Origin of the sequence: Shewanella sp. ECSMB14102 (genome assembly GCF_000813075.1) — a bacterium.
In the GTDB taxonomy this organism is placed as follows: domain Bacteria; phylum Pseudomonadota; class Gammaproteobacteria; order Enterobacterales; family Shewanellaceae; genus Shewanella; species Shewanella indica.
Genome location: NZ_JWGX01000030.1, coordinates 1 through 57,671, shown reverse-complemented (window position 1 = coordinate 57,671; position 57,671 = coordinate 1). Strand labels below are relative to the sequence as shown.

Here is a 57,671-nt window from a genome sequence, read left to right as displayed (position 1 = left end):
TCTCATCTTGCTTGTTTGGTAAGGAGTTCATCCAAGGTTCTCAACAAAGTGATCAAATTACGATATGTGGGCGCTTCACCCCATACATGTTCGGCCATAGGCGCAGTTGCTATAGCTGATGGCAGCGGCATTTGTGCTTCTATCAGCGCGCGCATTTTCGGCAACAGAATAAACTGCAACCAGGCTTCAAACGCCATACTGTCACAGGCAAAGGGCGCCTGGCTGGCCATGGCAGTCGCGCCAGGATCCGTTGCGCTCCACATTCCCTGCGCTTTCAATTCGACCTCTATGGCCAACAGGAGTTTTTCAGTCGCCAGAAAAGGCATCTGTTACCTCGTAGATCCAAAACAATAAATTGGCGTCAATCATACCATCGGGCCAAGCTTATCCCTATAATGCACCGCATTTGTTGTACAAGAGTCAAACGAGCATGGACAGTATCACTACCCTCAGCGAACTTCTCACCGCCGCCAACACCCAGTATCAGGTCTATGATCTCGGCCGCAGGGTGCAGCACATAGATCCCATGGCTTTTCATCAAATAGAAGCCCTTCAAAGCCCTTACCCTTTTCCCATACAAGGGCATGCCCAGTTTGCCCTGGTGTTCTGGGATGGCAGCAATCAGCAATATATCTGGTTCCTGAAATTACCCTTGGATGAGCGCGGACTCCTGGTCCCAGCTGCGCGTAGCCAGTTTATTCAAATGCTGCTTGAAGCCATGGGGGAAAACCTGACCCGTGAACTGAGCGAAGCCCAGCAGCAACAGATGGCCAATCATCCCTTCAGTTTCAAGCCATCGCAGGAAAAATTGGCCCTGTTCAACGCCTTGGTGCGTAAACAATTGGGACAAGCCGCTTCTGTACAGTATGAATATGCCTGCCAATACCTGAGCGGCAAGGTGGCAGCCGAAAACTGGCAACATCTGGGACTGCAAGGGCTGGCGGATATCTGTGCCAGGGTCAATGAACTGGACCACTCAGCCCTGTTGCAACAAGGATTGAACAAAGGCGCCACCGAGGTACAGATTGCCCTTTGCCAGCAATTGGAACATATATTGCTGCCTGAGCCACTTGCCGAAACGCTCTTCCAGGCATTCAAAGAAGCGGCCCCCGAACATAAGGTTTACTTCCTTCGCGCCTTGGCGTCTCACCCCGAACTCTGCCAACAGGCGATAACTGAGCTGAACAAGCAACAAGCGCTAAATATTGATGCCTTGGTTGCCATCGCCGCCCGCTGCTGGCTTAGTCTGAAACAGGATGGATGCCGCAAAATTTATCTCGAGGCTTTGGCTTTACAGGAGCAAAGCTTCTTTAATCAAATCTTTGCTGATATTGTGGCCATACCCGGGATACGTACCCAGGTATTGAGCGAACTTCGCAATCCTCACCGCAGTGACCGCCTATCCGGCGCCATTGGCGGTCTGTTCAGGGCGACCACAGAATGATGACAGATTTTCTACTGATCGCAGCGCTGGTTATGATTGCTGCGTTTTTCTGGCAGCTGCGACAAATGGCCGAACTCAGCCGGGTATTTGCCGAAAGGGAATGCCAGCGACAAAAGGTGCAGATGCTTGCCATCGCCATGGAGTCGGCGCGTCCCAGCATAGGTGGCCGGAATGGTCTGTGCTGGAAGGCACGCTTTATGTTTGAGTTCAGTACCGATGGCATCAACCAGTATCGCGGCCATATTCTGATGCACGGCAAACAAATCCAGAAAATCGAATGGCCCATCTTTCCCGAACCCGAATGGCATGAAGCGCCAACGGCCAGGGGCAGTGTCGGTGGCGGTTGTGGCTCAGGAGGGGGGTGCAATTCGGGCAGGTGTCGATGAGGCCTTCTCTACCCATGAAAGCTAGTTAGGGTTGTTCTGCCATTAAAATTCAGAGTATGGAGCGACTGAGTTTATCTATTCTCAAAGCCCCGAAATAAGAAAGGGCGCGACAATTAAGCCGCGCCCATCTGTTTCTCTGTTAAGCCTTCCAGCTATTAAGTTGCTTCCCTGCACCATCCATGCGTCTGCCGTGCGTCCTGCGCTCCCTGTACCATCCTGGTGAGTCCCTGTACTTGCGTACCTGTTCCCTTAGTCCCGATTATCCCTTGATCGGGCCTTGCTCTGTCCTTAAGCGTGTCCTGTATCGTCCTTGTGCATCCTTTCAATACATCCTGTTTCGTCTTCCTGACGCTGACCATATTCCTTGGGTCAGTAGCTTTCCCTGTTTGCCATCATCCTGATAAGCATCTTCCTTGAGTTATCCCTGGACCGTGTTCCTCACGGTTGAGGCCTTCCTGACCTTGTTCCCTGAATCATCCTTGTCCTTGGATGATTTAAATACTAATACAATCCCGGCCCAGGAGTTGTACATAAACCGCCCAATAACTCTTGTAACTTTTTTACAGCAATCAAAACAAGGTTGGTAAGTAATTAATTTTAAATGGTTTAATTATTTTTTAGTGACAAAATCCGCTATTTAACTCTTGTTTGTCTCACAACCTTGTGAGATATCTCGCACACCAACCCCGGCTTTAATGGAAAACGATGTGTAGTGAAAAACATATCGCCTATAAACCTGCAACAGAATCACCCAAACATCAATAATCTCAATAGAAGATAATAGTGTCACCCTAAAATACATTAACACTTTTCTATAAAAGCCGCTTGCCAGGAGCTTATGCCCATATGCGATATTTAGGGTTTACATTTCCAAGATGAAAGCTGAGCAGTGATTACTGCGGGGGGAAATTTCTAATAGAAACCTTCGTCTGGCATAGCTGAATGTCCACCTTCTGCTATGGAGGTGATTTACGGCTGAAAACAAAAACCCGCCATATAGGCGGGTCTCTGTGCGAACACTTGCGTCTTTATGTAGCGGCTTACTTAGTAGCCAGCTTCTCACGGATACGTGCAGACTTACCTGAACGCTCACGCAGATAGTACAGCTTGGCACGACGAACGCGACCACGACGCTTAACTTCGATGCTGGAAATCATTGGGCTGTGCGTTTGGAAAGCACGCTCAACACCTTCACCATTAGAGATCTTACGTACGGTAAATGCGGAGTGCAGACCGCGGTTACGCTTAGCGATAACCACGCCTTCAAAGGCCTGCAGACGCTCTTTGTCACCTTCTTTAACACGAACCTGAACGACTACGGTATCACCGGCACCGAAATCAGGTACGTCTTTTTTCATTTGCTCATCGTTGAGCATTTTAATGATGTTGTTCATAACTTACTCCGTTCTAGAATTAACTGAGCTGCGACTAGGCTGAGTCCATTGCGTCAACGAACTGCGCTAATAGAGTCGTCTGTTCGTCAGTCAGAGCTAGATTTTCAAATAATTCTGGCCGTCGCTGCAGTGTTCTTATCAAACTCTGCTGTAGACGCCAGCGTCTAATTTGTTCGTGGTTGCCGCTGAGCAACACCGCCGGAACATCCAGTCCATCAAGACATTCAGGCCGGGTATAGTGAGGACAATCCAATAATCCGTCAGAGAAGGAATCCTGCTCTGCCGAGGCCTGTTTGCCCAGCACGCCGGGAACCAGTCTCGAAACCGAATCTATCAGGGTCATTGCCGGCAATTCACCGCCCGAGAGCACGTAATCACCAACCGACCACTCCTCATCCACTTCCGTCTGAATGATGCGCTCATCGATACCTTCGTAGCGACCGCACACCAGGATCAGCTTGGATGATAGTGCCAACTCAGACACGCCTTGCTGAGTCAGCTTGCGTCCCTGAGGTGACAGATATATCACCTTGGCTCCCTCACCTGCCGCAGCCTTGGCTGCATGAATGGCATCGCGAAGGGGCTGAACCATCATCAACATTCCGGGACCACCACCATAAGGTCTGTCGTCCACAGTGTTGTGTCTATCATGGGTGAAATCCCTGGGATTCCACGTCTGTACTTCCAGCAGGCCATTCTTCACGGCCCGACCCGTCACGCCAAAGTCTGTTACTGCTCGAAACATCTCCGGGAACAGGGTGATGACCCCTAACCACATAAGCTGTTTCCTCGACTCAGAAGTCCGGATCCCAATCCACTAAAATCTGTTTTGCCGAAACGTTCACCTCTTTGATGAACTGTTCGGTGACAAAGGGGATCATACGTTCCGCTTTGCCAAAGCTATCTTTGGCGTTGGCCTTCACCAGCAAGACGTCGTTGGATCCTGTTTCCACGATCTGATCGACCTTGCCCATGTTGTAGCCCTTGGTGTTGATCACTTCGCAGCCGATAAGATCGCGCCAGTAGAATTCATCTTCCGGCAGGTCTTTCATCTGCTCAGGCAGTATGCCGATCTCACAGTTAGTGAGCATCTGCGCCCGCTCCCGCGTCTCTACCCCTTCAAGTGCGGCAACAACCGCCTTGCCCTGATAGCGCCACTGGGTGACCTTCACTTCACGCCATTCGCCCTGCTCTTTAATGAGCCAAGGTGAATAGTCAAAAATACCTTCAACAGAATCGGTATAGGCGGTGATTTTCAGCCAACCTTTAATGCCATAGCTGGAACCAAGTTTGCCCAACACGATTGGCTGTGGGTTACTGCTCATCAATCTATACCTTAAACGCTATTAAGCAGCTGCTTTACGAGCGTCTTTGATCAGTTTTGCTACGCGTTCTGTAGTTGCAGCACCGTTTGAAACCCAGTGCTCAACACGGTCCAGATCCAGGCGCAGAGTTTCTTCCTGACCTTTGGCCAGAGGGTTGAAGAAACCTACACGCTCGATGAAACGACCGTCACGGGCATTGCGGCTATCAGCAACAACGATGTTGTAAAATGGACGCTTTTTCGCGCCACCACGAGCTAAACGAATGGTAACCATGCGTTCTTTATCCTCTAATGATTTGCTTTTCAGCAAAAATAAAAACTGGAACCCCGTGTTCGCGAAGAGTCCCAGATAGAAAGCCGGAAGATTTTACCTGACTTTCGGGCGATTGCAACCGATCCCGGCTAATTTTACAACGCCCATTCACAGTTTATCCCAAGCGGGACAATAGTTAAGAACATCAGGTAATGTCATTTGGTATCAGCGACCGGGGAATTTCATTCCCGGAGGCAGCATGCCTCCCAGGCCGCGCATCATCTTATGCATGCCGCCTTTGGCAGACATTTTCTTCATCATTTTCTGCATCTGGGTAAACTGCTTCAGCAAGCGGTTTACATCTTGAATTTGAGTGCCTGAACCGGCAGCGATGCGGCGTTTTCGTGAGCCTTTGATCATATCCGGACGCTTACGTTCATTTGGCGTCATGGAGTTAATAATAGCTTCCATCTGACCTGTGAGCTTACCGTTTTGCACCTGCGCCAAAGCATCGGGAGGCAGTTGACCAACGCCGGGTAGTTTTTCCAGCATCCCCATCATGCCGCCCATATTCTTCATCTGCTGCAGCTGCTCACGGAAGTCTTCCAGGTCAAAACTGCCGCCGGACTTCACTTTAGAAGCCAGCTTAAGGGCTTTTTCCTTATCGACACCGCGCTCAACTTCTTCGATGAGCGACAACACGTCCCCCATTCCCAGAATACGGGAAGCTACCCGGTCTGGATGGAAAGGCTCGAGCGCATCAGTTTTTTCACCCACACCCAGGAACTTAATCGGTTTACCTGTGATGTGACGAATGGACAGGGCGGCACCGCCTCTGGCATCACCATCCACCTTGGTGAGGATCACCCCGGTCAGCGGCAGCGCTTCATTAAAGGCCTTGGCAGTATTGGCCGCATCCTGACCTGTCATGGCGTCGACCACAAACAGGGTTTCAACCGGCTTGACCGCAGCGTGCAGCGCCTTGATTTCATCCATCATCGCCTCGTCCACATGCAGGCGACCGGCGGTATCCAGAATGACTACATCAATAAACTTACGCTTGGCGTAAGCGATGGCGGCATTGGCAATATCTACCGGCTTTTGACTGACGTCCGATGGGAAGAATTCGACTTCGACTTCATTGGCCAGGGTTTCCAGCTGCTTGATCGCCGCCGGACGGTATACGTCGGCACTGACCACAAGCACAGACTTCTTCTGTCTGGTTCGCAGGAACTTACCCAGCTTGGCAACACTGGTGGTTTTACCCGCGCCCTGCAGTCCTGCCATCATCAATACAGCAGGTGGCTGAGCGGCCAGATTGAGAGCCTCGTTGGCCTCCCCCATGGCTTTTTCCAGTTCACTCTGAACGATTTTGACAAATACCTGCCCAGGGGTCAGGCTCTTAGCCACTTCCTGGCCAACGGCACGTTCTTTGACGCTGCTGACAAATTCCCGCACCACAGGCAGAGCCACATCGGCCTCCAGCAGTGCCATACGAACTTCGCGCAGGGTGTCCTTCACGTTCTCTTCAGTCAAGCGACCCCGACCACTGATATTTTTCAGGGTGCGGGACAATCTGTCGGTGAGATTCTCAAACATCGTCCAGTTCTATACCGTTTATGAATGTAAAATGATGGGGCATATTATAACTATAGCCGGAGTATTAATGCAGCCCTGTTCTCAACATGGGGTTAAATAGACGCTTATCAAGGTACAAATGAATGTTTTTGACGGGAACCAATTACCCTTTATTACGCACTAATCTACTGGGCACTGAGTAATTTTGTCGTCTGGGTCACTGCCCAATTACCTGTGGCTCATGTTATTCTAATACCTGCAAGTTTTCTAAAGCTGCCCACAGAGGCCAATTACACATAAGGATAGGTTAATCCCAGATGGTCATTCTCTCTGCTGCCGCGATGTTTTTCTACAGCATAGCGCTGATATTAGTGACAAGCCGCTTGTTTCACGCCGAGGGGCCCAACCGCCGCACCGTTGCCGGTTTTGCCGCTTTGGGTGTGATACTGCACGCTGCAGCCTTGTACCAGGCAATCTTTACTGTCGATGGCCAGAATTTCAGTCTGACCAATGTAATATCCATGGTGAACTGGATTATCGCCCTGGCCTTTACCTTGGTACTTTCACGTATCAAGGTCATTGTGCTGGTACCTGTGGTGTACGCCTGCTCCGTGATATCCGTATCCCTGCTATGGCTTTTGCCACCTAAGTACATCACTCATTTTGAAGTGCACCCTGAAGTATTGGTCCACGTGGTATTGTCGCTGATGGCCTACAGTGCCTTGATGATAGCAGCGCTTTACGCCATACAACTGGCTGTAATCCAAAATAAGCTAAAGAAAAAGCAACTGATTTTGAACCCCGCGCTTCCGCCACTGATGACGGTAGAGAAGCAGCTGTATCATCTGATCATCATAGGGGTGATTCTGCTGAGTCTGTCGCTGGCCACCGGCTTTATTTTCCTTGATGATATGTTTGCCGATGGCAAGGGCCACAAGGCGGTACTTTCCATTCTGGCCTGGTTCGTCTATATCGCTATGCTGTGGCAGCAATATACCGTGGGTTGCCGTATCCGCACGGCAGTGATCTACAGTCTGACCGGTGCCAGCCTGCTCTCTCTGGCTTACTTTGGCGCCCGCATCGTCAAAGAACTTATCCTGAGCTAATCTGAATTAAGTCAGGCAGGGCTAGACCTTTGCCTGACTTGACACTCCATCCAATTGCCAGTATTTACTAACTTTCGCTATTCCTGACGGGGCCCCTTTTTGGACGATATATCGACCGGCATACTCCTGATAATTCTCCTGCTGTTAATCCTGATTTCGGCGTATTTTTCCGGTTCGGAAACCGCCATGATGACCCTAAACCGCTACCGGTTGCGTCATCTGGCCAATAATGGCCACAAAGGTGCCAAACGCGCCATCAAACTACTCGACCGTCCCGACAAACTCATAGGCCTGATCCTCATAGGCAATAACCTGGTTAATATTCTCGCCTCCTCAATCGCCACGATTCTGGGTATCCGACTCTGGGGCGACTTGGGATTAGCCATCGCCACCGGGGTACTGACACTCGTGGTATTAGTGTTTGCCGAAGTGACGCCCAAGACTGTGGCTGCACTGCATCCAGAACGCATCGCCTTCCCATCAAGCCTGATACTCAAGTGGTTGTTATGGCTGTTTTTGCCTCTGGTCAAAAGCGTCAACATCATCACGTCTTTCATACTCAGACTAATGGGGATCCGCACCATACGTGCCGATGATGCCCTGAGCCAGGAGGAACTCCGCACTGTTGTTCATGAAGCAGGAGCCCTTATCCCCAGACGCCACCAGGAAATGTTGTTGTCAATTCTGGATCTGGAGAAGGTCACTGTGGAAGACATCATGGTGCCCCGCTCTGAACTCTACGCCATCAATGTCAATGATGACTTCAAAAGCATCAACAAACAGGTTATTCAGAGCCCGCATACCCGGGTACTCCTGTATCGTGACAACATAGATGATGCCGTAGGTTTTGTGCATCTGCGTGATGCGTTAAGACTGCAATCCAAGGAACAGTTCAGTAAATCTTCCCTGCTGAGGGCTGTAAAAGAGCTGTACTTTATTCCCGAAGGCACGCCGCTCAACGTGCAATTGGCCAACTTCCAGCACAACAAGGAACGCATCGGCCTGGTGGTAGATGAATACGGGGATATTCAAGGATTGGTGACGCTGGAAGATATTCTTGAAGAAATCGTCGGCGACTTTACCACTTCCATGATCACCACTCCCAGCGAAGATATTACCCCGCAGCAGGATGGCAGCTTCCTGATCGATGCCACCATCAACATCCGCGACCTCAACAAAGAGATGGAGTGGGACTTCCCAACCGACGGCCCCAAGACCCTCAATGGTTTGATCCTGGAATATCTGGAAGAGATCCCCCAGGCCAACACTAGCCTGAGACTCGCAGGTTACCCTATGGAAGTGGTAGAAGTGGCCGACAACATGATCAAAACGGTACGGATCATGCCGCAATTTTATCGTCCATCCTGAAACTCAACTTGCTTTGAACTAAGTCATTGGGCAGTTTTGGCTGCCCTTTTGGCCGCTTCCAGTGCCCGACGTTTGTCCCGAGCGATCGCGGTAATGGTGCGATCCAACTCATCTTCCAGTCCCAGCATAAAAAACACTTCGGCCATCAGGAAAAACGGGCCAATAAGCAGTTGGTTGAGATCATCAATAAAAGCAGGTTTGGCCTTTTCATACTTGTGACCTATAAACTGGAATATCCAACCTAAAACAAAAACTGTTATGCCCAACCAGATACTGGCATAGCCTTGAGTATAGAGCCATTCGGTTGTCAGAATAACCGGCAGAATAAACAGCGCCAGTCCCAGCGCCAAACGCCAATGCAACTTGATGTAATAGGCCATGACCAGGACAGCCAGTAGCATGGCTATACTGAACGTACCGTCAGCAAAAGGCAGACGCCACAGTGACAGCATTAAAAATACTGACCAGATAATCAAAGGGATACCAATAAAATGGCTTTTGATATTGGTGGGGTTCAGATGCACACTCTTGTAAGTGGACAACTGTTCAACAGCCGACTTCATAATGCTCTCCTTGGTTTTGTTATTATTCTCCTCCCGCCGAGCAGGGACCTCGAGTGCCTGGGTAATGTGCCACAGTGCTCATGGCAAACGCTTACTTACGCTTGAGCCACCAATTATCAAAGACAATTAAGGCCAATTAATGGTTTGAGATTAACGCAACACCTCCTAGGTGACAATGACTCCCCATCATTGAACAACTTGCACAAAGCTATCCAAGTAACTTTGTCTGCTTTAACTCTGAAACCATAATCCATCATCACTATCATTAACTAAATCAGTCACTCCTCTGTCATCAGAGATAGCTCATCCTGACGCCGCAAAATGGCAGGATGAAAACCTTGAACAATAAAGAGTAAAAAGCCGACCCTAAGGTCGGCTTTGGTATTGAAGATAAAGAGCTGTACTTAAAAGCGCAGGGCTACGCCTACTTTATATCTGGCTTCGCCTTCAAAGCTCCACACTGGGTAATCGGCCTTGAATTCGCTGATCACATCCTCTGCACTAATTGGGGAAACACCCGTCTGTATGCTGTCTTCTTCGGTGATGTTGACCGCTTCAAAAGTGATATCCAAATAGTCGGTTACCGAGTAGCTGGCACTGAGGTCCAAGGTCCCGTAAGACTCGTGCTGACGGTTACCATAGAAGCCAGGCAGCTCGCGCATCATATACTCGGAGCGCCAGTTATAGGCCAGACGAGCGCTGAAGTCGTCCATCTCATAGTAACCTACCAGGTTGACCGTATGCTTGGATGAGTCAGAGAACACGCCCACACGGTCAGGATAGTTTTCTGCCGGAGAGGATGCATCGGCAAAGGTATAGTTCACCGAGTAACCCAAACCGTTGTCGAAGGAGTCCTGCAGCTGCAGCTCGATACCATCTATGCTGCCGCCGTCGGCATTGTACTTCTCACTCACAGTCCAGCAGTCATAGATACCTACGCCACAAGAACTTTTACCTTCGGTTACCAGGTTGGGATCTTCAATACCTATCTGCTGATTCAGCTTCTGTTTGGTGGTGATAAAGGAGCTGACATCCTTGATAAAGTAAGTGGCGGCAAACAGGCCCGAATCACTGAAATACCACTCCAGACTCAAGTCGGCCTGAGTCGCCTTGAATGGATCCAGCGCCACACTGCCACGCACCAGTTTTTCATTATAAGGTGTGCCATCGTTGTAACCCGGCAGGGTCGAGGTAGCAAACAGTTCGGCGTAGTTGGGGCGAGAGATCACCTGAGCGGCAGAGGCGCGCAGTATCACATCCTCACTCAAGTCGAAGGCGATGTTAACGCTCGGCAATACGTCGTTATAGCTGGACTTGTCTGTGCTCAGGTCATCGGCAAACTGCCCCTGTTTGTTGAGCGCATAATAGTCGGACTCAATATCGGTCGAGATATAACGGAAACCGAAGTTACCGCGGAATCCTTCCCCGGCAAAAGTAGCCATGGCGTACAGGGCCAGGTTCTCCTCCTGGATGGTGCCATAACCGGATTTGTCGATAGTAAAGCCATCGATGGCGGCATAGGCATCGGCAATCATGGCATCAAATATCGGTTCAGGCAGAGTGAAACCGGCGCCGGATGACATGGTGCCATTGTAGTAGGCAGAAGCATCTTTGGTCAGAACCTTGGCATCATTGACTATCGCCTTATCTGTCATCTGGGTGACTTCATGATCGGCATAACTCACACCTGTCTTGATGGCACTGATAGCGCCCCAGGCAACCGGGAAGTTGAAGTCCAACTGAGCGAAGGTTTCTTCATCCGTGTTGGGCTGCTTCTTCAGCGCCCAGCCGGCAGTGGCCAATGGGTCGTTAAAGTCACCGGCCTCAAAATACTTGTTGGCGATATCGATATTGATCTTATCGCCGGTGGCATCATAAATACCGGCAAAGTCAGCCGGGACACCGATTGAGTTACCATAGTTGGCAGTCAAGTCGGTACCACCTTCGGCTTCGGTGCGACCAATGCGACCTTCAATTGTGAAATTATCCGCTTCATAGTTGAAGTTGAAATCCACTGTATCCGAGCTCATGCTCGCCTTACGGGCCCAGGTTTGTGCCCAGGCAAAACCGCCTTGATCGCTGTGGTTTATCTTGGTACAAACACCGGCGGCATTGACCTGTTCACAGGTGTAGTCGCCTCGTTGTGTGGGGAACAGGAAGATGGAGGTGTTGGCGTTGTTGGCGTCCAACTCCAGATTCATGTAGTTGAGCCCCAGTTCCAGTCTGTCGGTAGGACGATACTGCAACACCAGGTTGATTGCGGTGCGCTCACGATCCTGTTGGAAAGTGGTTGGCACTATCTCCCCCCAGCCAAGCAGGGTTTCGATACCATTACGCTGATAGTCCGTCTGGCTCCAGGAACCTGCCAGCAACACACCGAAGTTCTCATCTTCATTTTTCCAGCTGTAGAGGCCGGAGGCTTCAGGATCTATCTCTTCCGAGACGCTACCATAATCCCCTTTGGCACTCAGGAACACCGAGTTGGCATCCAAATCCAGCGGTTTGCGGGTGTTGATGATAACAGTGCCGCCAATCCCCCCTTCGGCAATATCGGCCTGGGACGATTTGTAGACTTCAATCGAGCCCACCATCTCGGGTGGCAGCAAGGTGTAATTGAAACTGCGGTCGATGGCCTGCTGATCGAACCAACCGGTAGAAGCCACAGAGTGACCATTGAGCTGGGTACTGGTCAGCTGCGCCGAGGCGCCGCGGATAGAAACCTGTTGCCCCTGACCGAACTGGCGGTTAACGGCGACCCCTGGAATACGTCCCAGAGACTCACCCACATCACTGTCGGGGAATTTACCAATATCTTCTGAAGTTACCGCATCGACTACGGCATCAGAAAAACGCTTGGTATTCACCGAAGCCTTCATCGAGGCACGCATGCCGCGGACTTCAATTTTTTCAATATTGGCAGTTTCGTTGCTGTTGTTATCTGCTGCCTCGGCAGCCAGCGCGCCAACAGATACCGCTCCCCCAAGAAGGATAGCGATATTTGCAGCGAGGGCAGTTTTCTTAAAGGTAGATGTTTTCATCTCGTTTCCCTTCCATCACTTTATTATCTTTTTTGTTGCCATAACCATTCCCTCCAAGGGAATGACAACGCTGTCATGTCCAGGAACAAACATTACACAATAATTAACAGCCTTGCCACAACAAAATAACCACAAAGCAAACAAAAACTGTCATATTGCTGTGTTAATGGGGTAAAACAGATTTTTAAGCTGGTCAAAAACTGTTCAGGCAGCGTTTTATACAACCAAGCATGTCAACTGTAGCGGGAAACAAATTAAGTCCCAGACTAAATCATGGCTAAATTCTGCGTTGCCAAACTGATTAAAAGTCAGCAGTATAAGATGCTCGACAGCGGCCATGCCGCTTCCGGCCCCTGCTGGCTGTGAGTATTCGCCTGATATCTCGGACTAAGTTGAATGAAAGTAACCATCAATGACGTGGCTAAATATGCCGGCGTTTCCATCAAGACAGTATCCCGGGTCACCAATAATGAGCCTTCGGTTAAACAGGCCACTATCGACAAGGTCAATGCTGCAATCAAAGCGTTGAATTACCAGCCCAATTTAGCTGCCCGCAACCTGGCTGCCACCAGTTCCTATGTCATAGGCTTCGTCTATGACAACCCCAACGCCTACTACATCATTGATATGCAGAACGGTATTCTCTCCGCCTGTCGGGACAAGGGCTATGAGCTGCTGATCCATCCCTGTGATGCCAAGGCCGATGGTATTTGTGAACAGCTGACCACTATGGTGAAACATGCCCGCCTGGCCGGACTGGTACTGACGCCGCCGCTGTCGGAAGATCCCAAGGTACTTTCCGCCCTGGATGCCATAGGCGCCAACTATGTTCGCATCATGGCCGGTGACAGAGTGCTGGCCGATACCGGGCTGGCGGTACTGGTTAACGACAGATCCGGCGCCGTGGCCATTACCCAACATCTTATCGATCTCGGGCATAGGCAAATCGCCTTTCTCAGCGGCGACTATCAGCACCAATCAACCAAAGAGCGTCTCGAAGGTTATCGTCAGGCCTTGAGAGATAACGGCCTGGACGAGTCTCCCGAGCTGATTGTCGAGGGTGAATACTCGTTTGAATCCGGAGTTGAGGGTGCCAAAAAGCTGCTCAAAAAGGCTAACCGGCCCAGCGCCATAGTAGCCTGTAACGACGAAATCGCCGCCGGTGCCCTGTTTGCCGCCAGGCTGGAAGGGGTGGATATTCCCACCGAGCTCTCGATTGTCGGCTTTGAGGACAGCCCCTTCTCACGCCAAACCTGGCCCAAGTTGACCACAGTGCATCAGCCCAACGGCAAGATTGCCCAGATAGCTACCGAACTGTTGATTGCCAATCGCCGTGAACAGAGCGTTTGCAGTGAAATCTTTACCCCAGAGCCGGTTATCAGAGACTCGAGCGCCAGGGTGCAAGCAAGCTGAAATTCCAGCCACTAAAAAGGCGCTCTACAGAGCGCCTTTAGGATAAGATTCAAAATCACTTTATCAGTGCAGCTTGAGTTTGGGCCTGTGCCACTTCAGCAGCCGCTGCGCCAGACGATACACCAACGCCGAAAACCAACCGTACAAACTCGCTAAATGGCGTTGATACAGGGACATGTACATCATCCGCGCCACATAACCCTCAATAAACAGGGAGCCGGATCTCAGGTTACCCATCAGATTGCCCACCGCCGAGAAACGGCTCAGTGACACCAATGAACCATAGTCGCGGTAGACAAAAGGATTTTCGGCCTTGCCCTTCAAGCGGTTGAGAATATTTTTATACAGGGTTTCCGCCATCTGCGATGCGGCTTGGGCCCGAGGAGGCACAGGCTTGCCGTTGTCCTGCACCAAAAAGGCGCAGTCGCCCAAGGCGTAGATATCCTTGTGGCCCTTGACCCGCATACAGGCATCGACCTCGATGAGATTACGGTTATTGACCGGCAACTTATCAAACTGTTGCAGTACATCCGGCCCCTTGACGCCGGCCGCCCACACCTTGAGTCCGGCAGGGATCAGCACATCTTCCTGGGTCACAAACCCCTGCTTGGTCACCTCTTTGACCTGCACCCCAATATGCAAGCGAACCCCGATATGATCCAGCACAGACTGGGCTCTGGAACTCACCTTGTCCGGCAATGCCGGCAATATCTTGGGCGCCGCCTCAATCAGGTGAATTTCCAGATGATGCTTGTCGACATTGAGGTAACCGTATTCTTTGACCGAGTCCAGCACATGATGCAACTCAGCGGCCAGCTCAACTCCGGTCGCGCCGGCGCCCACTATGCCGATACTGAGCTTTTCACTGGTTTCATCCAGCAGCAACAGGTTGTCCAGCAACTTGTGATGAAATTGATTGGCGCTGTCGAGGCTGTCGAGGAAGATACAGTGTTCTTTGGCGCCCGGGGTGTTGAAACTGTTGGCCACCCCGCCGATGGCGATCACCAAATAATCATAGGGTAAATCACGCTCGGCGATAATCTGCTCGCCGTCATCATTACTGACACCCGCCAGAGTGATAGTCTTGGCCTCAGGATCGCATTGCAGCATTTCACCGCGCAGAAAGCGATAGCCATTTTTCAGGCCATGGTCGCGATACAGCAAGCCTTCTACTGATTGATCTATCACCCCAACGGCCACTTCGTGCAGTTTGGGCTTCCAGATATGTACCGGACTCTTATCTATCAGGGTTATTTCAGCCTCTTCCTTCAGGCCCAATTTGCGTCCCAGCTTGGATGCCAGCGCCAATCCTCCGGCGCCGCCGCCCACAATTAAAATCCGCTTACTGGTCACAAATTCCCCCAAGAGTATGAACTAATGCAAGATAGTCTTTTATAACATGATCCCGCTCAAAAATAACCTGAGTTCTAAATTAATATTTCTTTATATATCACTGATGCAGGTAAATATTTGCCATCATTTCCTGTCCCTCAAGGTTGGTGTAATGCCACCTTGGTGCGCTTTAAGCTGTAGAACATCCACAGGCACAATAGGCTGCTGCAGGACGCCAAGGAGATCCACACGCCCGGCACCCCAAAGGCCCAGGCAAATACCCAGAGGAACAGGCCTATCAGCAGCAACTTGCTGCCCGTGAGTATCGAGGCCTCGGCCGGACGATTGATGGCCTGGAAGAAACTGGCGCCCACCAAAATCAAACCTTCCATCGGCAAGCCCCAGAAATAAAGATACATGCCTTCAATGGCAACCGGGGCCAGGGTCGGGTTGTCACCGGCAAACAGATACACCATCCATTCCGGGCGGCTGTAGATAAGCACCAATCCCAGCAAGGCGCAGATTAAGGTAACGGAAAATGCCATTTTGGCAGTCTGCTTGACCCTGTCATATTGACCGGCACCGGCATTGAAGCTGAGAATGGGTTGTGTGCCGAGGGCTATGCCTTCAAACACAAAATAGAACAGGGCCTCGGTATAACTCACCACGCCATAGGCGGCCACATGCAGCGAAGTGCCGGTCCAGAGCAGCGCCATGTTATGCATGGTCAAGACAATCGACAGGTAGAGATTCATCAGGAAACTGGGCATCCCCAACTTAACGATTTCCCAAACCAGCTCCAGGCTCAATTTCATCTGCTGCCAGTCGATATTAAGCCGGGTGCGCTTGCCAAAGAAATGTTGCAGACACAGGCCGCCGGTGACCGCCTGGGACAACATGGTAGCAATGGCGGCACCGGTCAATCCGAAGGGAAAGACCACAATAAACAGCCAATCCAGCAGAGTGTTGAGCACACCTCCAAATACCAGGATCCAGGTGACGAAACTGGGGCGACCGTCATTACGCAAAAGCGCCGAGAAGGCCATGGAGATAATGGGGAAAATACCTAAGGCAAAGTACCAGAACAGGTATTGGTAGGCACCTTCATAGACCTCACCTTCGGCTTTCAGCCAGCGTAGAATATCGTCGGTCAACATGGTTCCGGCAAGCGACACCACCAGCGCACTCAACAGGCAAAGACTAAAGGTGTTGCCGAGAATTTTTCTGGCCCTGGCGACATCACCGCGGCCAAGATTGATGGAGATAAGCGCGGCGCCCCCCATACCCAAAAGCGCACCGATCGCATAAAGAATGGCGCCCACAGGGTAAGCCAGCATAATACCCGCAAGACCTGTTTCTCCCAGGTAATGGCCGATAAACATCCCATCTACTGTGACGTAAATTCCGGTCACCAACATGGACATCACTGTGGGGACTGTGTAACGCCAAAAGAGTTTACTGACCGGCTGCTGCAGTAAGGCGAGATCCTGCTCAGTCTGGGAGACGCTGTTTTGGGTCATGACGCTTTCTCAACATCGAAGGTGTTAAACCATAAGTTCGATATCAGAGGCCATATTAAGAGGCACCTACTCGGCCTCTTTTCAAATTAGCGCTCCGAAATCAATCACCTTAGAAAAGTGAATGGCGGATTGTACCCGAGTTATCCGCCAGGATGCCACTACCTTAAATAGGCCATCATTCGGCGACTTTGATGGCAAGCAGTTGCTGCTCCAAAGACTCAGGCTGCAAGGGGGCGCGACTGATGATTTCCAGTCTGGAATCCATGGCATCATCGAGCTCTTCAACACTCAATTCACCGTCGAGCATATTGAGTGCCGCTATGCCGTCTTTGGTGATCATCACAGCTTTTAGCCGCACCACATCGAGTGCCTTGGCCCAGCGATAGAGGCGCTCGAGATCGAACAGCCAATCCGAAGCAAAGATCCAGCCATAGCTGTAACAGCCCTCGCCTTTATTACTCTTGAACACTATGCCGCGAGCGTCCCACTCGGGTGCTTCGGGGCTTTGTGAGTCGGCATCAAGTGGCTTGATGGCAAACACACCGGCATTTTGCCGCAGCAGCCCGGCGCCTATGGGTGTGGCTTTAACGTTCAAATTGGCCTTTGCCGGCTTAGCCAGCGCTCGCAACAATTCATCGCTGAGCTTTTGCTCTTTGGACCAGTAAAACAGCTCCCCTTCCAGTTGCTGAGCGGCAATAAAGGCGGCTATCTGTTCACTTAGCTGATCACTCCCCGGATCACTTTGCGGCCTATCCCCAGGCAGAGCCATTGGCGCTTGGTGTTGCCAGAGGTCGTGCTTGCCGGCCAGCAGGATATCGGCTATCTGCAGCTGGGAGAGAAAGTTCTCATGTTCGGTATAACGCCTGTCACTGAATTTGCGCGGGTCAAACAGACAGATACTGGCCTTGAGGCTGAGCACTTCGGCAAACTGTTTCGAGCTTAGGGTTTTCAAAATCTCTTTGGGATGTCCAAGGCCGGTGGGCTCTATCAGCAATCTGTCGGGTTTGGCCCGGGCCAGCAGCTGGGTCACCGCCACTTGAGTCGGCACCCCGGCGGCGCAGCACAAACAGCCACCGGGTACTTCTCGTATCACAACGCCTGAGTCACTCTGCCCCATCAAGCCGGCATCTATTCCTATTTCACCGAACTCATTGACCAATACCGCCCAGGTCTCACCAGCGGGCTTATTGGCCAGCAGCGCTTTGATAAAGGTAGTTTTGCCTGAGCCGAGAAAGCCGGTTATCAGATTGGTGGCGACGGGTTTAAGGATCATCTGTGACTCCATTCCTTACAGCATTGAGGCAACAGAGTGTAACCCAAGCAGGGAAAGAGTTAGCTGGAAATTGTAAACAGATGCAAAATGGGCGCCAATAGCGCCCATTTCTGTAAACCTGACTTAAGGCTTAAGTTCGTGATCCACTATCGGTGTCAGCCCTTTGGCACGGTTCTCAATGGCATCGTCCAGCTCAAAACCACTGGCGCGCCAACCCTTGGCCTCGGCCGCCGAGAAACTCTGCAAGTGCCACTCTTTGGCATCTTGGAGTTTAAAGCCTGCATCCTGCCAGGCGCCGGCATCTTTGGCATCGAAACCGGCAACATGCCACTGCTGGGCGCTTCGGGAGTCAAAGCCGGCCTCTTTCCAGGAGGCTATCTCGGTTGAACTCATACCGGACCAATCTTTGGGGGTAGAACTGCAAGCCACAAGCATACTCAACCACAGCAAGATCACTAATTTTCGCAACATACTCATCTCCTGATACCTTTACTATTCCTTAAGCTAAGGGGGCTGCGCTGCCGACGGCTTATTAAGGCAACGCATTGAGTATAGCAGGCTTTTTTAATCTATCTGCGCCTTGGCCCTTTCGGAGCCTGGCCCTTGCGACCGGGTTTATGCCCCCTGTGAGTCTTGGCATGTCGGGGCTTCTCTATTGACTGCGAGTAGCGCTCCGGCAGCGGCGCGCCCCTCTCGTAACCCGGCAGTACTTCTCTTGGCAGCTTGTAACCGAGCAAGGCTTCTATTTCAGCCAGTTTTTGCTCTTCGGCCGGGCTCACCAAAGAGATGGCTTCGCCGCTGCGCCCGGCTCTGCCGGTGCGGCCGATGCGATGAATATAGTCATCAGCCTGGGATGGCAGCTCGAGATTGATAACCCTTGGCAAGGCCGGAATATCCAGGCCTCGGGCCGCGACATCGGTTGCTACCAATACCCGAATCTCACCATCGATGAACTGCGCCAGAGCACGGCTGCGGGCGCCCTGAGTCTTGTCACCGTGAAAGCAGGCGCTCTTGATACCGTCGAGTTTCAGCTCTTGCTGCAACTGCTCGGCGCTCTCCTTGGTACTGACAAAAGCCAACACCTGTTGCCAGTTGTTGCGGCCAATAAGCTCGGCAAGCAACTCGGCTTTACGGCGATAGTCTACCGGATACACCTTTTGCAGGATCTGCGCCTGAGTTCGGCGCTCTTTATCCACTTCAAACCATTCTGGCTTATCAAGCAACTTATGCCCGAGGCGCTTGACCTCCTCGGGGAAGGTCGCCGAAAACAACATGGTCTGATGCCCGGCTGGCAGATAGCGCCCCAGACGCTCAATATCCGGTAAGAACCCCAGGTCCAACATGCGGTCCGCCTCATCCAACACCAGGGTCTTAACCTTATCCAGCCTGAGATGATCTTGGCTAAGGTGGTCGAACAGCCGCCCCGGCGTCGCCACCAGCACTTCAATACCGGCCGCTATCGCCTTACGTTGAGGGTTGAAGTTGGCGCCGCCGAAAATGGCCAGAATGCGAAATGGCGTATGGACGGCATATTTATCCAACTGAGTTGCCACCTGCTGTGCCAGCTCGCGGGTTGGTGTCAGGATAAGCACTCTAGGCGCGGCGCCATACTCAGGCTCAGCGAGCCCCAGTTGCTGCCACTCATCAATCAAGGAGGCCAACAGCGGCAAACCAAAGGCCGCGGTTTTGCCTGTACCTGTCTGGGCCGAAGCCATAATATCCCGCCCGGCCAATGCCGCCGGCAACACCTGCTGCTGCACCGCCGTCAGCTCACGATAGCCGCACTGGGCAACGGCTTCGAGCAGCGCTCCCGGCAGCTGGGTTTCAGAAAACTGCATCTTCAACACCTGAAACATAAAAAGGCCGGCGAGTATAGCGCAAACACAAGTTATCAGCTGACTTTTCCACTGCCGATGACCTGATGCTTACCAAGATATTTTTGTTCAAAGCCTTCGATATCCAATGCCTGGGAATACAGATACCCCTGAGCATAGTCACAACCTATACGAGTCAAGATCTCGGCCTGACCGGCAGTCTCAACTCCTTCGGCTATTACCTTCATCCCCAGTTTGTGCGCCATCACTATGATGGCTTCACAGAGAGTCAAATCGCTCTCATCTGTTTCCAAATTACGTGTAAACGATTGATCTATCTTGAGATAGTCGATATCAAACCGCTTCAGATACGCCAAGGAAGAATAGCCGGTACCAAAGTCATCCAACGACACCTGAATGCCGGCATCCCGGTAGGCCAACAACTTATCACTGACCCCCATTTTGGCATCCAGCAACAACCCTTCAGTTATCTCTATACAGATCCCGGAGCCGGACACCTCAAGACTTGCCAACAGCTCCAGCCACTCGGCAAAACGGTTACCCTCGTCGCGAAACTGGATTGGCGACTTATTGATACTAATCTGCACCTCGCGGCCATAGGCCTTGCGCCAGGCGGCACTCTGACGCGCCGCCTGTTCAAACACCCAGTTGCCGATATCGAAAATCAACCCAGTGTCTTCTGCAATAGGGATAAACTCTGCCGGCGAGACACTGCCGCGCTCACTGTGATTCCAGCGCAGCAAGGCTTCGGCCTTGAACACCCGACCGCTGCCCAGCTCGACTATAGGTTGGAACCTGAGTTCGAATTCATTTCGTTCAAGAGCCTGACGTAAATCCTGAATAAGCCGCATCCTGTATCTGGCGTATTCCTGCATTGAGGCGGTAAAATAGTTGAAGCGGTTACGGCCTTGATCTTTGGCGGCGTACATAGCCTGATCCGCATGTTTAAGTAACAATTCAGCCGTTTGTCCATCATCTGGGAAAAGGGTAATACCTATGCTGGCACTGATAAAGGCGGTCTCATCGCCCAACTTGAAGGGCTCGGCCAGACTACTGAGGATATGATTGGCAACCCGCTCAACCCCGTTATGATCCTGCACATCCGAGAGCAATAGAGTGAACTCATCGCCACCAAGCCTGGCCACCACATCGGATTCACGGACACAGGTCTGCAGTCGCTCTGAGGTTTCCACCAGCAATAGGTCGCCCATATCATGGCCCAGGGTATCGTTAACTTCCTTGAAAAAATCCAGATCCAGAAACAGCAGCGCAAATTTTTGTTGATGACGAACAGCCTTGCGAATTTCATTGCCCAGGTGCTCGGTGAACATACGTCGGTTTGGCAAGCCCGTGAGGGCATCATAGTTGGCCTGACGCCAGATGAGACGCTCGTTCTGCTTTTTGTCGGTAATGTCGGAAAACAGCGCCACTCTTCTCAGCGGCGTATCATCCGTGCTATGAATAGTGTTGATGCTGAGCCAGATCATTATCTTGCGGCCATCGTAACAACGAAGCCACATTTCGCCCTGCCAACGCCCCTTATGCCCGAGCGCCTGACTTAGTTCACGATAGAACACTTCTCCATGATCGTCACATTTGAGCATGTCTATGTTGCTGCCAAGAATATCCTCCGCTTGATATCCCGTGATGGCACTGAATGCCGAGTTAACCGTCATAATAGTGCCGACTTCATCCAGCACACTCATCGCCTCACTGGAGTTTTCATAGACGGACGCCGCCAGTTTAAGGGAAGCTTCCTGCTGTTTTTGCTCGGTAATATCCACATGTACACCGCAAACCCTAAGCGGCCGTCCTTTTTCATCACGGCTAACCACCTTGCCGGTGTCCTGTACCCAACGCAACTCTCCATCCGGGCGGATCAGCCGGTATTGCACCTGGTGCTGCTTTGTTTTTCCGGCCAGATGATCATCCAAAGAACGCAGCACCCAGTCTCTGTCTTTGGGATGAATACCATCTAGCCACAGACGTTTGTTATCGTTGAGGTTATCAAGCGAGCAACCAAGGATCTCGGCGCTGCGTTTGTTACGCACTACTGTATCCTTGATGGGATCCCAATCCCAGAAGCCGAGTTGACCGCTTTGCAACACCAGTTCCAACTGTTCGCGACTGGCGGCACTCGCCTGCTCAGCCAACTTGGCCGAGGTGATATCGATATAGCCGGCTATCACCAGCTGCACCTGTTGATGATGGCGCTGACAGGCCACAGTCATATGGGTATAAACATAATGACCAGCCTTGGAGATAAAACGTTTCTCCATCTCATATTCGTCGATTTCACCGTCCAGCATCCGCCTGAATTGCGCCATATCAGCGGGCAAATCATCGGGATGGGTCATTTCAGACCAGGTCAATTGCGTCAGTTCCTGCTCTGTATAACCCAACATTTTGCTCATATGGGGGTTTATCTTGAGCCAATGTTGATCCGGCGCAGTAATCGAAATCCCTATATTGCCGATATTGAACTGGGAGCGAAACAAAAAGTCGTCCTGCAGCCGAATGCGATTGTCGCGCTCAAACTCCAGTCGCCGCGACAGCAAGCGCCCAAGCAACACATTGGTGAGTGGGAACAAAGTCAGTACAGGTAAACTGATACTGGCAAGCACCCCTTTGGCGGTTTCCCAGGGCAGCAGCAACATCCAGGCCAGCATCACCAGATGCACCAGCAGGGAAAAGCCGGCCAGCTCCGGGTAGCCGATATCGGCGAGGGACTGTTTGCGTCGCCTGCGCCAAAGTAGACCAAGCAAACCACTAGAGAGAATCACTCCCACGCCAATCCAAACACCTTCGCCGCCCCCCTGATAAATACGAAAAGCGGCTGCAATACTGCACGCTATCAGGGTTGGCAAACCGCCGAAAAACAGGCCTGAAATACTTAAAAGTACAGAGCGACTATCGAAGAAAATCCCCGGCTCATAGCTCCAGGGAGTGAGCATCAAAGCAATACAGATACCACCGATAATGACGCCTATTAACAAGCGCCACAGCAGGAAGTAGTCCCGTTGTTGTTGTCTGGGAATAGCATCATAAATAAATACCAATGCCAGCAGAAAAGCGGCATTTTGTGCCAAAGGAAGGAAAATGCTCTGTTCCATCTATTCCCAAGCCTGTGAATAACAAAGAAGAAATCTACAGGTCTAGTGTAGCAGAGCACCTTTGGAAACCTGACTAATTTATGCGCTTACCTCGGCGCAGCATTCATTGCTGCCGAAAATTCAGGCGTTATATAACAACTTCAAATAAAGTTGGGCACTGTCTTGCCATAAGAAGCGACTGGCGGAGGCCCTTTTTCTAAGGGCGTTCCAGTTGGCAGTGGGATAGAGCTCCAAGGCCCGGGACAGGGCGTCAAGCAGCGCCTTGGCCTGTTCATCCAGCCCAATCCCTGCGAATACCAAGCCATTGTCACCGTCACTGATGGTATCGGCCAGCCCACCTGTGGCATGCACCAAACAGGGTTGGCCTGCTCTCAAAGCCAGCATCTGGCTGATACCACAAGGCTCAAAAGAACTGGGCATCACAAACAGATCGCCACATTGATAGAGGGCATCGGCCAGCTCCTGATGATAACCATTGATAAAGCGAAAATTGCTGTTACTCGCGGCGATGCGACCAAAGAGTGCCGCTATCTGCTCATCGCCGCTGCCGAGCAGCCAAAAACAGGCGCTGTCGCTGAACTGCGCCAGCCTTAGCAGCAGCTCTTCCAGCACTGTCTTGCCCTGCCAGGGATGACACAGCAAGAGTAACTTCTGTTCAGTGAGCCTGCCAACCGAGGTCAGCAGCATTCCCGGTGACTCAGATATCTGCCCCAAGCGGATTTGAGCAATCATATCTGCCGGCGTCACTGCTTCGCTGCGCCCGAGTTTACTCAATAATGCCTCTGTGGCTATCTTGGGCAGTTGCAACTTGAGTTGCCGCCGCTTGCCGGCAGCGAGCGGTAGTCCTTTTTGATAGTCACAGCCGTTGAGAATGCCGAACACCTGGCCAAGCTTGGCTTTGGCCTGCAGCTCAGCCTCCAACCCCTCACCGCCAAAGAAGCCCTGTTCAGGTTGTGACGGGCGCAGCACTTCCTTGGCGTAAGTCGCCGAGACCAGATGGATGATATCGCTGAACTGAATCGCCGCCCGCAGCGGATTGATACATCCGGGGTAGCGGGTATCCAGCGCCAGCTGCAGCTTGGGATTTGCCCCTTCGGCCAACAGCCAGGGATACCAGGCCGCCAGGGAAGATGCCTCGCCGGCAAGCGGCCGCACACCCTGCATCGCCAGGTTGTGAATACTGAGGATGCAGGGCACTTTTGATAGGCCGCAGTAGGCGGGATCCAGTGCTCTTAACATGGCAAAGCCGCCGCAGTGCCAGTCGTGCAGGTGAAACCTGTCCGGCAGCGGCAATAATCCCTGTTTCAACGCCGCCGCCACTGCGGCGCCGAAAAGGGCGAACTTGCCTGCATCTGTGGCAAAGGGGCGCTCAGGGCCATCCAGGCTATAGACTTCACGCTTAACGCCGCAAAAACCTTCATGAGCCAGAAGATAGATCCACAATCCCTGGGAACCTGGCTGAACCGCCGGATTGGCGATCCGATACAGCCGCGCCCAGGTGTTGCCTGCGCCGAAAGCAAATTCAAACTCGCACAGAAAATCGGCCCCCTGCTCCTTGGCCAAAAAACCATAGTCCGGCATTATGATATGCCCCGCCACGCCTTGGCTTTGCAGCGCCAAAGGCAACTCGGCCAGCACATCGGCCATACCACCGACTTTGGCACCGGCCAAGGCGGCATTTTCCGCCGCCAACATCAACACCTGCAGTTTTGCTTTCGCCACCATTATTCGTACCCCACAGGCAGTCCCAACATGTCGCGGGTCACCAGCACCACACCGTTTTCCGAGACCCGAAAACCCTTGGCCCTGTCGTGGTCATGGTTGAAGCCTATCTCCATCCCCTCGGGGATAATGCAGCCCCGGTCGATAATAGCCTTGCGAATCCGGCAATGACGCAACACCACCACATCGGGCAGGATCACCGAGTCTTCCACCTCTGAGTATGAACAAACCCTGACCTCATTGAAGAGAACGCAGTGGCGCACAGTGGCACCAGAGATAATGCAGCCACTGGAAACCACAGAGTCCAGCGCCATGCCGCGCCTGTCATCATCGTCAAACACAAACTTGGCCGGCGGCAGTTGCTCCTGATAGGTCCAGATGGGCCATTTGGCGTCATAGAGATTGAGCGCAGGAGTCGGCGACAACAGTTCCATATTGGCTTGCCAGAAAGAATCCAGAGTTCCCACATCGCGCCAGTAGGCCTGTTCGTTGGGAAAAGCGCTGCGAAACGGATAGGCATAGACCCGGTGCTTTTCTATGATGGCCGGGATAATGTCCTTGCCGAAATCCCGGTTGGAATCGGCGTTCTGGGCATCTTTTTTCAGCTGTTCAAACAGAAACTCAGTATTGAACACATAGTTGCCCATAGATGCCAGGCAGGATTCGGGGTTATCCGGCAAGGGCCTGGGTTGGGCCGGTTTCTCTTCAAACCCCAGAATACGGTTGCTGCTGTCCACCTCCATCACCCCGAAGGCGTTGGCCGCTTCGGCCACCGGCACCTCCATACAGGAAACCGTCATATCGGCGCCGGACTCGGCATGAGCGGCCAGCAGACCGGCGTAATCCATGCGGTAGATATGATCGCCCGAAAGCACCATCACATAGCGCGGCAGCTCGTGACGTATGATGTCTATGTTCTGAAACACAGCATCGGCCGTGCCCTGATACCAGTTGTCCGAATAACGTTGGGACGCCGGCAATATCTCCACCGACTCCCCCAACTCCTTTTTGAAATGCCCCCAGCCGCGGGTCACGTGGCGGATAAGCGAATGGGACTTGTACTGGGTCACCACCCCTACCCGGCGGATCCCCGAGTTGATGCAGTTGGACAGCGGAAAGTCGATGATCCTGAACTTACCGCCGAAATAGAGCGCAGGCTTGGCCCGCCAATCGGTCAGCTCATGGAGGCGGGAACCCCGGCCTCCGGCCAGGATCAGGGCATAGGTTTCACGGGTAAGGTTACTGATATAACGCGGACTCGGATTCGGCATAAAAGCGTGCTCCCAATTAACAGAAAAAGGCGCTCACTGCGCGCCCCAGATATGGTCGCGATAACCGGCTATGGTGACATCGCTGGAGAAGCGGCCACTGACCGCGGTGTTGCGAATACTCATGGCGGTCCAGCGCTGAGGGTCCTGATAAGCCTTGGCGGCTTGCAGCTGGGCCAGACGGTAGGTTTCAAAATCGGCCGCCAGCATCCAGGGATCCTTTGGCGATTCAATGGCGGCTATGATGGGGTCGAAGATCCCCGGTTCCTGCAGATTAAAGTGACCACTTTTGAGCAGCGCCATTACGCCGCCGAGCGCCGCCGAGGACGCTATATATTGCGCCGGACAGTAGTGCGCCTTGAGCTCCTCCACCGCCAGGGCATTGAGGCCAAACAGAAAGAAGTTGTCTTCACCTACCTCTTCGAGCATCTCGATATTGGCGCCATCCAGAGTGCCTATGGTCAGGGCGCCATTCATCATGAACTTCATATTGCCTGTGCCCGAGGCTTCCTTGCCGGCGGTGGATATCTGCTCTGACAAATCCGTACCCGGGCAGATCACCTCCATGGCGCTGACGTTATAGTCGGGCAAAAAGGCAAACCTGAGCCAGGGACTGACTCTGGGATCCTCATTGACCATATGAGCCACGTTGTTGGCCAGTTTGATCACCAGTTTCGCCATGGCATAACCGGGCGCCGCCTTGCCGCCAATCAAGACGCAGCGTGGCTGCATCCCCTGGGTATCGCCACTGACAATCCGCTGATAGAGATGGATCACATGCATGATATTCAGCAGTTGCCGCTTATATTCGTGGATCCTCTTAACCTGCACATCAAACATCATGGAGGGGTCGAAGTTCACCTGGCAGCGCTGCGCCACCAGCTCGGCCAGCGCCTGTTTATTGGCCTGCTTCACCTCGCGCCAGGCGGCAATAAATGGCTTGTCCGAGGTAAAGGCGTTGAGGGCAGTCAGGCATCTTAGGTCGCTCAGCCAATCCTGCCCCAGGCGGCTGCTGATGAGCGCGGCCAAACGGGGATTACAGTAAGCCAGCCAGCGCCTGGGCGTCACGCCATTGGTACGGTTGTTGAACTTATGCGGCCAGAGCTCGTAAAAGTCCCGAAACAGCCCTGTGGTCAACAGCCTTGAGTGCAGCGCCGCCACACCATTGACCGAAAAGCTGGCCACTATTGCCAGATAGGCCATACGGATATGGGGCTCATCCCCCTCTTCTATGATGGACATCTGCCGCAGACGTGACACGTCGCCGGGCCAGTGATGTGCCACCAACTCCAGGTATCTGGCGTTGATTTCATAGATGATCTCCAGAATACGCGGCAGCATCTGGGCGAACATACGCACCGGCCAGCGCTCCAGCGCCTCCGGCAACAAGGTATGGTTGGTGTAGGCCATGCAGTGGCTGACTATGTCCCAGGCGGCTTGCCACTCCAGCTGATATTCGTCGATAAGCAGGCGCATCAACTCGGGCACCGCAATCGCCGGATGGGTATCATTGAGCTGCAGCACATGAAACTTGGCAAACTCACTGAAGTCCCGGCCTTTGTTGGCAACCCAGGTCGTCAACAGATCCTGCAAACTGGCAGAGGACAGGAAATACTGCTGCCGCAGCCGCAACTCTTTACCGTTTTCACTGCTGTCATTGGGGTACAGCACCATGGTGATCTGCTCGGCCAGATTCTTGGCCGCCACGGCTTCGGTGTAATCCCCCTGGTTGAACTCGGCAAGGTCAAACTCATCCGTGGCCTCGGCCTTCCAAAGCCTCAGAGTGTTGACCCGGCCGTTGCGATAACCCGGCACCGGCATATCATAGGCAACCGCCAGTACATCCTGGGTATCCACCCAGGCTCTGTGCCGACGGCCATCGCGGTCAACATGACTCTGCACATGACCAAAGAAAGGCACTGTCACATTGTGCTGTGAGGCCCGCACTTCCCAGGGGTTGCCATCCCTGAGCCAGCGGTCCGGCTGCTCCTGCTGGTAACCATCAACTATCTGCTGGGCAAACATGCCGTACTCATAACGAATGCCATAGCCAGTGACCGCCAGCCCGAGACTGGCGCAGCTGTCCATAAAGCAAGCCGCCAGCCGCCCGAGACCGCCGTTTCCCAGACCGGCGTCATGCTCTTGCTGTTGCAGGGTTTCAAGCGCTACCGCATAGCCTTGCAGCATCTCCCGGCACTCGTCGGTCAGCTCCAGATTGAGCAAGGCGTTGCCCAGGCTTCGGCCCATCAAAAACTCCAGCGACAGATAGGCCACCTGTTTGCGCTGGTACAAAGCATCCTGGCTGCGACTGGCGCACCAATCGTCCAACAGCTGCTCTTTGACGCTCAGGGCCAACGCCTGATAGAGCTCCTGAGGCCTGCGCTCATTGCGGTTAAGATCGTATCTCAGCTGTCTGGCAAAGGCCGCCGGCAGTGAATCACAGGGCTCGCAGTCATGGTGCGCCAGATGGCCTGGGGCTTGTTGAGTCGCGGGCGCGATTGGCGATGCGGCTTTTGATGCTGTTGTCGATTGGCTCTTACTGCGGCTCTTGACTCTATTCCTTGAAGTGTCAGTCATGGCTGGCTCCTTTGGCTGAGGACGACAGATAACGGCCACCTGCGGCCAGCAGCTGAAAACTGAAGGCGGCAACGGCGAAAGATGAAGCTGTGGGATAGCAGGATTGCTGTTCATCCCGTCCGGCTTCGCTGGAAAGCAGCAATTGCCACTGCTCACCGGCTCCGGGCGGCGGAGATGGCAGACAAAAATGGCTGTTGCTGTCACCGGCATGCAGCAGGATCAGCAGGGCTTCGGTCTGAAGTTTGTTTTCTCCTTGAGGGCTCATATTGGGCTGATGGCTCTTGCTCAGCTGAAGGCTCTTGCTCAGCTGATGGCTCTTGCTCAGCTGATGGCTCTTATTGCGCCGACGGCTCTCTGCCCGCTGAAGGCTCTTATTGAGCTGACGGCTCTGCATCAACTGTAAGCTGCGGCACTGGACTTCGCCCCAATGGCCGGGTGTCATGGCCTCGCCGGAGGCAGCAAACCAAGCCAGGGCTCTGGGAGCCTGGAGGGCATCGGTGTGAATATAGTCATCGCTGTCATAAAAACCGCAATCCCGGCGGATATGGATAAGCTTGCGAACAAAGGCGCCTAGCTCAGTATCTTCCCTGTGCCAATCGAGCCAACCCAATGGGTTGTCCTGACAATAGGCGTTGTTGTTGCCGCTCTGGGAGTTGCCGAACTCATCGCCGGCCAGCAACATGGGCGTGCCCTGGGAGAGCAGTAAACTCGCCAACAGATTACGGCTTTGGCGCGCCCTCAAGGCCAATATGGCGGCATCTTTGCTCTCGCCTTCCACGCCATGGTTGGCACTGAAGTTTTCGTGGTGTCCATCGCGGTTGTTTTCACCGTTGGCCTGATTGTGCCGCTCGCGATAACTCACCAAATCTCTCAGGGTGAATCCATCATGGCTGCAGATAAAGTTGATTGAACTTTGTGGGCCGCGCCCCGAGTGTTCAAACAGATCGCCTGAGCCGGAAAGGCGCCTGGCAAGCTCGGGCAAGAGCCCAGCATCACCGCGCCAGAAGCGCCGCAGGGTATCGCGATATCTGTCGTTCCATTCGGCAAAGCGATTGGGGAACTGCCCCAACTGATAACCGCCCGGGCCTATGTCCCAGGGCTCGGCTATCAGCACACATTGCTGCAGTTCAGGGTCCTGCAGCAAGGCATCGAATAATCCGGCGCGATTGCTGAACCCCTGCATCTCACGGCCAAGGCTGGTGGCCAGATCGAAACGAAAGCCATCCACCCCCATGATATCGACCCAGTAACGCAGCGAGTCCATCAGCAGCTGTACCACTCTTGGATGACTGATATCCAGGCAGTTGCCACAGCCAGAGTCATTGATATAAAAACGCTTATCTGCTGCATGCAAACGGTAGTAGCTGAGATTGTCCAAGCCGCGAAAACTGACGGTCGGCCCCTGACGATTACCCTCTGCGCTGTGGTTGAAGACCACATCCAGCAGGAGTTTGATACCGGCATCATGCAGGGCAGAAACCATCTGCTTGAATTCGCCAATGGCATCGTCAGAGGCCGAATATGCCCCATGGGGAGCGAAGAAACCTATGCTGTTATAACCCCAGTAGTTACTGCGACCACTCTCCAGCAGAAAAGGCTCTGACAGAAAGGCGTGCGCCGGCAGCAGTTCGACACAGGTGATCCCAAGCGACTTGAGATAAGCTATCGCCACCGGGTGCGCCAAACCGGCAAAGGTGCCGCGAAGCTCTGGCGGGATCCCGGCCATGGCGGCGGTGAAGCCCTTGAGGTGCATTTCGTAGATCACTTCATTACGCCATTGGCCGCCCGGCAAGCGCTTACCGGTAAAGCGGGTATCGGCTACCACTTGGCATTTGGGCATGGCCCAGGCGTTGTCACAGGGATCGGCCCATAAATCATCACCTATTCCGCCGCTGCCGGACTCCCGCTCCGGGGCCCCTGGTACAGCGAGCGCCGGTACAGGAAACTCTGGTACCGGGAGCGCTGGCACTGGGGATTCAGCCCCCCCCGGATGGCACACAGCGGCCAATGGCCGGCCCTGCTCATCGACTCTGGCATAGCCAAGTTGCCAGGGGCCATACTGCCAGCGACCACAAAAGGCTCTGGCGTAAGGGTCCAGCAGCAGCTTGGCCGGATTGAATCTGTGCCCTTCCTGAGGCTGATAAGGGCCATGCACCCGGTAGCCATAGCAAAGCCCTTCACCGCCCCCCTGCAGCAAACCATGGAACACCTGCTGCGAGGACGGCATAAGCTCAAAACGGCCCGACTCCCGCCATTGGCCATTTTGGAACTCAAACAGGCACAGCTCGACCCGGGTTGCATGAGCCGAAAACAGCGCAAAATTCACCCCTTCCGGCTCGCCATTGGCTGCATGCACCAGGGTCGAGCCCAGAGGCCAGGGTTTGCCTGCAAGCATCTGCATCAGCCACGCTCCAAGGCGAAATAGACGCTCGCCAGGGGCGGCACCCGGATCAGCGCGCTATATGGCATGCCCTGCCAGGGGATCACCTCGGCTTCCATACCGCCGGCGTTGCCTTGATTACTGCCGCCGTAGAATGCGCTGTCGCTGTTGAGCAGCTCGCGGTAACGTCCGGGCTCTGGCAATCCCAGTCGATAGCCTTCCCTGACACAAGGGGTAAAGTTACAGATAACCAGCACCATGTTGCCGTCAGAATCGATACGCGCAAACGCCAGCAGGCTGTGCTGACTGTCGTTACAGTCGAGCCAGCGAAACCCTTGCGGCTCGCCGTCACACTGCCACAATGACGGCTGCCGGCGGTAACTGAGGTTAAGATCCCGCACCCAATCGCTGAGTCCCTGATGAGACGGATACTGCAGCAGGTGCCAGTCGAGGCTAAAGTCATGTTGCCATTCGCGCCGCTGACCAAACTCGCCGCCCATAAACAGCAGCTTTTTCCCCGGGTGAGCCCACATAAAACCGTAAAACGCCCGCAGCGTGGCAAACTTCTGCCAGTCATCGCCGGGGATCTTCTCCAACAAGGCGCGCTTGCCATGCACCACTTCATCGTGACTCAGCGACAAAATAAACTGCTCGGTATAGGCATAGATGAGGGAAAAAGTCAGTTGCCCATGGTGATAGCTGCGATGTACCGGCTCCTTGGTGAGATAATCCAAGGTGTCGTGCATCCAGCCCATATTCCATTTGAAGCCGAATCCCAGGCCGCCGGCAGCGACATCCCGGCTGACGCCATCCCAGGCGGTGGACTCTTCGGCAATCATGATGATCCCCGGGTACTCATGGTAGAGACGCGTATTGAGCTGCTGCAAAAAGGCTATCGCTTCCAAATTCTCACGGCCGCCATATTCGTTGGCCTGCCACTGGCCCTCTTCGCGGCTGTAATCCAGATAGAGCATGGAAGACACGGCATCGAGACGCAGGCCATCGAAGTGAAACTCCTCCAGCCAATAACAGGCATTGCTGAGCAGAAAACTCTGCACCTCTTTGCGGCCATAGTTGTAGATCAAGGTGTCCCAGTCGGGATGACGGCCACGGCGGGGATCTTCATGTTCATACAAGCAAGTGCCATCAAAATGCGCCAGGCCGTGGGGGTCGGAAGGAAAGTGCGCCGCCACCCAGTCGAGCAGCACACCAATACCCGCCCTGTGGCAGGCATCCACCAGCAGTTTAAGCCCCTCGGGATCACCAAACCTATGACTGGGAGCATACAGCCCCACGGGTTGATAGCCCCAGGAACCGTCGAAGGGGTATTCACTCAGCGGCATAAATTCCACATGGGTAAAGCCGTGAGATTGCAGGTAAGGCACCAAGAGTTCGGCCACCTCTGCGTAGCTGAGAAAACCGCCTTCGCCGTTACGCCGCCAGGACCCCAGGTGCAGCTCATAGATACTGACCGCCTGTCGGTGCCAGGTGCTTTGCGCCCTGGCGGCCATCCAATCATTGTCCTGCCACTGCCAATCACTTTCCGCCATCGGCACTATCGAGGCGTTGTGGGGCGCACCTTGCATCTGTCTGGCGCAGGGGTCGGCCTTTTCCAACCAGCTGCCATCCTGGGTTTGCAGCAAAAATTTATAGTGCTCACCGCCCTGGATTTGCGGCAAAAACAGCTCCCAAAGACCTGAGGCCGGGTGGCGGCGCATACTGTGGCGACGCCTGTCCCAATGGTTGAAATCCCCCAGCAAAGACACGCTTTTGGCATTGGGAGCCCAAACACAAAAACGCACACCTTTTTCGCCCTGGCACTCCAGCCAATTGGCTCCAAGCAACTGCCAGCCCTTCAGCAGACTGCCTTCATTGAAGAGAAAACATGCCTGCTCATCGAGCGAAGCATCAAAGCGGTAAGGGTCGTCCAGCACCAGCTCGGCCTGGGGATAGCTGATGCGGAGCCTGTAGTCGAAGGGTTTTACCCTGCGCCCCATAAAACCACTGAACAGGGGCTCGGCGCCAACGACAGGGTTAAGCTCGGCTACCTTACGGCCGGTTTTCGCGTCCAGCACCTCGACAGCGGCGGCGCCGGGCAGCACGGCGCGCAGTAGCAAGCGGCTGCGGCCATTTTGCTCGACCAGATGCATTCCGAGCCAGGCGAAGGGATCGCCATGGCGCCCTTCGGCCAAGGCGCAGGCGGCGGCAAAGTCCAGTTCCGGGACCAGGCTTTCCTGCTTTGGCTCACTAAAGTGCGGCGCGGTTTCATTGGCGGCGATTTGCTGTTTCATCTGCATCTCCTGTTGATTGAGCTCGAAGCCGCTCCGGCTCAGCGCAGCAACTTTGCTCGCGCACCCGGCGGATATCCCTGAGCAAGGTTTGCAGCAGCTCGGAATCATTGAGGCGCTCCACGGCCAACGAATAACGTCGGCGCCAGTTGGGATACTCAGCGCTGGTGCCCGGGATATTGACCGCCACCTTATCGCCGAGCAGATCTGTCAGCGGCAGGCTGAAAAGCGCACTGCGCCCCGAGGCGACTGTAACGGCGAGGTTATGGATCACGTTTTGGGTATAGGTGACAGAGTCCGGCTCAAGTGCAACTTTTATCTTGTTTTCAAAGGGATAAAATTGCGAGAGCCAAACTTCAAGAGCCTGAATATCCCTGCGGCGGTCATCGCTTTCCCTTGCGTATTGTTCAGCACCCAGCAAACCAAGTTCCCGCCTGAGCCTGAGATCTTCTTCTTCCAGCCAGGCTTTGAGCGGCGCTACATCATGGTTGCTCAGCATCATGATGGCGTTTGGCTTGTAGTCATTTGGCGGCCGAAATCCACCAAACTCAGGGAAATCCTGCTGCTCACGGCAAAAATAGAACAGCTCATTGGAGTACAGCCCGCCAAGCTTAAGCGGCGCTAAGATTTGCGGTGGCACCAGACCAAGGTCTTCGCCAATCACCAGGCAGCGGGCACGCTGGCTCTCCAGCAATAAAATCGCCAGCAGGGTATCAAAGGGGTAATAGACATAGGCGCCTTCAGGCTTGCCAGACTCAGTTTCGACTGCAGTTTCAATCTGATTTTCGGCCTCGGCCGGCCACCACCAGAGACGAAACAGCGACATCACGTGATCTATCCGAATGGCACCGCTGTGGCGCATATTGGTGCGCAGCAACTCAATAAAATGGCTAAAATCCGCTTGCTTGAGACCGACGGGATCCAGAGGCGTCAGCCCCCAGTTCTGCCCCTGGGGCGCAAAGGCATCCGGCGGCGCCCCTATACTGGCACCTTGGCAAAACTGACTCTGATGCTGACTCACCTCAGTGCCGCTGCCAACAGTGCCGACAGCCAGATCCCGGATAAGGCCGATACTCATGCCGGCTTCTATGGCGCGGGATTGACACAAAGCCAGCTGCTCTTCGGCAACAAACTGCAGATAGAGATAAAAATTGGCATCTGTGGGCCAATCTCCGGTGGCGAAACTCGCCTGCTCCCGGGCATAGTGCTGCAGCGCCAGTCCCTCCCGACGCACAAAACCTTCGTAGCCCAGGCGCCTGGGAGCATCCTTGGGCAAAGCGTTGAAACGCTGCCACATTGCTTTGAGGCGGGCACACTTATCACGGTTGACAAGGGCATAGTCCAGCCAGGGGCTGAAGGCCGTTTGCTCGGCAAAAGATTCAGCATCACGGATTGGTGCCGTCCCTTCGGCGCAAAGCAGCGGCGAGATATACAAGGGGTGCAGGCGGCGTCTGTCTATTGGGCTGTAGGGACTTGGGGAGGCATCCTCGGTGAGCGCCAGCGCATGCAGGGGATTAAGCAGAATAAAGTCCAGCCCCTTGGGGGCCAGCTGGGTTATCAGCTTCAGCAAGGCTCCAAAGTCACCCATTGCCTCAGGGCCGGGAGTATCCTCCTGCCACAGAGAAAACAACTGCACACTGACACCCCAGGGTCTGCGATGAGGCTCGGTTTGTCGCGCCGTATTTTTTTGCAGTACGCCTTGGAAAGCCTGCCTTGGCGCTACCATCAAGGTACCGACAGCAAGTAGCTTCTCATCACCATCACGCTCAATGATGGATAAAGACACCCTGTGGTAGCCAAGTCCGGCGGCAATGCCACAGTTACCGGAAACCTCGTCCAGTTTAAGCTCGTGCTCAAAATAGCAGCGCTCATCGATACGATAATCGCCACGCACCGGACAGTCTGCCGCTGAAAAGCTGACAACAAACTCCTCACCCAGCTCACTCGTCAGCGTCAGCTGCAGCGCCTTGGATAGCAAAGACTGCGCCTCGAGTCTGAACCTCAGACTGAGACTGTCGAGATAACACCACTGAAATGAAGGCAACAGCTGCTGCCAGGGTTCGGCATCGAGCTGATGGATCCGCTGCTCAATCCAAAGCTCGCTCGCATCTTCGGGTATAGGGCCACACATGGCGCAGAGGATCTGTTTGCGTGTGTCGGCCGATGTAGGGCAAAAACGCCCATAGCTATCGCTGAAGCCGTCCCCTATCCCTTGCAGATACAGCAACTTCTCCAGTCCCATCTCAGCACTCCACGCCAATCACCTTAAGTTCCCTGTGAGCAGATAGCATGCCAGGGTAAAATAACAGCAATAAGACAGAGGTGTGTCAGCCAAGTGACAAGTATTTAATGATTCAATTCAGCAACTTGATGAAATCAACCCTGATGCTTGGCGAGCGTCTCTCAAAAGGCAGCAAAGGTAAATGAGTTGCACCAATGACTCAAGAGTGTGCAATCTTTCACCAATTGAGTGCAAGACATCGCCGACAAAAGCCGGGATGGGCAACCAGGGGGAAAACGGGGGTTCAAACAGAAGTCAATCTTGGGGTCGCTGACGGCGACCCGCTTGTAAAGAGGAAAACTCAGCTCTTGGTTTGCTTTGGGGTCACAGCTTCCGGCTCATCGCTCGGCTGAATTTGTCCCACCAGCAGCATGGGGGCGGCATCCAACTCTTCGGCATCCATCATGGTGGCAATCCGCTCCACCGCAGACAAGAGCTGGCTCTGCTCCCAGGCCTCCAGCGCCTGATAGCGCTTGATAAAGTGCTCTTGCAAGGGTTTGGGCGCCTGTCCCAACAAGGCAACACCCGACTCACTCAGCAACAGGTGTATCTTGCGCTTATCGGTTTGGCTGCGCTGACGTATGACCAAGTCCTTGGCTTCCAGACGGTCGATGATGGTGGTGACGGTGGCAGGGCTCAGATTGATCTCGGTCGCCACCTGTTTAGCGAGCGGCGATCCCATGGAAGCGATTTTCTGCATCACCATAAGCTGCGGTCCGGTGAGGCCCGAGTGCTTGCTCAGCTGCCTGGAATGCAGGTCGATGGCGCGGATCACTTTGCGCAGCGAGATTAATAACTGCTCATACTTTTCCATGAATACTTCCTACTCACACTGGTTCGAAAAGGGCTACTGAAATCACAGGTAGCCGAAAGGCGCCAGCTTATCAGAAAAGCCCGGCAAACTCATAGCCCATCGACTCAATAGCTGCATTTCCCAAAATGTCAGCACCGCCAAATGCAACTTTGGTTCAACAAATTATTCATCTTTTGTTGATACAAAAACCTCATAGTGCAATCATTAGATAGCTAACAATTAGAGCTCAAATCAATTATCGAGCATTAATTATCAGAAAAGGACTATCCCCATGTCGGCCACCAGCCTGAAGTACAAGAGCGAAGAAAATCCTATTCCACTGAAAGTCATCACAGAGAAGCGGCCATTTTCCAGCCATCAGGCGCTGATGCAGTTTGATGTTGCCAATCGCCCCTGGCGAGAAACCCTGTCGCTGAGCTTTAAGAATGACAAACAACTGTCCCAGGTATTCAACAATATTCGCGCGGTCGATGACCAAGTTTATGAAGTGATTGCCGCCAGGATCACCCCCTATATAGCCCAGCTGATGGACAAATATGATCCCAACTGCCCGATTCGGTTGCAGTACGTCCCTGAGCAAGATGAGTTGGAGGTCGCCCCCCATGAAATGGGCGATCAATTGGCGGAAGATGACATGATGCCGGAAGGCACCTCGATAGTGCACAGGTATCCCAACCGGGTGTTGTTTCTGGTGCATAACATCTGTGGTTCCTATTGCCGCCACTGTACCCGCAAGCGCATGGTGTCCGATCCGCTCAATGTGATCTCCATGGACAGGATCCGTCGTTCGGTGGAGTATCTGCGCCAACATACAGAGGTACAGGACGTGCTCCTGTCGGGTGGCGATCCTTTGCTGCTCACAGATGACAAGCTGGATGAGATTCTGTCGATGATCCGAGAGGCCAGACCGGATCTGAAAATTCTGCGTATCGGCAGCCGTTTATTGGCGCAGCTTCCTACCCGGGTCACCCCCGAGTTGTGCCGGGTACTGAAGCGTAACCGAGTCACACTGATCAACACCCAAGTAAACCACCCCAGAGAAATCACCCCCTTATTCAGCAAACATATCGCCATGCTCAGGGAAACAGGCATCATGCTCGGCAACCAGAGTGTGCTGATCAAAGGCGTCAACGACAGCATAGATACTATGCAGGAACTGGTAATGGAGTTGGTATCCATAGGCATACGTCCCTATTACGTCTATGCCATGGATCCGGCGCCGGGCAACAGCAAGTTTCAGGTCAGTTATCAGCGAATGCTGAAAATCTATCACGGCATCCGCGGCTGGGTATCCGGCCCGGCAATTCCCACCTTTATCGTCGATGGCGTCGGCGGCCTGGGCAAAATGCCGGTGCAGCCGGAATATGTCCGCAGGCAAACAGGCCCGGAAGGCGAGCGTCTGATAGCCACCAACTTTGAGGGGCGCAGCGCCGACGTATCATTCCTGCTACAGGAGTGATCCATGCACCCTTTGGACTATGGAATTTTCCTGGCGTATCTCGTAGGTTTACTGGGATTTGGTTACTTCCATTTCAAACGCCACAGTGACGGCGATGACTACTATCTCGGTGGCCGCAACATCAAAGCCAGGCACGTGGGCTTTTCCATTGCCGCCACGGATGTGGGCGGTGGATTTTCCATAGGTCTTGCCGGTCTCGGCTTCAGTATGGGGCTGGCGGGCAGCTGGCTGCTGTTTACCGGTTTGCTGGGGGCCTGGTTATCTGCTGTGTTTGTTATTCCCAGGGTCAAACGTCTGGAGCAGGGCGAGCGCTTTTATACCTATCCGGATCTGCTCAAGCACAGATTCGGGGCCAGAGTCGCCATGTTGGCCGCCTTGATCTCCTGTATCGGTTATCTGGGGTTTACCGGCGCGCAGATCCTCGCCGGCGCCAAACTGGCGGCCGCCACTCTGTTGCCCAAAGGCTTCGATGCCTTGCCGCCGCTGCAGTTGGCACTCTGGGTCATAGGCGGAACCACCATACTTTACACTGTATTTGGGGGCCTCAAGGCGGTTATCTATACCGACAGCGTTCAGTGGCTCATTTTATTGCTGGGCTTGATTGGCTTTACCCTGCCCTACGCTCTGGTAGAGGTCGGTGGCTGGCAGGGGTTGAGCCGCAATCTGCCGCCGTCCCATATGTCACTGACCGCCATAGATCCCATCACGGCCATCAATTGGCTACTCACCATCACACCTGTGTGGCTGATTGCCATGACTCTCTATCAGCGAATGTTTGCCTGTAAAGATAGCGCCACCGCCAAGCGCGCCTGGTATCTGGCCGGGGTGCTTGAATATCCCCTGATGGCGATATCCGGTGTTTTATTGGGGATGTGCGCCAGAGTCATGTTGCCACATATGGACAGTGAAATGGCGGTGCCGGCGATGATCCGCGATCTCTTGCCAATGGGCTTTACCGGGCTGATTATCGCGGCATACTTTTCCGCCATCATGTCCACCGCGGACAGTTGCCTGATGGCGGCATCCGGCAACCTGACCCAAGATCTGCTCGGGCTGGATCCCAGAGGGAACAACACCCTGAGACTGTCGATGATTGCCACTCTATTGTTAGGGCTGGCGGCCATCTACCTCGCCAGTCAGGCCAGGCAGGTATTGGATGCCATTCTCTATGCTTATGCCTTTATGGTTTCCGGACTGTTTGTCCCGACTCTGGCGGCGCTGTTTTGGCCCAGAGTCAGCTCCACGGCGGCACTTTGCGCCATGTTAGGGGGTGGCCTCACGGCGCTGGCACTACTGACAGAGCTGCTCAAGCTGCCGGATGGCTTGGCTAAACTCGGTCTAGATCCCAGTATCTATGGCATTTTGGTCTCCGCCGGTTTGTTGGTGCTGGTCAATATCATTCACCAACCAGCTCCCAAGCCCCGGCTCACCTCGCATCAGGACAGTTCACACTCATGACCCAAGTTCAATTTGATCAGCAACTCAACTTACTCGGCGCCCACATCCAGCATGGCCCAGCCAATGATCGCATTTATTTAATCTCCCTTGGTAATGCCGAACCCGGTCCTTTACTGGATGCACTGAATGCTATGGCGCTGCAACATGGTTACGGCAAGATCATCGCCAAGTTACCTGAGCACAAGGCCGGTCTGTTTTTGGCATATGGTTTCAGCGAAGAAGCCAGAATCCCCAATTTTTATCAAGGCCGGGACGCCGTATTTCTCGCCCGTTACCAGGACAAAACCAGGCAATTTCGCACCATGCCGGAGTTGGATACCCTGCTGGAGCGCGCCAGGGCGGATATCAAGCCTGAATTCCATTCACCGGCCAAGGTCAGTCGCTGCCAGGCAGAGGACCTACCACAGATGGCCAGGCTCTATAGCGAGGTGTTTCCCAGCTACCCCTTCCCCATTGAAGATCCGGAATTTTTACGGCAGAACATGGCCAGTAATGTCGACTACTTTGGGATCCGCCAACAAGGGCGGCTGATAGCCCTGGCTTCTGCCGAAAAAGATCCCAAGAGTCTCAGTGCAGAGATGACAGATTTCGCCACTTTGCCACAGGCCCGCGGACAGGGCTGCGCCAGAGCCTTGCTGGCACATATGGAACAAGCAATACTCCACCAGGGCTACCGAACCGCCTATACCATAGCCAGAGCCGTTTCCGTTGGTATGAACCGTACCTTTGCCGCAGCAGATTACCGCTATGGCGGCCGTCTGCACCTCAATACCCAAATAGGTGGTCAGATAGAGAGCATGAACCTCTGGCATAAATTACTTGTTTAGCTACCACTTATGTGGTACTTAATGAGTCGGTCTACCACTGAAAGGTTCGATTACCCAATATAAATACGGGTCTTTGTCGAGAGAATTCCATGCTTTCGACTAATAGCCCTCCCCTTGTTAAGGGATAATATGGTGACCGTAGGAACCCTAGCCACCATGGAAGGAAAGGCGTTATCCGCATCTGTGTCATAAAAACAGCTTTTATGTCACTTAGTTTCAGTTCTCTCTTAATTTTCTTTCTTTTTGGCGCGATTCTTGGCGCTACCTCACGCTTTTTGGTCAGATGAGTTGGTAATTTGACATCAAGAGAGATACAGATTTCATTTTCAACAGCATATACAGGTGAACTTATGGCTGCTAAATTCTTTATCCCTTCAGTAAACGTCCTGGGTCAGGGCGCTGTAGACGATGCTATCGGTGATATCCAAACTCTGGGATTCAAACGAGCCCTGATAGTGACAGACAAGCCTCTGGTCAACATAGGTCTGGTAGGACAGATCGCCGAAAAGCTGGGTCAGGCAGGCATTAGCGCCACTGTATTCGATGGCGTTCAACCCAACCCAACCGTTAGCAACGTGGAAGCAGGCCTTGAGTTGTTGCGCGCCAACAACTGTGACTTCGTAATCTCCCTGGGTGGCGGTTCACCACATGATTGCGCCAAGGGTATTGCCCTGGTTGCAGCCAATGGCGGTTCCATCAAAGACTATGAAGGCTTAGATCAGTCGGCCAAACCCCAGTTGCCTTTAGTGGCTATCAATACAACAGCCGGCACCGCCAGTGAAATGACCCGCTTCTGCATCATCACAGATGAAAGCCGCCATATTAAGATGGCCATTGTCGACAAGCACACTACCCCCATCATCTCAGTCAACGACCCAGAGCTGATGCTGAAAAAACCTGCCAGCCTGACCGCGGCAACCGGTATGGATGCCCTGACGCACGCGGTAGAAGCCTATGTTTCCACAGCAGCTAACCCCATCACTGATGCCTGTGCCATCAAGGCTATTGAGCTTATTCACGCCAACCTGGTCAATGCGGTAGAGCATGGTGACAATATCCAGGCCCGTGAGCAGATGGCATACGCCCAGTTCCTCGCCGGTATGGCATTCAACAACGCCAGCCTGGGTTATGTACATGCGATGGCGCACCAGTTAGGTGGTTTCTACGATCTGCCCCATGGCGTTTGTAACGCACTCTTGCTGCCTTATGTGCAGGAATACAATGCTCAAGTGGCGGCACCAAGACTGAAAGATGTTGCCAAAGCCATGGGTGTTGATGTCAGTGCCATGAGTGATGAACAGGGTGCTGCGGCAGCAATCAAGGCGATTAAAGAATTGGCTGCGGCAGTAAAAATCCCTGAAAACCTGACAAAAATCGGAGTAAAAGCCGAAGATATTCCTGTGCTTGCAGATAATGCTCTAAAAGACGCCTGCGGCTTTACCAACCCCAAACAGGCGACTCACGAGGAAATTTGCCAAATTTTCACTAACGCACTTTGATACATTTGTAATATAATTTCAGCGTCCGCTTTTTCCCTGCAATGAGAAAGCTGTACAAGAGGCCCGCTCACCGAGCGGGCCTCTTCTCTTTCTGTCAACACTCTCTTCAAGCTTCCAAGCCCATCAGCTCAGCATTTCGACGGTTATTCGGCAACAGCTAAATTTTGAGATCTGTCCCCGGTTTATTTCTGTCGAATACAGGCTAAATGAGATTAAGAGCAGCAAGCAATAAGGAGTACACCCCCGCGTTTGTAACCCTTGTCACAGTGGCCGATTTTTAGTTCAGCCCCTATGATAAATTCAGGAATCAACCAGGCAGGATCCCTTATGACAGCCATTACCCAGATAATCAATTACACAGTTCGTTGCCCCCACTACCAAGATCAGAGCGCCGAAGCCACATGGCGCAATCACATCGAAATCAATCACTCGGCAGAAATCGCCCTCGACCGACTCAGTAAGTGGCATGCTCACTCAGGTAACAGAGTATTTTGTTTTCAGAACATAGTGGTGCGTAAGGCGGAAAAGGAGGAGGCTTACTTCGCCATGATCAGCGAGAGATTAAAATCCGCCGGCCATGCGCTGATCACGCTTAAAGTGTTTATCGACAAGTGCACCAAAGATACCTCTGTTGAGGAGATAGTTGAGCACATATACCAGGACTGCCAGACTCGCCTGAAAAGCCTGGGTTGAACCGCCCTGGAGCTGATTACCCCTGAGTCAATCAAGCTGCCATAGGCAGACTCTCAATTGGCCGTATTCTTGTCATTGCTGGTAAAGATACGGCCAAACAAGCGCCAGCTCACAAATTTACTACGGACAACGGCGATAGATCACAGATATTCAATTCATTTTGGCACAAATCCGATAGATAATATCATTTTTGAGAAAATCATTTCCTTATTTTTCAAAAGCTAATAAAAGAAAACTCAAACTTACCCCAGATATAAACCATTTTTAGGCCAATTGTTGGCAAACCCTGCCACTGCTAGACTTTCCAGCGCGGGCCAAAGTCTAAAGATCTCAATCATTCAGGCCTTGCGGGGTTGATGCAAATCAGGGCGACCGAGTTCGCCCGCCGGAATAACAGAATTTGTTTTTAAATCTGCAACAGGAAAGCCATTAAATGCACGAGTTAGCCAATATCGTCATCGTCGGCGGCGGCGCCGGTGGTATGGAGATCGCCACCAAACTGGGCCATAAACTGGGCCGCAAAGCCAAAGCCAGAGTCACACTTATCGATGTCGCCGACAGCCATGTCTGGAAACCCCTGCTCCATGAAGTCGCCACAGGCGCATTGGATGTCGGGGTTGATGCCATCAGTTACCGCAGTCACGCTGCCGCTCACGGCTATCACTTTCAGCAAGGCGCCATGACGGACATAGACCGCAAAGCCAAGCAGGTGATACTGGCGCCCATTTGTGATGACAAAGGTGAAGAGCTGTTGCCATCACGGCGCATCGACTATGACTATCTAGTAGTTGCCATCGGCAGTATCGCCAACGACTTCAATATTCCCGGGGTGCGGGAACACTGCGTCTTCCTCGACAACACAGAGCAAGCCATGGCCATCCGCCAGCGTTTGTTGAACAAGTTTATGCGTTATGCCAGCCATCAACAGTTGGATGAGAAGATCAAAATCGCCGTCGTCGGCGCCGGTGCCACCGGAGTGGAGATGTCGGCCGAAATGCATCACGCGGTGGATCAGCTCAAAGGCTTTGGCTACAAGATAGATACCAGCCTGTTGGAAGTCACCCTGATTGAGGCCGACAAACGAATACTGCCCAAGGTGGAAAAGGAAGAGATCTCGGCGGCAGTCGCCAGAGAGCTGAGCACTCTGGGGGTCCGGGTGATGACCAATACCCGTATCACCCAGGTGACAGCCAAGGCGTTGACAACCAGTGAAGGCGAAGAGATCCCGAGCGATATGGTGATCTGGTCCACCGGGGTCAAGGCGCCTGAGTTTCTCCACGGTATTGGCGGCCTGGAAAGCAATCATATCCATCAGCTGCTGGTCAAACCCAATGCCCAAACCACGCTGGATGAGCATATCTTTGCCATTGGAGACTGTGCCGCTTGTCCGCAGCCGGACGGCAGCTGGGTGCCGCCAAGAGGCCAGGCCGCCAGGCAGATGGCCTTGATGACAGCGGATAACATCATAGCCATGCTCAGCGGCAAGACGCCCTCGAAAGAGTACCTTTACAAGGATCTCGGTTCACTGGTGAACCTGTCGCGCTTCCACACGGTCGGCAACCTGATGTCTTTCATTGGCGGAGGCGTCATGGTCGAAGGCAAAATAGCCAGATTTGTCTATACCTCGCTCTATCGCCGCCATTTGATAGAGCTGCACGGCGTGGTCAAGGGCACCCTGCTGATGTTTGCCAAGGGGATAACCCGGATAATCCATCCCCACCTCAAGCTGCATTGATAGAGGGGGCGCCAAGCGCCCCCTCTTTTATTTGTCACGCCGGCGAGGCTATAATCGCTGCAGACTTATTTACCCGTAACAGACGAATTCAGATACTGCCTATGACAGCTCAATCCACCGACTTTTCCAATATCAACCAAAGCAGCGCCCAGTCCTTCAAGGCGCAGAAGAATCTGATCAAACAACTGCTGGCCGGTAAAAAAGTGCCCTGCCCTAAATGCCAACAAGCCTTGAGTGCCGCCCTGCCACCGGCAAAATCCACCTCAGAGCTTGCCAGCATCCGCTGCCCAAAAGGCTGCACAGATATTGAGCTGGAAACCGAACTGCCGGGCAAGTGAGTAAGCCCAATAAAAAAGGACCGCAACAGACGGTGGAAATCATCTGCTGCGGCTGCAAGGCAAAACTGTTCAAATATCGAAAGGGCGGCAAAGGCGCCTTGGTTAAATGTTTTGTCGAACGGATCCTCACAGATCATACGCAAACGCCCTGTACCTGCCCCGGCTGCGGCCAGGTCTTCGCCCGTCAGGCACTGATCCGCGGCGTGCCTGCATTCAAGATTATCGGTGGCAAGGCGCGCATGAATTAGCCCCCTTGTGCGGGCGCCGAGACTTTGCGGCGCAGATAGAAACGGTAGTATCCCAACAGATTGCTGCCGATAAACACAGACTCCATCAATACCGCCATCGGCGAACCCAACAGGATGTTATTCAGCAGCCAGCAACCGCTGCCGACGAACATCAGCTCCCTTAATCCTTTGTCATCACGGCAAAAGGCCGCCCTGGTCTGCAACAAACTGCCGGCCAGACTCAAAAGATCGAGCCATTGATTGAAACTCACGGCCACGGCCGTGACCGAAGCGGCCATAAACAGCCACATCAGACGTCTGTCGACGGTGAAGATACTGACAAAGAATCTGACACTGGCAACCAACATTAAAATGCCCGGGCTCCAGTGGTTGAGCAAGATAAAATGCGCCGCGATCAGCAGGCCCGACACCACCAGACAAGCGAGCACGGCGCGTCTGTGCCTGCACTGGAATGACAAAAGATCGCTAAACAGCGCCAGAGTGACCAACAGCTGTGAAATAACAAAAATGGACAACACAGTATCCCGGAAGATTGAAACCGGCCGCTATTGTGCTGTGCCATTGAGGCGATGGCATTAACTTAGGTTAAGACGCCGGCGAATACGGCTGAGGCTCTCTGGGGTGATGCCGATATAGTTGGCCAACTGCACCTGGCTCAGGGCGCTTATCCAGTGTGGCCAATGATTTTTTAACCACAGGTAGCGCTGCTCTGGCGACTTGAGCAATAGAAAAGCTTCTTTCTGCTCCTTGTAACGCAGCTGGGCACGCAGCAATGAAAGCTCGGCGCGCTGAAACCCGCTAAGCTCAAACAGGCTCAGGGGCACGACCACCAGAGTGCTGTTTTCCAATGCCTCAAGCTGATAACGGGCAGGCTCAGCACTGAGAAAACTGCTGTAAAGCAGACAAAATTCGCCAGGGAAATAGAACTCTTTGCAGCGCTGCTGACCATCACTCAGATAGTGGCTGGCCCGCAGCAGACCATTGAGCAATAAAAAGCCCGACTGCTGTTTGCCACCTTGTGCCAGCAGCACCTCACCTGCCTGACAACTTTTCAGCTGAGCCTTATCCAAGAGTGGCGCCAAAGCACTGGGTTCAAGCCCCAATTCAAGGAAAAAGTCTGTCAGCGCCCGGAAAGCGGCCTGATGAGACATAGATTCATGGCTCATTCAGTCGGGCGCCTATTGGGAAGAAGACGGCAGAATCGAAGTAAGTGTCACAAAGAAAGTGCGTTCCACATACTCGCCCGGCACTTCGGCCATAGATTGCTCCTGGGTGCGGGTCTTCAGCGCCAGAGTCACGCTGTAAGGTGGGTCGAACGGCTCTTTGGGAGTAATGGCTTCAATCTCAATTCGGTCGCCGAGAAACTGGCTGGCCAGATGCGCAATGGCGCCGGTTTGATAGTCGAATCTGAACATGCCCAGGTACCAGAACACACCTGAGCCCTGGGTTGTCACCGCGAACGGAACAACAAACTGCATCGATTCGGCATTGCCGGGCAAGTTTAATGGAGTCAACTTACGGTAATCGAGCAACACCTCCCCACGAACCACTTCATCCTGATATTCGCCAAACGCCAGATGCTGCTCTTCTTTAAAGCCGGTGAGAGTGACTAACTTATTGCTGTCCGGCAAACGGATCCTGAACTGTTCTCGGGTATCCAGGCTGAACAACCTCTGCATCACACCTTGAGCGCCACCATCAAATTCAGCCAATGGACGCACCATATCGTTTTCCCTGACATAGAGGTCATCTTGGGTGAAGTTGAACCTGTAGATCCCAAGCGCAATCACCGCCAGAAACACCAGCCCCAACACTACAGCCACACGAATAAACAGCTTCATAATTCATCCTGTTAACACCAAAAACAACCATATCGGCACATTGAGCTACCTTAACCTCAAAGCCCAATGGCCGCAGCCGGGATCTGAATTCCTGTCAGCCCGGGTTCAGTCAAGAGCGCAACATTTAATATCCGTTGAAACGCCAACCTATGACTGAAGCGGTAACCATCAAAAGTACGTGCCAATGAGTTTCAGCCAACCAGATTCAGTATCATTAATTTATCAAATACAGTAGCAGACAGCTTGGTCATTGAGAACTCAAGTTCGGCAACTGGAGATGCAGCTATTGAGGGCCCAGGCAGTGCATCAATTAACAAAACAAGCGGCTCCGCCAATGACGGAAGGTTACCTTTGCCCAAGATAGAAGGCTCAGGACTCGAGCTCTGCCAGCCACACTTTGAATAAAGCCGCCAGTCTCTGCCTGTCTTTGGCAGAAATGCCCTTGAGCAACTGCTGCTGAGTCGCCATATGAGCAGGCAATGCGGCCTCAACCTTGGCCTTGCCTTCGGCGGTTAATCGTACATTCACCGCCCGGCGATCTTCGGTGCTGTGACTGCGACAAATGAATCCTTTCTGCTCCAGCTTATCCAAACGGCTGGTCATGGCGCCTGAGGTCAGCATCATGCTCTGGTGCAATTGCCCCGGGGTCAGAGTGTATGGCTCACCGCTGCGGCGTAAGGTTGCCAACACATCAAACTCTCCCTGACGCAAGCCAAATTCGCTATGGCAACGGAGGATTTCAGCATCTATATATTTGTAGATCCTGGCCAGGCGGCCAAAGACTTCCATCGGCTGCAGGTCGTCAGTCACCCCGGCGACCAACCACTGACTGACTATGGTATCTACGCCATCCTTGATAGCTGCGGCTTGCGGCTGGTGGGCTTGTGGCTTGTGGGTTTGTGTTTTTAGCTCTTCCTGCGACATAACTATCTCTATAGCAAGATTCTTTATAAGGAATATTATGCCAGCAAGCGGCTATTCCCAAGCCTGAAAAGCAAAAACGCCGCAGAAATCGATTTCTGCGGCGTTTTTAACTGAATCAATCAGTAAAGAGGCGAATTACTCCCCTTATGATTTCTTCACATAACAGCTAAGGATAACGATGCGGGTGCCATTGACCCGACCTTCGATATGCTCAGGGTTATTGGTCAGAGCTATGTTACGCACGGCGGTACCGCGCTTGGCCACAAAGCTGGTGCCTTTCACGTTGAGATCTTTAATGATCACCACGCTATCACCAGCGGCCAACTGAGTGCCATTGCTGTCCAGTGTCGGCGCCGAATCATCGCTCTCGGCCGCCAAAGACTCGGCATCGCCCCAAGCTTTGAGATCGTCTTCCAGATAAAGCATATCCAGCAGATCCTGAGCCCAACTCTCGCCATTGAGGCGCTTGAGCATGCGATAAGCCATGACCTGCACGGCAGGAACCTGACTCCACATACTGTCGTTCAGGCAACGCCAGTGGTTAACATCCATGGTGTCCGGAGCGGTAATCTGGCCTTCACAGGTAGCGCAGATCATAATGTCACTATCGGTGCGATCACCCGAGTGAGGCAGATCATAGACAGACAGAGCGCCTTCGGCTCCACAGAGTTCACATTTCCCGCCACAGCGGCTTTGCAATTCAGTTTCTGAAGTCATCACTAATATTCTTCGGTCAGGCAAAACGCACATTATGCCGCAAAATCAGAGCTTGATCAGTTTTGCAGTTCACAAAAGCACAAAATAACTGGGGTTTTATCAGAAATGATACGCCATACTAAGGCGAATATCCCGTCCCTGAGCCGCAATTCCGTCAGCCAGATGCGGGCTGTAATACTGGTTGGTCAGGTTACGCAGCGCCAGCCTCAGCTCAAGCCCCTGCAACATATTTTCCGGCTGGAAGGCGAGATACAAGTCCTGCAGAAAATAGGCCTGGCTGGGTCTGTCGCTGACAAACAGGCCCTCATCCGGCACCTTCTGCTGCGCATCATACCAACTGCCACGCCAGGAGAGCGACAGCTCAGGAGTCAGGTAATATCCCAGGTGCAGACGCATATTGAGCGGAGGAATGTCTGCCAGGTTTTCATCCCTGCCACTGCTGTCACGCAGGCTGCCGCTGTGCTTGCCGCGGGTATAGGAAGCCGTATAGTCGGCAAACCAATCGTGCCAACGGTATTGAGCCTCGAAATCGCCACCGTAGATATGGTAGCCGTCGAGATTCACATAACCGCTCTCAAATGGCTGACTCTTGTCGACCCAGAGTCCTTTGCGCTGGGCGATATCCTGTTTTCCCTGATTCCAATACAGAGTCAGTTGGGTCGAGAGCCTGTCATCACCGGCGAAGACCCCATCAAAGGCGCTGCTCAGCCCAAGCTTATAGGCGTGCAGCCGCTCGACATCTATCCCGCGACTGGTCGCCTGAGCACTACTGGCCTTGGCATATTGCACCGCGTAAATCTCATCCACCACAGGCGCCTGCAGGCTGTAGGCATAATCCAGGGTCAGCAAGCTGACATCACTGAGACGGTATTCCAGCCCAAGCCTTGGCGACCAACCGCTGTGGCGGGTAGAGGAAAAGTCATGGCCGACACTGGGGTCGTTGTAATCCGGCGCCAGATTGCCATGGCCTATGCTGTAAATACTATCGAACCGCAGCGATGGTTTTAGGATGAAGTTATCCGTCAGGGCAATGCTGTCGCTGATATAAAAGGCGTAGGTATCCTGGCGACCTCCAGGCTGGTAGTAAGGCGTGTACAGGCCGAAGTTTTTCTCCGCCTTGTTCTGATAACTCTTGTTGAATACCAATGAGCGGCGATCGAGCGAGCGATACTGCAGCCCCACAGTCAGCAAGTGGTCACCCAACTGGCTGGTGTTGTTGATATCGATAAAGTCCCTGTCGTATTCGAGCCAGGACTCGTGGCCAAAGTTACCTACAGAAACAAACATCTTATCGAAGGCTATCTGGGGCCTTACCCAGTGCCTGTCGTTACTGCTGCTGGACAGCGCCAATTGCAGATCCCACAGCGGACTGGCCGGTGTATAACGATAGTTGAGTGAAACTGTGCTGTCTTTGTAACTGTTGAGGGCGGTATTGGCGTATTTTGCCGCCTCAAAAGAGCCGTACTTTTTGATATTGAACTCAGATACAGTGGGCATTTCGCCGCGGCGGTTGGCCCAGGGTTTACGGCCTTCATCATCGTAGGAGGTATAGCTCAAAGACAACTTGTGCGCCCCCAGCTCATAATCCAGCTTGGCCAGTAGGTTGTTTTGCCGATAACCTGAGAAACGAAACACCTGGCCGTTGCCCAGCTTAAGATTGCCGGCATCTTTATAGCTGTAGTTAACAAGTGCCGACAGCCCTGAGTTCAAGCGGCCATAAAGCGTACCAGTGTAAGTCTCCAAGCCGTTGTTATCGGCATAGCTGGCCTTGACTCTGGCGCCCAAGCTTTTGCCGTAATCCAGAAAATCATCGGCACTCTTGGTCACCACATACATGGAGCCACCGAAACCACCATTGCCGGAGCGGGGATCGTGGGCGCCCTTGATCACCTCAATTCGCTTGACCATATCCGGGTCGATAAAGAAAGAGCCGTAGCGATACTGTTCAAACCCGACCGGGGCGTTGTCGACATAGACATTGAGATCTTCTGTCTCACCAAAGCCCCAAACATTGATTTTTTCACCGCCGCTGCGGGGGCCGCCATCAAGAGTGATGCCGGGCACAGTGTCCAGCACTTCGGCAAAGTTTCCCGCCTGTTGCTCCTCTATGTCCTCCAATGTCACCAAGGCTTCGCCCGGACGGGTCAGCGTCAGTTCCCGACGAAAAGGCTGGCCACGCACCTCTATGATCTCTATCGCTTCCACCTTAGGTTCACCCAGCACGCTGGTACCACTCTTGGACGGCTGAGAAGTGGCGGCCAGCAAGGGCCAGGGCGCCAAGGCACACAGCAGTAATGGCAGCTTGCCGCTCGGCGCCGTTCGCCGGGATTGTTCGCTTGTCATCTATCATCTCCCCTTAAAAATAAGGCGGCATTATAAGAATCAAGCTGACAAATGAGAATTATTCTCACCGATATTTACACAGGATCCTATTTGGTTATATTTGTTTCAAAAATGTAAAACCACTTGACTCACAACAGGCTTTCACCTGAGATATCGCCGTGAAGAAAATGGAGAACAAAAATGAGCTTCAGCGAACAAGGTTTTGCCTTTCTGACCCGGCTGGAAAACAACAACGACAGGGCCTGGTTCAAGCAACATCAGGATGAGTATGAAACCCTGCTCAGGGGGCCGGCACTGGCGTTTATTGAACAGATGCAGCAGCCTATTCAGGCCTTGTCTCCCAGATTGACAGCGATCGCCAAGAAGGTCGGAGGCAGTTTGATGCGGCCACAGCGGGACACTCGCTTTGGTCACGACAAGTCGCCCTACAAGCTCAATGTCGGGATCCAGTTTCGCCATTTTCAGGGTAAGGATGTCCACGCTCCCGGGTTGTATCTGCATCTGGCCAACGATGGCTGCTTTATCGCTGCCGGGATCTGGCGCCCCGAATCCAAGGTGCTCGGCGCCATCAGACAATGTATCGACGACAACCCACGCGCCTACAGCAAGGCGTTGGAGGAATTACAGCGTCATGGGTTTACGATGGACGGTGACAGCCTGGTGCGGCCACCCAAGGGGTTCGATAAAAGCCACCCATTGATAAACGAGTTGAAACGCAAAGACTTTGTGGCGCTTAAGATGCTGACAAAAGAGCAGGTTTGTCGCAGCGATTTTGTCGACTTCTGTGCTAGTGAGTTCCAACACACCCAGGCGTTGATGCGCTATCTGTGCTTTGCCCTGGACTTGGATTATTGATGTCTGTTCCTGGATTATTGATTGCCGTACCCGAGCTTAAACTGCCCAGGTAGAATCTGGTTCAACGTCCAAGCTGAGTGCGCATCACGCTCAGCGCCTGCTGCAACTCCTGATGCAAACCGGCCTTGCCGAGCACCCGAATCCCCTGCAATTGCAGCAGTAACCATGCCGCGAGCGCCTCGGTATTGTCGCTGTTAAGCTCGCCGCACTCTCTGGCGTGGGTCAGCGCCTTGGCAAACGCCTCCTTGATGGAGTCAAACAAGTGCCGACTCTCTTGCTGTACGACAGCATCCTCCAAGCTCATCTCCAGCAGCGCATTTTGCAGGAAACAGCCGTATTTTTGCTCTCGCTGCAGGGCCACAAACTGCTCAAGATAATCAATTACCTGCTGTAACCCTGCGCCTTCGGCGCGCAGGCTGTCGAGCGATGGTAAAGAGTTTTGCTGCAGATACAGACGCAGCGCCTCCCGGTACAGATTCAGCTTGTCGCCATAGGTGTTATAGAGACTGAATCTGTTGATCCCCAGATGCTCGACCAGATCCGCCACTGAGGTGGCGGCATAACCCTTTTGCCAAAAGAGCTCCATTGCCAATTTCAGCTTATCTTGCCGGTCAAAATTGCAACTTCTTGCCATACTGCTCCCAAGCGTTTCCAGCGAATGACGTGCTGTATATTTAGCCAAATTAATTCTTGACTGATCGTTCTGATATCCCTAAAGTCTAACCTAAACGATCGTTCCGAAAAAGATTTGAATACATTTTCCTGAAACCAAACCAGGAAAAATAACTAACCCAGGGGCAAAACGGCCCAAGACAGATGGAGAAAGATAGATGAAGCTGTATGAACTCGGACCCACCCCAAGTGCCCGCAGAGTCAGTATTTTCATGGCGGAGAAAGGCATAGATATCGAGCGGGTAAACGTCGATCTTCGCGGCGGAGAAAATCTCTCGGCCGAATTCAAGGCCAAGAGTATCAATGGCCGCATTCCGCTGCTGGAGCTGGATGATGGCAGTTATCTGTGCGAGTCTGTGGCCATCTGCCGTTATCTCGACGAGCTGTTCCCTACCGAGCTCAAGCTCTTTGGTAGCACGCCGCTGGAGCGAGCAAAGGTGGAGATGTGGCAGCGCATCGTTGAACTGCAGGGATTGTTACCTGCCTTTCAGGCATTTCGCAATATCAGCGGCATCTACAGCGACCGGGAAACCTGCATTCAAGATTGGGGCGAAGAATCCCGCAAGCGCCTGGAATCTTTCCTGCCTCTGCTGGAGCAGCGCCTGAGTGAATCCCCCTATCTGGCCGGTGAAAACTACTCCATTGCCGATATCACCGCTTATATCTTATTGGGATTCATCAAAAATCTGCAGATTTCACTGCAGCCTTTCCGTGTGCTGCAGAGCTGGTATGAGCAAACCGGACAACGCCCGGCAATGAGCCAGCCAAAACAAGGATAAAAGCAAGGATAAAATCTAGGAGACACACATGATTGAACTCTATACCGCCGCCACCCCCAACGGCTTTAAAATCAGTATTGCCCTGGAAGAGATGGGCTTGCCCTACCGGGTACACCATCTGGATCTCAGTGCCAATGAACAGAAACAACCCGAGTTTTTAGCCATCAATCCCAACGGCCGGATCCCGGCCATCATAGACAGGGATAACGATGATTTCGTGGTGTTTGAATCCGGTGCTATCTTGCTTTACTTGGCTGAAAAAACAGGGAAATTCTTACCTGTAGATGCCAAGAAGCGCTCCCAGGTCATCCAATGGCTGATGTTCCAGATGGGCGGCGTAGGCCCCATGATGGGACAAGCCAATGTGTTCTACCGTTATTTTCCGGAGAAGATCCCGGCCGCGATAGAGCGTTATCAAAAAGAGGGCCGGCGTCTGTTTGAGGTGATGGATAATCAGTTGGCCAAACATGCCTATCTGGCCGGTGATGAGTACAGCATAGCCGATATGGCCACCTGGCCCTGGGTACGGATTTACGACTGGAGCGGCATAGATATTCAAGGCCTGCCTCATCTGCAACGTTGGCTCGATACGCTGGCCCAGCGCCCGGCCTGTCAAAAAGGCATAGTCACCCCTGAGTCCAGGGACCAGTTAAGCGATGAAGACAGGGCCAAACAGATAGCGCAAATGGTTACCCGCTAAGTCTGAGTCGTGTGGTAACCATTAGCAAACATTAGCAAAACAAGGTGCCGGGGACAGGCCGCGGCACTTCTGTTAATATTGGCGCCATTGCTATCCCTACTTGATGCAGAGAAACCTTTGACCGCGCCAAGCCCTTCATTGACTCCGGCCCAAAAACGTGCCGCCAGTTATGCCAACACCATCAACACACTGTTCACCGAAATCCTCGACAGTCGCCAGAGTGCCGATCGGGTGCTGGCGAACTATTTCCGCAGCAACAAGAAACACGGCTCCAAGGACAGAAAGGTCATTCGGGAGACCCTGTTTGCCCTGTTTCGTTGGTGGGGTTGGTTGCAACAGCTTGAGAATGGCGATGAGCAAAGCCTGTGGTTCCAGCGCCTGGCATTGGCGGCGGCGATAGAAGCCCACCCTTGGACGGACATTGTTTGTGCCTGGCAGCAACAAGCCGGCAAGTCATTCGCCCTGCCTGAGCAGGCTCTGGCCCCCAAAGCCGCCGCCGCATTGGTATTCAAGGTCTCTGGCCGACATGTCTTGGCAAAAGACCTGGCGCCGGACTGGTTCTGGCAGGCCGTGGCGCCGCTGCCAGAGGCCCGGGAAGAGCTGCTGATAGACGCGCTTTGCAGCCGCCCCCCCATCTGGGCCAGGGTGCAGAATATGCCGCTGTCCAAGGCCGTGGCCGAACTCAGAAGCGCCGGAGTCGATGCTAGCGCCGCTCCCGTCTTCAATGACGCCATCAGCCTTGGCAGCAAGAGTATCAACCTCAATGAAATCAGACTCTATAAGGAAGGGTTTATTGAAGTGCAGGATCTGGCCTCCCAGGTCATAGGCCAGGTTTGCGCCCCAAGAGCCAATGAAAACTGGTGGGACGCCTGCTCCGGCGCCGGTGGCAAGAGCCTGCAACTCAGTTCGCTGATGCAGCAAGATAGTGCCGCCAAAGGCGTTTTTGGCACTATTACCGCCTCGGATATCCGCCCGGCTGCGCTCAATGAACTGGAAAAACGCGCCAAACGCGCCGGTTTCAACATCAAGGTTGCGCCTTGGCGCAGCGATGCCCTGCCGGTTGCCAGAGAAACCTTCGACGGCGTGCTGGTCGATGCCCCCTGCAGCTGCACCGGCACCTGGCGCCGAAATCCGGACATGCGCTGGCTGGATGACAGCCAGGCCATCAGCGATAAACCCGCGCTGCAGCTCGACATACTCAGCCGCGCCTGCGATGCGGTCAAGCCAGGTGGCACTTTGGTTTACGCCACCTGCTCACTGGCGGACAGCGAAAACCGCCAGGTGGTCGATGCCTTCCTGGCCAAGCGACCCGAGTTTACTCTAGAAACGCTCAGCCACCCATTCAGCGGTGAACAGACGCAGTATTTGACGATTTGGCCCTTTGAAGCCAATGCCGATGGGATGTTTGTTGTTCGTTTTCGTAAACAAGGCTAGCAAGAGTCAGGTTAATGCCCGAAGGGAATCGGGACAGGGAATCGGGGACAGACATGCAATAATTTTTACCTTGAGACGCTAAATTTCTCACTTTAGCTTAACCGGCGCTTTAGGTAAAAAGGAGCGGTGCAACCTATTATGCACTGTGTTATTGGAAATGGACCATGTCAAACCACTATGATTTCGATGACAACGATGCTCCATGGGGAGATCATGTCAGAGGTAAGCAAAAGAACAAACGGGTCAAACAACGCCGCCGGGACAGCAAGAGACGTTATCCGGACGAATATATGGAGCCTGAGTTCCTCAGAGATAAATGGAAATAATCTTGGCTTAATCTCAAGAAAACCAATCAACAACAAAGGGGCTTAGGAAAGGGCGAATAAGCTGCGAATAAGCCCCATTTGTGCACTGCGTCAACTCACCTGTCTAGGCTACGCCAATTTGCAACAACGCCAGCGGCGGCTCCGAAGGGGGTATTGGTGCAATTCTGTTAGCCCTAAGTAGCTTGAAACCTCTGAAGTGTCCGCAGACATACACCTCATTTCCAGGCACAGGCGAAACTGTGACCATCGAAAACAGGGACGTTTTCGTCGAGGCTACATGGACGTATTCACGCCATGTCACAGGATCGCCTGTGCGAAAGGCGCACCGCAGGTGATTGGCGGCTGCTTAGCCAGAAGCTAAGACCTAGTTTATTGATGAGTTTTGGCTTAAAGCCATGATAGCCGCTGTGCCAGCGGCCTAAAGTCGTGGAGCTTCGCCCCACACCCGACCAAGAGAGGATCTACAGCAATCCCCTCTTGGATCTCCCTTGCCGCCCCCACACGGTGTCGAAAGCCCCTCGGCCTAATGGCGCAAATAACTACTGCTTCAGACGCTCATCCCTGATTCGACTGGCGCTGCTTCGGCATCCATGCCTCAGCCACGTTATTTGCGCCAACGGCTTTCGGAATAAAAAATGGACACCCAGCATTAATGGCGTGGTAGTTAGCTTCCGACTATGCTTTGTTTAAGCATTTAACAAGGAGGTTATTATGCCGCGCCCTCGCCGAACTCAAATCAGCCTTGAAGATACGCCTTACTATCACTGTTGCAGCCGCGTGGTGCGGCGAGCCTTTCTGTGTGGTGATGATGCCTACTCAGGTAAGAATTATGACCACCGCCGTGGTTGGGTCGAATCGTTACTGTTTGAACTGGAAGCCGTTTTTGCTATTGATGTGGCGGCATTCGCCATCATGAGTAATCATCTGCATCTGGTGTTGCATATTGATATAGAGACAGCAAACCGATGGACAGACAGAGAAGTGCTTGAGCAATGGCATAAGCTGTTTAAAGGTGACGAGTTAACCCACAAATTCACCCAGGGTGAGCTGATTGAAGCGTATGAAGTGCCTAGGCTGAAGCATACTATCGCGATTTTTCGCAGCAGGTTATGTGACATCAGTTGGTTCATGCGTTGTCTCAACGAACCGATAGCGCGTCAAGCCAATCAGGAAGATAACTGTACCGGCCGATTCTATTCGCCGCCATCCCTGGCGCTCTCCCTGCGGGCCAGCTAAAGCTGTTCAAATTTATTCCGGATAAATTTGTGGGAAGGAAGATTTAAGTCGCAAGCCTTACTGGATGAAGCCGCGGTGTTAACCTGCATGGCTTACGTTGACCTCAATCCCATCAGAGCCAAGATGGCGGATACGCCTGAGCAGTCGGCGCATACCAGCATTCGACTACGTATTCAGGCAGCATTGAAATGCGAACAACCCGCCAGGTTACTGCCCTTTATCGGTAATGAATGCGATAACCAGCCCAGTGGTATTACGTTTGGGCTCAAGGATTATCTTGAATTGGTGGATGATACCGGGCGCTGTATTCGCAATGATAAACGTGGCGCGATAGGTGAAAAGAGTGCCAAGCTACTGACGCGGTTGAATATCCCTCATGAGAACTGGCTCAAGCTTACCACTGAATTTGGAAGACTATTTCGTGGACCGGTAGGCACCTTGCAAGAGCTCAGCTGTTACTGCGAACATTTGGAGAAGCGACGACGGCATTTTGCAACCAGTTGCCAGTACTTTCAAACGGCCTGAACCCCACTCTATCTCAACCGCAGTCATTGAAATCCCCTGAACCATGGGTGGGGCTAGCACGGCTCAAATCTCACATTTTTGCGTGAAATCGGTTCGATTTCATCAAACCTCTGCAACTCACGGATATCTTTCTACCTCCGGGTGCTCAAATCCCCTAGCGGTGCTTGAACGCAGACCGAAAGAAGATTAAGTTATTGTTTTAAAGTGGGTGGCTTGATTTTTTTGCAAACCCACTTTTAAGCTTGTTTAGTTAGCTTATTTAACTCTAACATATCGACTTTAGGTGTCAGTATATCTTCAAGATCGGAGTATCCGTCACTTTCATCTTCCTGCATTAAGGCCGCAGCATCTACAACCTCTCTAAGGCTTGGTTCCAACTCATCCCTGTCAATAATTGGAATACGTCCGAGTTTTTCTATCAATTTAGTTTTGCTAATCCATCCTTTCTTGAAAAGCATTAAAATTATCAGCACTTCTTTTTTCGTAGTTATATTAAGCTCTTCCGTTAAACTAACAAATACTAGATTTACTATACTCTCTACTGACGGTTCAGCTAAAAATGTAACGAGTGCGCTTTCTAGACTGTCATTTAATTCAACACCACTACTAATAATGTCCATTCCTTTTTCTTTTAAGCTTTCAAAAGTAATGTCATTCTCAGCTATTGATGTCCAAACATGATCTAAAATGGTCATTTCATTCTCTCGCGTTTCATTACGTTTCATTTTTTTTGAAGGTTACAGGCGGCGTTGTTGCCTAAATAAGCGGAACCTTTTTCGCTTTCCATGATCT

48 protein-coding genes and 1 pseudogene (1 of these 49 running past the window's edge) are annotated in these 57,671 nt (G+C 52.9%); 19 read left to right on the top strand and 30 right to left on the bottom strand.

What is annotated here, in order from left to right; genetic code table 11:
* Both truC and RC73_RS11495 read right to left on the bottom strand, forming a co-directional pair.
* Positions 1–31: the start of a tRNA pseudouridine(65) synthase TruC gene (gene truC / locus RC73_RS11500; RefSeq protein ID WP_039034767.1), read on the bottom strand. It extends 812 nt beyond the left edge of the window; only the first 31 of its 843 coding nucleotides appear in the window; its start codon is at positions 29–31; its stop codon lies beyond the left edge, outside the window.
* A complete protein-coding gene (locus tag RC73_RS11495) occupies positions 3–326 on the bottom strand; it encodes a YqcC family protein (RefSeq protein WP_039034766.1) in 324 nt (107 codons plus the stop codon). Before RC73_RS11495 ends, truC begins: the two co-directional genes overlap by 29 nt.
* Before the next feature lie 104 nt (positions 327–430).
* Between RC73_RS11495 and RC73_RS11490 the strand changes: the two genes are divergently transcribed.
* Positions 431–1,444: a DUF3549 family protein gene (locus RC73_RS11490; protein WP_039034765.1), complete on the top strand. Its 1,014-nt coding sequence runs from the start codon at positions 431–433 to the stop codon at positions 1,442–1,444.
* A complete protein-coding gene (locus RC73_RS11485) occupies positions 1,441–1,830 on the top strand; it encodes a DUF3301 domain-containing protein (RefSeq protein WP_039034764.1) in 390 nt (129 codons plus the stop codon). Before RC73_RS11490 ends, RC73_RS11485 begins: the two co-directional genes overlap by 4 nt.
* 1,040 nt (positions 1,831–2,870) lie before the next feature.
* Here RC73_RS11485 and rplS read toward each other — a convergent pair.
* The 5 genes from rplS to ffh form a co-directional block, all read right to left on the bottom strand.
* Positions 2,871–3,224: a 50S ribosomal protein L19 gene (rplS, locus tag RC73_RS11475; protein WP_039034762.1), complete on the bottom strand. Its 354-nt coding sequence runs from the start codon at positions 3,222–3,224 to the stop codon at positions 2,871–2,873.
* A gap of 34 nt (positions 3,225–3,258) precedes the next feature.
* Entirely contained in the window at positions 3,259–4,002 is a 744-nt protein-coding gene (gene trmD / locus RC73_RS11470) for a tRNA (guanosine(37)-N1)-methyltransferase TrmD (RefSeq protein WP_039034761.1), read from the bottom strand.
* 16 nt (positions 4,003–4,018) lie between these two features.
* A complete protein-coding gene (gene rimM / locus RC73_RS11465) occupies positions 4,019–4,549 on the bottom strand; it encodes a ribosome maturation factor RimM (protein ID WP_025010565.1) in 531 nt (176 codons plus the stop codon).
* Positions 4,550–4,570: 21 nt separating this feature from the next.
* Positions 4,571–4,822, bottom strand: a complete 252-nt coding sequence (gene rpsP, locus RC73_RS11460; protein ID WP_025010564.1) for a 30S ribosomal protein S16 — start codon at positions 4,820–4,822, stop codon at positions 4,571–4,573.
* A gap of 204 nt (positions 4,823–5,026) precedes the next feature.
* A complete protein-coding gene (ffh, locus tag RC73_RS11455) occupies positions 5,027–6,400 on the bottom strand; it encodes a signal recognition particle protein (protein WP_039034760.1) in 1,374 nt (457 codons plus the stop codon).
* A gap of 296 nt (positions 6,401–6,696) precedes the next feature.
* Here ffh and RC73_RS11450 point away from each other — a divergent pair, with 296 nt between their 5' ends.
* Positions 6,697–7,485, top strand: coding sequence for a cytochrome C assembly family protein (locus RC73_RS11450; RefSeq protein ID WP_039034759.1), 789 nt, complete (start codon positions 6,697–6,699; stop codon positions 7,483–7,485).
* A 99-nt stretch (positions 7,486–7,584) separates the two neighbouring features.
* The gene (locus RC73_RS11445; protein ID WP_039034758.1) at positions 7,585–8,853 is read left to right on the top strand and encodes an HlyC/CorC family transporter; all 1,269 of its coding nucleotides are present in this window, start codon (positions 7,585–7,587) and stop codon (positions 8,851–8,853) included.
* Positions 8,854–8,876: 23 nt separating this feature from the next.
* Here the strand turns inward: RC73_RS11445 and RC73_RS11440 are convergent, their stop codons facing one another.
* The gene (locus tag RC73_RS11440) at positions 8,877–9,416 is read right to left on the bottom strand and encodes an Mpo1 family 2-hydroxy fatty acid dioxygenase (protein ID WP_039034757.1); all 540 of its coding nucleotides are present in this window, start codon (positions 9,414–9,416) and stop codon (positions 8,877–8,879) included.
* Between the two features lie 404 nt (positions 9,417–9,820).
* Positions 9,821–12,454, bottom strand: coding sequence for a TonB-dependent receptor (locus tag RC73_RS11435; protein WP_039034756.1), 2,634 nt, complete (start codon positions 12,452–12,454; stop codon positions 9,821–9,823).
* Positions 12,455–12,850: 396 nt separating this feature from the next.
* On the opposite strand from RC73_RS11435, the gene RC73_RS11430 reads away from it, so the two are divergent.
* Positions 12,851–13,867 (top strand): LacI family DNA-binding transcriptional regulator, encoded by a 1,017-nt coding sequence (locus tag RC73_RS11430; protein ID WP_039034755.1) that lies wholly within the window; start codon positions 12,851–12,853, stop codon positions 13,865–13,867.
* Positions 13,868–13,930: 63 nt separating this feature from the next.
* Here RC73_RS11430 and RC73_RS11425 read toward each other — a convergent pair whose 3' ends face one another.
* The 13 genes from RC73_RS11425 to RC73_RS11365 form a co-directional block, all read right to left on the bottom strand.
* On the bottom strand, positions 13,931–15,220 hold the full coding sequence (locus tag RC73_RS11425; RefSeq protein ID WP_039034798.1) for an NAD(P)/FAD-dependent oxidoreductase: 1,290 nt from the start codon (positions 15,218–15,220) through the stop codon (positions 13,931–13,933).
* 137 nt (positions 15,221–15,357) lie between these two features.
* The gene (locus RC73_RS11420) at positions 15,358–16,719 is read right to left on the bottom strand and encodes an MATE family efflux transporter (protein WP_039034754.1); all 1,362 of its coding nucleotides are present in this window, start codon (positions 16,717–16,719) and stop codon (positions 15,358–15,360) included.
* A gap of 175 nt (positions 16,720–16,894) precedes the next feature.
* Complete coding sequence (locus tag RC73_RS11415; protein ID WP_039034753.1) at positions 16,895–17,992, bottom strand: CobW family GTP-binding protein; 1,098 nt, start codon at positions 17,990–17,992, stop codon at positions 16,895–16,897.
* Between the two features lie 123 nt (positions 17,993–18,115).
* A complete protein-coding gene (locus RC73_RS11410; protein WP_052248153.1) occupies positions 18,116–18,463 on the bottom strand; it encodes a hypothetical protein in 348 nt (115 codons plus the stop codon).
* 98 nt (positions 18,464–18,561) lie between these two features.
* Entirely contained in the window at positions 18,562–19,830 is a 1,269-nt protein-coding gene (locus tag RC73_RS11405) for a DEAD/DEAH box helicase (protein WP_052248152.1), read from the bottom strand.
* A 53-nt stretch (positions 19,831–19,883) separates the two neighbouring features.
* Positions 19,884–22,940: an EAL domain-containing protein gene (locus RC73_RS11400; protein ID WP_039034752.1), complete on the bottom strand. Its 3,057-nt coding sequence runs from the start codon at positions 22,938–22,940 to the stop codon at positions 19,884–19,886.
* A gap of 120 nt (positions 22,941–23,060) precedes the next feature.
* Positions 23,061–24,665 (bottom strand): glycogen synthase, encoded by a 1,605-nt coding sequence (locus tag RC73_RS11395; RefSeq protein WP_235369999.1) that lies wholly within the window; start codon positions 24,663–24,665, stop codon positions 23,061–23,063.
* A complete protein-coding gene (gene glgC / locus RC73_RS11390) occupies positions 24,665–25,933 on the bottom strand; it encodes a glucose-1-phosphate adenylyltransferase (protein ID WP_025889422.1) in 1,269 nt (422 codons plus the stop codon). The genes RC73_RS11395 and glgC overlap by 1 nt, the downstream gene beginning before the upstream one ends.
* Positions 25,934–25,966: 33 nt before the next feature.
* Positions 25,967–28,507: a glycogen/starch/alpha-glucan phosphorylase gene (locus RC73_RS11385; protein WP_039034751.1), complete on the bottom strand. Its 2,541-nt coding sequence runs from the start codon at positions 28,505–28,507 to the stop codon at positions 25,967–25,969.
* Positions 28,500–30,908, bottom strand: coding sequence for a glycogen debranching protein GlgX (glgX, locus tag RC73_RS11380; RefSeq protein WP_052248151.1), 2,409 nt, complete (start codon positions 30,906–30,908; stop codon positions 28,500–28,502). Before glgX ends, RC73_RS11385 begins: the two co-directional genes overlap by 8 nt.
* Positions 30,908–33,178 (bottom strand): 1,4-alpha-glucan branching protein GlgB, encoded by a 2,271-nt coding sequence (glgB, locus tag RC73_RS11375; protein WP_082014303.1) that lies wholly within the window; start codon positions 33,176–33,178, stop codon positions 30,908–30,910. Before glgB ends, glgX begins: the two co-directional genes overlap by 1 nt.
* On the bottom strand, positions 33,153–35,417 hold the full coding sequence (malQ, locus tag RC73_RS11370) for a 4-alpha-glucanotransferase (protein ID WP_052248150.1): 2,265 nt from the start codon (positions 35,415–35,417) through the stop codon (positions 33,153–33,155). Before malQ ends, glgB begins: the two co-directional genes overlap by 26 nt.
* Positions 35,418–35,757: 340 nt before the next feature.
* Positions 35,758–36,270 carry a MarR family winged helix-turn-helix transcriptional regulator gene (locus RC73_RS11365; protein ID WP_039034750.1) on the bottom strand — a complete coding sequence of 171 codons (513 nt, stop codon included), beginning with the start codon at positions 36,268–36,270 and terminating at the stop codon, positions 35,758–35,760.
* Between the two features lie 271 nt (positions 36,271–36,541).
* Between RC73_RS11365 and RC73_RS11360 the strand changes: the two genes are divergently transcribed.
* From RC73_RS11360 to RC73_RS11325, 8 genes are all read left to right on the top strand, one after another.
* Positions 36,542–37,729, top strand: coding sequence for a KamA family radical SAM protein (locus RC73_RS11360; protein ID WP_052248149.1), 1,188 nt, complete (start codon positions 36,542–36,544; stop codon positions 37,727–37,729).
* 3 nt (positions 37,730–37,732) lie between these two features.
* Positions 37,733–39,187, top strand: a complete 1,455-nt coding sequence (locus RC73_RS11355; protein WP_039034749.1) for a sodium:solute symporter family protein — start codon at positions 37,733–37,735, stop codon at positions 39,185–39,187.
* On the top strand, positions 39,184–40,014 hold the full coding sequence (ablB, locus tag RC73_RS11350; protein ID WP_039034748.1) for a putative beta-lysine N-acetyltransferase: 831 nt from the start codon (positions 39,184–39,186) through the stop codon (positions 40,012–40,014). Before RC73_RS11355 ends, ablB begins: the two co-directional genes overlap by 4 nt.
* A gap of 350 nt (positions 40,015–40,364) precedes the next feature.
* On the top strand, positions 40,365–41,513 hold the full coding sequence (gene yiaY / locus RC73_RS11345) for an L-threonine dehydrogenase (protein WP_039034747.1): 1,149 nt from the start codon (positions 40,365–40,367) through the stop codon (positions 41,511–41,513).
* A 327-nt stretch (positions 41,514–41,840) separates the two neighbouring features.
* Positions 41,841–42,206: a hypothetical protein gene (locus RC73_RS11340; RefSeq protein ID WP_039034746.1), complete on the top strand. Its 366-nt coding sequence runs from the start codon at positions 41,841–41,843 to the stop codon at positions 42,204–42,206.
* A gap of 433 nt (positions 42,207–42,639) precedes the next feature.
* Positions 42,640–43,941: an NAD(P)/FAD-dependent oxidoreductase gene (locus RC73_RS11335; RefSeq protein WP_025889419.1), complete on the top strand. Its 1,302-nt coding sequence runs from the start codon at positions 42,640–42,642 to the stop codon at positions 43,939–43,941.
* 101 nt (positions 43,942–44,042) lie between these two features.
* Positions 44,043–44,279, top strand: coding sequence for a hypothetical protein (locus tag RC73_RS11330; protein WP_039034745.1), 237 nt, complete (start codon positions 44,043–44,045; stop codon positions 44,277–44,279).
* Positions 44,276–44,527, top strand: a complete 252-nt coding sequence (locus RC73_RS11325) for a hypothetical protein (RefSeq protein ID WP_028778989.1) — start codon at positions 44,276–44,278, stop codon at positions 44,525–44,527. The genes RC73_RS11330 and RC73_RS11325 overlap by 4 nt, the downstream gene beginning before the upstream one ends.
* Here the strand turns inward: RC73_RS11325 and RC73_RS11320 are convergent.
* The 6 genes from RC73_RS11320 to RC73_RS11295 all read right to left on the bottom strand — a co-directional run bounded on the left by RC73_RS11320 (position 44,524) and on the right by RC73_RS11295 (position 50,352).
* Positions 44,524–45,042: a YgjV family protein gene (locus RC73_RS11320; RefSeq protein WP_152608437.1), complete on the bottom strand. Its 519-nt coding sequence runs from the start codon at positions 45,040–45,042 to the stop codon at positions 44,524–44,526. The genes RC73_RS11325 and RC73_RS11320 overlap by 4 nt on opposite strands.
* 60 nt (positions 45,043–45,102) lie before the next feature.
* Positions 45,103–45,693, bottom strand: coding sequence for a Crp/Fnr family transcriptional regulator (locus RC73_RS11315; protein ID WP_101096118.1), 591 nt, complete (start codon positions 45,691–45,693; stop codon positions 45,103–45,105).
* A gap of 12 nt (positions 45,694–45,705) precedes the next feature.
* Complete coding sequence (locus tag RC73_RS11310; RefSeq protein WP_039034743.1) at positions 45,706–46,368, bottom strand: hypothetical protein; 663 nt, start codon at positions 46,366–46,368, stop codon at positions 45,706–45,708.
* Between the two features lie 369 nt (positions 46,369–46,737).
* On the bottom strand, positions 46,738–47,292 hold the full coding sequence (locus tag RC73_RS11305; RefSeq protein ID WP_039034742.1) for a MarR family winged helix-turn-helix transcriptional regulator: 555 nt from the start codon (positions 47,290–47,292) through the stop codon (positions 46,738–46,740).
* A gap of 144 nt (positions 47,293–47,436) precedes the next feature.
* The gene (locus tag RC73_RS11300; RefSeq protein ID WP_039034741.1) at positions 47,437–48,009 is read right to left on the bottom strand and encodes a PhnA domain-containing protein; all 573 of its coding nucleotides are present in this window, start codon (positions 48,007–48,009) and stop codon (positions 47,437–47,439) included.
* 99 nt (positions 48,010–48,108) lie between these two features.
* Complete coding sequence (locus RC73_RS11295) at positions 48,109–50,352, bottom strand: TonB-dependent receptor domain-containing protein (RefSeq protein ID WP_052248148.1); 2,244 nt, start codon at positions 50,350–50,352, stop codon at positions 48,109–48,111.
* Between the two features lie 180 nt (positions 50,353–50,532).
* Between RC73_RS11295 and RC73_RS11290 the strand changes: the two genes are divergently transcribed.
* The gene (locus RC73_RS11290) at positions 50,533–51,207 is read left to right on the top strand and encodes a DUF2461 domain-containing protein (RefSeq protein WP_039034740.1); all 675 of its coding nucleotides are present in this window, start codon (positions 50,533–50,535) and stop codon (positions 51,205–51,207) included.
* Between the two features lie 61 nt (positions 51,208–51,268).
* Here the strand turns inward: RC73_RS11290 and RC73_RS11285 are convergent, their stop codons facing one another.
* Positions 51,269–51,841 carry a TetR/AcrR family transcriptional regulator gene (locus RC73_RS11285; protein WP_039034739.1) on the bottom strand — a complete coding sequence of 191 codons (573 nt, stop codon included), beginning with the start codon at positions 51,839–51,841 and terminating at the stop codon, positions 51,269–51,271.
* Between the two features lie 196 nt (positions 51,842–52,037).
* Here RC73_RS11285 and RC73_RS11280 point away from each other — a divergent pair, with 196 nt between their 5' ends.
* The 5 genes and pseudogenes from RC73_RS11280 to RC73_RS11260 all read left to right on the top strand — a co-directional run bounded on the left by RC73_RS11280 (position 52,038) and on the right by RC73_RS11260 (position 56,879).
* The gene (locus RC73_RS11280; protein ID WP_039034738.1) at positions 52,038–52,658 is read left to right on the top strand and encodes a glutathione S-transferase family protein; all 621 of its coding nucleotides are present in this window, start codon (positions 52,038–52,040) and stop codon (positions 52,656–52,658) included.
* Between the two features lie 28 nt (positions 52,659–52,686).
* Complete coding sequence (locus RC73_RS11275; RefSeq protein ID WP_039034737.1) at positions 52,687–53,358, top strand: glutathione S-transferase family protein; 672 nt, start codon at positions 52,687–52,689, stop codon at positions 53,356–53,358.
* A gap of 117 nt (positions 53,359–53,475) precedes the next feature.
* A complete protein-coding gene (locus tag RC73_RS11270) occupies positions 53,476–54,792 on the top strand; it encodes an RsmB/NOP family class I SAM-dependent RNA methyltransferase (RefSeq protein ID WP_039034736.1) in 1,317 nt (438 codons plus the stop codon).
* A 164-nt stretch (positions 54,793–54,956) separates the two neighbouring features.
* A complete protein-coding gene (locus RC73_RS11265) occupies positions 54,957–55,118 on the top strand; it encodes a hypothetical protein (protein ID WP_037437387.1) in 162 nt (53 codons plus the stop codon).
* Positions 55,119–55,829: 711 nt separating this feature from the next.
* Positions 55,830–56,879: pseudogene (locus tag RC73_RS11260) on the top strand (transposase).
* 236 nt (positions 56,880–57,115) lie between these two features.
* Here the strand turns inward: RC73_RS11260 and RC73_RS11255 are convergent.
* Complete coding sequence (locus RC73_RS11255; protein WP_117199956.1) at positions 57,116–57,604, bottom strand: hypothetical protein; 489 nt, start codon at positions 57,602–57,604, stop codon at positions 57,116–57,118.
* Positions 57,605–57,671 lie beyond the last annotated feature (67 nt).

Excerpts from the sequence above, each read along its gene's own strand:
- RC73_RS11360 (WP_052248149.1), top strand. The coding sequence starts at position 36,542 with ATGTCGGCCACCAGCCTGAAGTACAAGAGCGAAGAAAATCCTATTCCA.
- RC73_RS11405 (WP_052248152.1), bottom strand. The coding sequence starts at position 19,830 with ATGCAGTTTTCTGAAACCCAGCTGCCGGGAGCGCTGCTCGAAGCCGTT.
- glgB (WP_082014303.1), bottom strand. The coding sequence starts at position 33,178 with ATGAAACAGCAAATCGCCGCCAATGAAACCGCGCCGCACTTTAGTGAG.
- glgX (WP_052248151.1), bottom strand. The coding sequence starts at position 30,908 with ATGCAGATGCTTGCAGGCAAACCCTGGCCTCTGGGCTCGACCCTGGTG.
- ablB (WP_039034748.1), top strand. The coding sequence starts at position 39,184 with ATGACCCAAGTTCAATTTGATCAGCAACTCAACTTACTCGGCGCCCAC.
- RC73_RS11335 (WP_025889419.1), top strand. The coding sequence starts at position 42,640 with ATGCACGAGTTAGCCAATATCGTCATCGTCGGCGGCGGCGCCGGTGGT.
- RC73_RS11430 (WP_039034755.1), top strand. The coding sequence starts at position 12,851 with ATGAAAGTAACCATCAATGACGTGGCTAAATATGCCGGCGTTTCCATC.
- RC73_RS11415 (WP_039034753.1), bottom strand. The coding sequence starts at position 17,992 with ATGATCCTTAAACCCGTCGCCACCAATCTGATAACCGGCTTTCTCGGC.
- RC73_RS11400 (WP_039034752.1), bottom strand. The coding sequence starts at position 22,940 with ATGGAACAGAGCATTTTCCTTCCTTTGGCACAAAATGCCGCTTTTCTG.
- RC73_RS11280 (WP_039034738.1), top strand. The coding sequence starts at position 52,038 with ATGAAGCTGTATGAACTCGGACCCACCCCAAGTGCCCGCAGAGTCAGT.
- RC73_RS11265 (WP_037437387.1), top strand. The coding sequence starts at position 54,957 with ATGTCAAACCACTATGATTTCGATGACAACGATGCTCCATGGGGAGAT.
- RC73_RS11340 (WP_039034746.1), top strand. The coding sequence starts at position 41,841 with ATGACAGCCATTACCCAGATAATCAATTACACAGTTCGTTGCCCCCAC.
- RC73_RS11435 (WP_039034756.1), bottom strand. The coding sequence starts at position 12,454 with ATGAAAACATCTACCTTTAAGAAAACTGCCCTCGCTGCAAATATCGCT.
- RC73_RS11310 (WP_039034743.1), bottom strand. The coding sequence starts at position 46,368 with ATGAAGCTGTTTATTCGTGTGGCTGTAGTGTTGGGGCTGGTGTTTCTG.
- RC73_RS11485 (WP_039034764.1), top strand. The coding sequence starts at position 1,441 with ATGATGACAGATTTTCTACTGATCGCAGCGCTGGTTATGATTGCTGCG.
- RC73_RS11365 (WP_039034750.1), bottom strand. The coding sequence starts at position 36,270 with ATGGAAAAGTATGAGCAGTTATTAATCTCGCTGCGCAAAGTGATCCGC.
- RC73_RS11355 (WP_039034749.1), top strand. The coding sequence starts at position 37,733 with ATGCACCCTTTGGACTATGGAATTTTCCTGGCGTATCTCGTAGGTTTA.
- RC73_RS11450 (WP_039034759.1), top strand. The coding sequence starts at position 6,697 with ATGGTCATTCTCTCTGCTGCCGCGATGTTTTTCTACAGCATAGCGCTG.
- RC73_RS11300 (WP_039034741.1), bottom strand. The coding sequence starts at position 48,009 with ATGACTTCAGAAACTGAATTGCAAAGCCGCTGTGGCGGGAAATGTGAA.
- RC73_RS11275 (WP_039034737.1), top strand. The coding sequence starts at position 52,687 with ATGATTGAACTCTATACCGCCGCCACCCCCAACGGCTTTAAAATCAGT.
- RC73_RS11285 (WP_039034739.1), bottom strand. The coding sequence starts at position 51,841 with ATGGCAAGAAGTTGCAATTTTGACCGGCAAGATAAGCTGAAATTGGCA.
- rplS (WP_039034762.1), bottom strand. The coding sequence starts at position 3,224 with ATGAACAACATCATTAAAATGCTCAACGATGAGCAAATGAAAAAAGAC.
- RC73_RS11290 (WP_039034740.1), top strand. The coding sequence starts at position 50,533 with ATGAGCTTCAGCGAACAAGGTTTTGCCTTTCTGACCCGGCTGGAAAAC.
- glgC (WP_025889422.1), bottom strand. The coding sequence starts at position 25,933 with ATGCCGAATCCGAGTCCGCGTTATATCAGTAACCTTACCCGTGAAACC.
- RC73_RS11330 (WP_039034745.1), top strand. The coding sequence starts at position 44,043 with ATGACAGCTCAATCCACCGACTTTTCCAATATCAACCAAAGCAGCGCC.
- trmD (WP_039034761.1), bottom strand. The coding sequence starts at position 4,002 with ATGTGGTTAGGGGTCATCACCCTGTTCCCGGAGATGTTTCGAGCAGTA.
- RC73_RS11490 (WP_039034765.1), top strand. The coding sequence starts at position 431 with ATGGACAGTATCACTACCCTCAGCGAACTTCTCACCGCCGCCAACACC.
- RC73_RS11410 (WP_052248153.1), bottom strand. The coding sequence starts at position 18,463 with ATGTTGCGAAAATTAGTGATCTTGCTGTGGTTGAGTATGCTTGTGGCT.
- rimM (WP_025010565.1), bottom strand. The coding sequence starts at position 4,549 with ATGAGCAGTAACCCACAGCCAATCGTGTTGGGCAAACTTGGTTCCAGC.
- RC73_RS11315 (WP_101096118.1), bottom strand. The coding sequence starts at position 45,693 with ATGAGCCATGAATCTATGTCTCATCAGGCCGCTTTCCGGGCGCTGACA.
- RC73_RS11440 (WP_039034757.1), bottom strand. The coding sequence starts at position 9,416 with ATGAAGTCGGCTGTTGAACAGTTGTCCACTTACAAGAGTGTGCATCTG.
- malQ (WP_052248150.1), bottom strand. The coding sequence starts at position 35,417 with ATGGGACTGGAGAAGTTGCTGTATCTGCAAGGGATAGGGGACGGCTTC.
- RC73_RS11385 (WP_039034751.1), bottom strand. The coding sequence starts at position 28,507 with ATGACTGACACTTCAAGGAATAGAGTCAAGAGCCGCAGTAAGAGCCAA.
- rpsP (WP_025010564.1), bottom strand. The coding sequence starts at position 4,822 with ATGGTTACCATTCGTTTAGCTCGTGGTGGCGCGAAAAAGCGTCCATTT.
- RC73_RS11395 (WP_235369999.1), bottom strand. The coding sequence starts at position 24,665 with ATGGTGGCGAAAGCAAAACTGCAGGTGTTGATGTTGGCGGCGGAAAAT.
- RC73_RS11255 (WP_117199956.1), bottom strand. The coding sequence starts at position 57,604 with ATGAAACGTAATGAAACGCGAGAGAATGAAATGACCATTTTAGATCAT.
- yiaY (WP_039034747.1), top strand. The coding sequence starts at position 40,365 with ATGGCTGCTAAATTCTTTATCCCTTCAGTAAACGTCCTGGGTCAGGGC.
- RC73_RS11420 (WP_039034754.1), bottom strand. The coding sequence starts at position 16,719 with ATGACCCAAAACAGCGTCTCCCAGACTGAGCAGGATCTCGCCTTACTG.
- RC73_RS11495 (WP_039034766.1), bottom strand. The coding sequence starts at position 326 with ATGCCTTTTCTGGCGACTGAAAAACTCCTGTTGGCCATAGAGGTCGAA.
- RC73_RS11295 (WP_052248148.1), bottom strand. The coding sequence starts at position 50,352 with ATGACAAGCGAACAATCCCGGCGAACGGCGCCGAGCGGCAAGCTGCCA.
- RC73_RS11305 (WP_039034742.1), bottom strand. The coding sequence starts at position 47,292 with ATGTCGCAGGAAGAGCTAAAAACACAAACCCACAAGCCACAAGCCCAC.
- ffh (WP_039034760.1), bottom strand. The coding sequence starts at position 6,400 with ATGTTTGAGAATCTCACCGACAGATTGTCCCGCACCCTGAAAAATATC.